57 protein-coding genes, 2 pseudogenes and 3 riboswitches (2 of these 62 cut by a window edge) are annotated in these 57,525 nt (G+C 43.1%); of the genes and pseudogenes, 39 read left to right on the top strand and 20 right to left on the bottom strand.

Translation table 11 applies throughout. The annotated features are described in order from the left end of the window. Nucleotides 1-781: the 3' portion of a DegV family protein gene (locus M3593_RS20595; RefSeq protein WP_144474305.1), read on the top strand. It extends 65 nt beyond the left edge of the window; only the last 781 of its 846 coding nucleotides appear in the window; the start codon falls outside the window, past its left edge; the stop codon is at nt 779-781. 91 nt (nt 782-872) lie between these two features. Here the strand turns inward: M3593_RS20595 and M3593_RS20590 are convergent, their stop codons facing one another. Next, nucleotides 873-2,165, bottom strand: coding sequence for an NCS2 family permease (locus M3593_RS20590; protein ID WP_144474307.1), 1,293 nt, complete (start codon nt 2,163-2,165; stop codon nt 873-875). 101 nt (nt 2,166-2,266) lie between these two features. Beyond that, nucleotides 2,267-2,368: riboswitch (purine riboswitch) on the bottom strand. A gap of 454 nt (nt 2,369-2,822) precedes the next feature. On the opposite strand from M3593_RS20590, the gene M3593_RS20585 reads away from it, so the two are divergent. The 6 genes from M3593_RS20585 (at nt 2,823) to M3593_RS20560 (ending at nt 6,587) form a co-directional block, all read left to right on the top strand. Then, on the top strand, nt 2,823-3,143 hold the full coding sequence (locus M3593_RS20585) for a hypothetical protein (RefSeq protein ID WP_144474309.1): 321 nt from the start codon (nt 2,823-2,825) through the stop codon (nt 3,141-3,143). A gap of 131 nt (nt 3,144-3,274) precedes the next feature. After that, nucleotides 3,275-3,961 carry a nucleotide-binding protein gene (locus M3593_RS20580; protein ID WP_251544641.1) on the top strand — a complete coding sequence of 229 codons (687 nt, stop codon included), beginning with the start codon at nt 3,275-3,277 and terminating at the stop codon, nt 3,959-3,961. 14 nt (nt 3,962-3,975) lie between these two features. Beyond that, nucleotides 3,976-4,206 carry a 4Fe-4S binding protein gene (locus tag M3593_RS20575; protein WP_214709587.1) on the top strand — a complete coding sequence of 77 codons (231 nt, stop codon included), beginning with the start codon at nt 3,976-3,978 and terminating at the stop codon, nt 4,204-4,206. A gap of 16 nt (nt 4,207-4,222) precedes the next feature. Continuing rightward, the gene (locus tag M3593_RS20570; RefSeq protein ID WP_144474315.1) at nt 4,223-5,287 is read left to right on the top strand and encodes a 3-methyl-2-oxobutanoate dehydrogenase subunit VorB; all 1,065 of its coding nucleotides are present in this window, start codon (nt 4,223-4,225) and stop codon (nt 5,285-5,287) included. Then, nucleotides 5,284-6,042, top strand: a complete 759-nt coding sequence (locus M3593_RS20565) for a thiamine pyrophosphate-dependent enzyme (protein ID WP_251544640.1) — start codon at nt 5,284-5,286, stop codon at nt 6,040-6,042. The genes M3593_RS20570 and M3593_RS20565 overlap by 4 nt, the downstream gene beginning before the upstream one ends. Further along, on the top strand, nt 6,042-6,587 hold the full coding sequence (locus tag M3593_RS20560; protein ID WP_251544639.1) for a 2-oxoacid:ferredoxin oxidoreductase subunit gamma family protein: 546 nt from the start codon (nt 6,042-6,044) through the stop codon (nt 6,585-6,587). Before M3593_RS20565 ends, M3593_RS20560 begins: the two co-directional genes overlap by 1 nt. Nucleotides 6,588-7,264: 677 nt before the next feature. On the opposite strand, the gene M3593_RS20555 is transcribed toward M3593_RS20560, so the two are convergent. Together M3593_RS20555 and M3593_RS20550 are read right to left on the bottom strand one after the other, a co-directional pair. After that, the gene (locus tag M3593_RS20555) at nt 7,265-7,798 is read right to left on the bottom strand and encodes a D-glycero-alpha-D-manno-heptose-1,7-bisphosphate 7-phosphatase (RefSeq protein ID WP_144474319.1); all 534 of its coding nucleotides are present in this window, start codon (nt 7,796-7,798) and stop codon (nt 7,265-7,267) included. Continuing rightward, nucleotides 7,795-8,439: a DNA-3-methyladenine glycosylase gene (locus M3593_RS20550; protein WP_251544638.1), complete on the bottom strand. Its 645-nt coding sequence runs from the start codon at nt 8,437-8,439 to the stop codon at nt 7,795-7,797. The genes M3593_RS20555 and M3593_RS20550 overlap by 4 nt, the downstream gene beginning before the upstream one ends. A gap of 150 nt (nt 8,440-8,589) precedes the next feature. Here M3593_RS20550 and ytvI point away from each other — a divergent pair, with 150 nt between their 5' ends. Both ytvI and M3593_RS20540 read left to right on the top strand, forming a co-directional pair. After that, complete coding sequence (gene ytvI, locus M3593_RS20545; RefSeq protein WP_144474323.1) at nt 8,590-9,621, top strand: sporulation integral membrane protein YtvI; 1,032 nt, start codon at nt 8,590-8,592, stop codon at nt 9,619-9,621. Nucleotides 9,622-9,698: 77 nt separating this feature from the next. Then, nucleotides 9,699-9,878, top strand: coding sequence for an H-type small acid-soluble spore protein (locus M3593_RS20540; RefSeq protein ID WP_144474325.1), 180 nt, complete (start codon nt 9,699-9,701; stop codon nt 9,876-9,878). 14 nt (nt 9,879-9,892) lie between these two features. Here M3593_RS20540 and M3593_RS20535 read toward each other — a convergent pair whose 3' ends face one another. Beyond that, nucleotides 9,893-11,164, bottom strand: coding sequence for an ATP-binding protein (locus tag M3593_RS20535; RefSeq protein WP_144474327.1), 1,272 nt, complete (start codon nt 11,162-11,164; stop codon nt 9,893-9,895). A 315-nt stretch (nt 11,165-11,479) separates the two neighbouring features. Here M3593_RS20535 and M3593_RS20530 point away from each other — a divergent pair. Next, a pseudogene (locus M3593_RS20530) lies at nt 11,480-11,701 on the top strand (glutaredoxin family protein); the annotation flags it as partial. Nucleotides 11,702-11,944: 243 nt separating this feature from the next. Then, nucleotides 11,945-13,297 (top strand): L-cystine transporter, encoded by a 1,353-nt coding sequence (locus M3593_RS20525; RefSeq protein WP_285848137.1) that lies wholly within the window; start codon nt 11,945-11,947, stop codon nt 13,295-13,297. A gap of 102 nt (nt 13,298-13,399) precedes the next feature. Here M3593_RS20525 and M3593_RS20520 read toward each other — a convergent pair whose 3' ends face one another. The 3 genes from M3593_RS20520 to M3593_RS20510 all read right to left on the bottom strand — a co-directional run bounded on the left by M3593_RS20520 (nt 13,400) and on the right by M3593_RS20510 (nt 17,580). Further along, nucleotides 13,400-13,975, bottom strand: coding sequence for a YitT family protein (locus M3593_RS20520; RefSeq protein WP_144474333.1), 576 nt, complete (start codon nt 13,973-13,975; stop codon nt 13,400-13,402). A 125-nt stretch (nt 13,976-14,100) separates the two neighbouring features. Further along, nucleotides 14,101-15,402, bottom strand: coding sequence for an NCS2 family permease (locus tag M3593_RS20515; protein WP_144474335.1), 1,302 nt, complete (start codon nt 15,400-15,402; stop codon nt 14,101-14,103). 309 nt (nt 15,403-15,711) lie between these two features. Next, complete coding sequence (locus tag M3593_RS20510; protein WP_251544637.1) at nt 15,712-17,580, bottom strand: dihydroorotate dehydrogenase; 1,869 nt, start codon at nt 17,578-17,580, stop codon at nt 15,712-15,714. Nucleotides 17,581-17,810: 230 nt separating this feature from the next. On the opposite strand from M3593_RS20510, the gene M3593_RS20505 reads away from it, so the two are divergent. Then, entirely contained in the window at nt 17,811-17,993 is a 183-nt protein-coding gene (locus M3593_RS20505; protein ID WP_144474339.1) for an H-type small acid-soluble spore protein, read from the top strand. A gap of 147 nt (nt 17,994-18,140) precedes the next feature. Then, nucleotides 18,141-18,524: a DUF302 domain-containing protein gene (locus tag M3593_RS20500; protein ID WP_144474341.1), complete on the top strand. Its 384-nt coding sequence runs from the start codon at nt 18,141-18,143 to the stop codon at nt 18,522-18,524. Nucleotides 18,525-18,585: 61 nt separating this feature from the next. Here M3593_RS20500 and M3593_RS20495 read toward each other — a convergent pair whose 3' ends face one another. Both M3593_RS20495 and M3593_RS20490 read right to left on the bottom strand, forming a co-directional pair. Next, a complete protein-coding gene (locus M3593_RS20495) occupies nt 18,586-19,584 on the bottom strand; it encodes an inorganic phosphate transporter (RefSeq protein ID WP_144474343.1) in 999 nt (332 codons plus the stop codon). Nucleotides 19,585-19,596: 12 nt separating this feature from the next. Beyond that, complete coding sequence (locus M3593_RS20490; protein WP_251544636.1) at nt 19,597-20,214, bottom strand: DUF47 domain-containing protein; 618 nt, start codon at nt 20,212-20,214, stop codon at nt 19,597-19,599. 389 nt (nt 20,215-20,603) lie between these two features. Between M3593_RS20490 and M3593_RS20485 the strand changes: the two genes are divergently transcribed. Together M3593_RS20485 and M3593_RS20480 are read left to right on the top strand one after the other, a co-directional pair. After that, on the top strand, nt 20,604-21,431 hold the full coding sequence (locus tag M3593_RS20485; protein ID WP_251544635.1) for an aldo/keto reductase: 828 nt from the start codon (nt 20,604-20,606) through the stop codon (nt 21,429-21,431). Nucleotides 21,432-21,823: 392 nt separating this feature from the next. Continuing rightward, the gene (locus M3593_RS20480) at nt 21,824-22,081 is read left to right on the top strand and encodes a GlsB/YeaQ/YmgE family stress response membrane protein (protein WP_144474349.1); all 258 of its coding nucleotides are present in this window, start codon (nt 21,824-21,826) and stop codon (nt 22,079-22,081) included. A 91-nt stretch (nt 22,082-22,172) separates the two neighbouring features. Here the strand turns inward: M3593_RS20480 and M3593_RS20475 are convergent, their stop codons facing one another. Next, nucleotides 22,173-23,093, bottom strand: a complete 921-nt coding sequence (locus M3593_RS20475; protein WP_251544648.1) for an RluA family pseudouridine synthase — start codon at nt 23,091-23,093, stop codon at nt 22,173-22,175. A 171-nt stretch (nt 23,094-23,264) separates the two neighbouring features. On the opposite strand from M3593_RS20475, the gene M3593_RS20470 reads away from it, so the two are divergent. Further along, nucleotides 23,265-23,663 carry a YhcU family protein gene (locus M3593_RS20470; RefSeq protein WP_251544634.1) on the top strand — a complete coding sequence of 133 codons (399 nt, stop codon included), beginning with the start codon at nt 23,265-23,267 and terminating at the stop codon, nt 23,661-23,663. A gap of 34 nt (nt 23,664-23,697) precedes the next feature. On the opposite strand, the gene M3593_RS20465 is transcribed toward M3593_RS20470, so the two are convergent. Further along, nucleotides 23,698-24,168, bottom strand: coding sequence for a thioredoxin family protein (locus M3593_RS20465; protein WP_144474353.1), 471 nt, complete (start codon nt 24,166-24,168; stop codon nt 23,698-23,700). 1 nt (nt 24,169) lies between these two features. Beyond that, nucleotides 24,170-24,607 (bottom strand): disulfide oxidoreductase, encoded by a 438-nt coding sequence (locus M3593_RS20460; protein WP_251544633.1) that lies wholly within the window; start codon nt 24,605-24,607, stop codon nt 24,170-24,172. A gap of 244 nt (nt 24,608-24,851) precedes the next feature. On the opposite strand from M3593_RS20460, the gene M3593_RS20455 reads away from it, so the two are divergent. The 5 genes and pseudogenes from M3593_RS20455 (at nt 24,852) to M3593_RS20435 (ending at nt 31,214) form a co-directional block, all read left to right on the top strand. Further along, nucleotides 24,852-26,390 (top strand): bifunctional GNAT family N-acetyltransferase/carbon-nitrogen hydrolase family protein, encoded by a 1,539-nt coding sequence (locus tag M3593_RS20455; RefSeq protein ID WP_144474357.1) that lies wholly within the window; start codon nt 24,852-24,854, stop codon nt 26,388-26,390. 933 nt (nt 26,391-27,323) lie between these two features. Further along, complete coding sequence (locus M3593_RS20450; RefSeq protein WP_251544632.1) at nt 27,324-29,072, top strand: phospho-sugar mutase; 1,749 nt, start codon at nt 27,324-27,326, stop codon at nt 29,070-29,072. After that, a pseudogene (locus M3593_RS20445) lies at nt 29,063-29,281 on the top strand (SDR family oxidoreductase); the annotation flags it as partial. The gene M3593_RS20450 and the pseudogene M3593_RS20445, both read left to right, overlap by 10 nt. Nucleotides 29,282-29,420: 139 nt before the next feature. Beyond that, nucleotides 29,421-30,539, top strand: a complete 1,119-nt coding sequence (locus M3593_RS20440; protein WP_144474361.1) for a GAF domain-containing sensor histidine kinase — start codon at nt 29,421-29,423, stop codon at nt 30,537-30,539. Between the two features lie 15 nt (nt 30,540-30,554). Beyond that, nucleotides 30,555-31,214, top strand: coding sequence for a response regulator (locus M3593_RS20435; protein WP_144474363.1), 660 nt, complete (start codon nt 30,555-30,557; stop codon nt 31,212-31,214). A gap of 91 nt (nt 31,215-31,305) precedes the next feature. On the opposite strand, the gene M3593_RS20430 is transcribed toward M3593_RS20435, so the two are convergent. Further along, nucleotides 31,306-31,560, bottom strand: a complete 255-nt coding sequence (locus M3593_RS20430) for a YhdB family protein (RefSeq protein ID WP_144474365.1) — start codon at nt 31,558-31,560, stop codon at nt 31,306-31,308. A gap of 174 nt (nt 31,561-31,734) precedes the next feature. Between M3593_RS20430 and M3593_RS20425 the strand changes: the two genes are divergently transcribed. From M3593_RS20425 to M3593_RS20415, 3 genes are all read left to right on the top strand, one after another. Beyond that, on the top strand, nt 31,735-32,058 hold the full coding sequence (locus tag M3593_RS20425) for a DUF3889 domain-containing protein (protein WP_251544631.1): 324 nt from the start codon (nt 31,735-31,737) through the stop codon (nt 32,056-32,058). Between the two features lie 68 nt (nt 32,059-32,126). Continuing rightward, the gene (locus tag M3593_RS20420; protein WP_144474369.1) at nt 32,127-33,539 is read left to right on the top strand and encodes a SpoVR family protein; all 1,413 of its coding nucleotides are present in this window, start codon (nt 32,127-32,129) and stop codon (nt 33,537-33,539) included. Between the two features lie 160 nt (nt 33,540-33,699). After that, on the top strand, nt 33,700-34,617 hold the full coding sequence (locus tag M3593_RS20415) for a cation diffusion facilitator family transporter (protein ID WP_251544630.1): 918 nt from the start codon (nt 33,700-33,702) through the stop codon (nt 34,615-34,617). A 30-nt stretch (nt 34,618-34,647) separates the two neighbouring features. Here M3593_RS20415 and M3593_RS20410 read toward each other — a convergent pair whose 3' ends face one another. Beyond that, nucleotides 34,648-34,968, bottom strand: coding sequence for an ArsR/SmtB family transcription factor (locus M3593_RS20410; protein WP_144474373.1), 321 nt, complete (start codon nt 34,966-34,968; stop codon nt 34,648-34,650). Nucleotides 34,969-35,031: 63 nt separating this feature from the next. Beyond that, complete coding sequence (locus tag M3593_RS20405) at nt 35,032-35,712, bottom strand: DUF421 domain-containing protein (RefSeq protein ID WP_251544629.1); 681 nt, start codon at nt 35,710-35,712, stop codon at nt 35,032-35,034. 150 nt (nt 35,713-35,862) lie between these two features. On the opposite strand from M3593_RS20405, the gene M3593_RS20400 reads away from it, so the two are divergent. Further along, nucleotides 35,863-36,231 carry a YidH family protein gene (locus tag M3593_RS20400; RefSeq protein WP_144474377.1) on the top strand — a complete coding sequence of 123 codons (369 nt, stop codon included), beginning with the start codon at nt 35,863-35,865 and terminating at the stop codon, nt 36,229-36,231. Between the two features lie 15 nt (nt 36,232-36,246). Here M3593_RS20400 and M3593_RS20395 read toward each other — a convergent pair whose 3' ends face one another. Continuing rightward, nucleotides 36,247-36,897 (bottom strand): DUF3939 domain-containing protein, encoded by a 651-nt coding sequence (locus M3593_RS20395; RefSeq protein ID WP_251544628.1) that lies wholly within the window; start codon nt 36,895-36,897, stop codon nt 36,247-36,249. Between the two features lie 557 nt (nt 36,898-37,454). Between M3593_RS20395 and M3593_RS20390 the strand changes: the two genes are divergently transcribed. The 5 genes from M3593_RS20390 (at nt 37,455) to M3593_RS20370 (ending at nt 44,222) form a co-directional block, all read left to right on the top strand. Further along, on the top strand, nt 37,455-39,797 hold the full coding sequence (locus M3593_RS20390) for a sensor domain-containing protein (RefSeq protein ID WP_251544627.1): 2,343 nt from the start codon (nt 37,455-37,457) through the stop codon (nt 39,795-39,797). 46 nt (nt 39,798-39,843) lie between these two features. Next, nucleotides 39,844-39,943, top strand: a riboswitch (guanidine-I (ykkC/yxkD leader). Nucleotides 39,944-40,180: 237 nt separating this feature from the next. Beyond that, nucleotides 40,181-40,504 carry a quaternary ammonium compound efflux SMR transporter SugE gene (gene sugE / locus M3593_RS20385; RefSeq protein ID WP_144474383.1) on the top strand — a complete coding sequence of 108 codons (324 nt, stop codon included), beginning with the start codon at nt 40,181-40,183 and terminating at the stop codon, nt 40,502-40,504. Nucleotides 40,505-40,706: 202 nt separating this feature from the next. Continuing rightward, nucleotides 40,707-41,060, top strand: a complete 354-nt coding sequence (locus M3593_RS20380) for a hypothetical protein (protein ID WP_144474385.1) — start codon at nt 40,707-40,709, stop codon at nt 41,058-41,060. Nucleotides 41,061-41,312: 252 nt separating this feature from the next. Then, a complete protein-coding gene (locus M3593_RS20375; protein WP_251544626.1) occupies nt 41,313-43,109 on the top strand; it encodes a TIGR04190 family B12-binding domain/radical SAM domain protein in 1,797 nt (598 codons plus the stop codon). 156 nt (nt 43,110-43,265) lie between these two features. Beyond that, complete coding sequence (locus M3593_RS20370; RefSeq protein WP_144474389.1) at nt 43,266-44,222, top strand: cation diffusion facilitator family transporter; 957 nt, start codon at nt 43,266-43,268, stop codon at nt 44,220-44,222. Between the two features lie 45 nt (nt 44,223-44,267). Here M3593_RS20370 and M3593_RS20365 read toward each other — a convergent pair whose 3' ends face one another. Beyond that, nucleotides 44,268-45,617: a hemolysin family protein gene (locus M3593_RS20365; protein ID WP_144474391.1), complete on the bottom strand. Its 1,350-nt coding sequence runs from the start codon at nt 45,615-45,617 to the stop codon at nt 44,268-44,270. Nucleotides 45,618-46,108: 491 nt separating this feature from the next. Between M3593_RS20365 and M3593_RS20360 the strand changes: the two genes are divergently transcribed. After that, the gene (locus M3593_RS20360; RefSeq protein WP_251544625.1) at nt 46,109-47,176 is read left to right on the top strand and encodes an ATP-binding protein; all 1,068 of its coding nucleotides are present in this window, start codon (nt 46,109-46,111) and stop codon (nt 47,174-47,176) included. A gap of 110 nt (nt 47,177-47,286) precedes the next feature. Here M3593_RS20360 and M3593_RS20355 read toward each other — a convergent pair whose 3' ends face one another. Further along, the gene (locus M3593_RS20355) at nt 47,287-47,847 is read right to left on the bottom strand and encodes a GNAT family N-acetyltransferase (RefSeq protein WP_144474395.1); all 561 of its coding nucleotides are present in this window, start codon (nt 47,845-47,847) and stop codon (nt 47,287-47,289) included. Nucleotides 47,848-47,973: 126 nt separating this feature from the next. Here M3593_RS20355 and M3593_RS20350 point away from each other — a divergent pair, with 126 nt between their 5' ends. Further along, nucleotides 47,974-49,242, top strand: coding sequence for a dicarboxylate/amino acid:cation symporter (locus tag M3593_RS20350; protein WP_144474397.1), 1,269 nt, complete (start codon nt 47,974-47,976; stop codon nt 49,240-49,242). 239 nt (nt 49,243-49,481) lie between these two features. Here M3593_RS20350 and M3593_RS20345 read toward each other — a convergent pair whose 3' ends face one another. Continuing rightward, nucleotides 49,482-50,612, bottom strand: a complete 1,131-nt coding sequence (locus tag M3593_RS20345; protein ID WP_251544624.1) for a histidine kinase N-terminal domain-containing protein — start codon at nt 50,610-50,612, stop codon at nt 49,482-49,484. Nucleotides 50,613-50,856: 244 nt separating this feature from the next. Further along, a riboswitch (TPP riboswitch) is annotated at nt 50,857-50,964 on the top strand. A gap of 107 nt (nt 50,965-51,071) precedes the next feature. On the opposite strand from M3593_RS20345, the gene thiT reads away from it, so the two are divergent. The 5 genes from thiT (at nt 51,072) to M3593_RS20320 (ending at nt 54,968) form a co-directional block, all read left to right on the top strand. Further along, a complete protein-coding gene (thiT, locus tag M3593_RS20340) occupies nt 51,072-51,668 on the top strand; it encodes an energy-coupled thiamine transporter ThiT (protein WP_144474401.1) in 597 nt (198 codons plus the stop codon). 252 nt (nt 51,669-51,920) lie between these two features. Beyond that, nucleotides 51,921-52,145 (top strand): FeoA family protein, encoded by a 225-nt coding sequence (locus tag M3593_RS20335; protein WP_144474403.1) that lies wholly within the window; start codon nt 51,921-51,923, stop codon nt 52,143-52,145. Next, entirely contained in the window at nt 52,145-54,154 is a 2,010-nt protein-coding gene (gene feoB / locus M3593_RS20330; RefSeq protein ID WP_144474967.1) for a ferrous iron transport protein B, read from the top strand. The genes M3593_RS20335 and feoB overlap by 1 nt, the downstream gene beginning before the upstream one ends. A 25-nt stretch (nt 54,155-54,179) precedes the next feature. After that, complete coding sequence (locus M3593_RS20325) at nt 54,180-54,341, top strand: FeoB-associated Cys-rich membrane protein (RefSeq protein ID WP_144474405.1); 162 nt, start codon at nt 54,180-54,182, stop codon at nt 54,339-54,341. A 162-nt stretch (nt 54,342-54,503) separates the two neighbouring features. Then, a complete protein-coding gene (locus tag M3593_RS20320; RefSeq protein WP_144474407.1) occupies nt 54,504-54,968 on the top strand; it encodes a helix-turn-helix transcriptional regulator in 465 nt (154 codons plus the stop codon). 46 nt (nt 54,969-55,014) lie between these two features. Here M3593_RS20320 and M3593_RS20315 read toward each other — a convergent pair whose 3' ends face one another. Next, the gene (locus tag M3593_RS20315; protein WP_186326621.1) at nt 55,015-55,533 is read right to left on the bottom strand and encodes a universal stress protein; all 519 of its coding nucleotides are present in this window, start codon (nt 55,531-55,533) and stop codon (nt 55,015-55,017) included. Nucleotides 55,534-55,691: 158 nt separating this feature from the next. Between M3593_RS20315 and M3593_RS20310 the strand changes: the two genes are divergently transcribed. Both M3593_RS20310 and M3593_RS20305 read left to right on the top strand, forming a co-directional pair. Next, nucleotides 55,692-55,880: a hypothetical protein gene (locus tag M3593_RS20310; protein WP_144474409.1), complete on the top strand. Its 189-nt coding sequence runs from the start codon at nt 55,692-55,694 to the stop codon at nt 55,878-55,880. 260 nt (nt 55,881-56,140) lie between these two features. Further along, nucleotides 56,141-57,525 carry the 5' portion of a transglycosylase domain-containing protein gene (locus tag M3593_RS20305; RefSeq protein WP_251544647.1) on the top strand. It continues 925 nt past the right edge of the window, so only the first 1,385 of its 2,310 coding nucleotides appear in the window; its start codon is at nt 56,141-56,143; its stop codon lies beyond the right edge, outside the window.

The raw sequence follows: 57,525 nt of genomic DNA, 5'->3' as shown, positions 1-57,525 counted from the left end.
AAAAGAAAACCATATATATGTTGTACCTTTAAGCATTATTTTTGGCGAAGAATCCTATTTGGAGGGCGTTGATATTACAGCAGAGGATTTTTATCCAAAGCTTGCCGCATCAAAGGTCCTGCCGAAAACATCGCAGCCCGCGATCGGAGAGTTTGTGGAACTTTATCAGAAACTCAAGGAGCAATACAAACATGCGATTGCGATTCACGCATCAAGTGCCCTTACAGGAACTTACCAATCTTCAGTAGCCGCTTCCAGCATGGTGGAATTCAAGGTTGATGTCATCGATTCTAAAATTGGGTCCTTTCCATTAGGACGCATGGTTGAAAAGGGGATTGAGCTTCAAAATGAAGGCAAGTCATACGATGAAATCGTTTCCTATTTAAGGACGCTGCCTGACAAGGCCAATCTGTATATGGCACCGGGAAGCCTGGAGCAGCTGCACAAAGGCGGCCGCCTGTCGACTACACAGGTGATCATCGGGAGCTTGATTAAACTGAAGCTGATCGTCAGGTTTGATGATGGAAAGGTTGTTCTTTTTGATAAAATCAGGACAGAAAAAAAGGTGAAGGAGCGCTTGTTCCAAATTTTTGATGAGGCATCTGGCAATGTAAAGGAAGCCAGTGTCATTCATGGAAATGTGCCACAATTGGCAAACGAATGGCAGGCAGAACTGCAGCAGCGTTTCCCAAATATATCTTTTACCACTACTACCTTCAGTCCTGTTGCCGGAACACATACCGGGCAGGGCACGATCGGATTGGCATGGGTGAATGAATAGGATCTAAAAAAGGGAACCAGCCTACGCAGGGCTGATTCCCTTTTTTTAAAAAGAAAGCCTGCAACTTTAATAGCTGCGGGCTTTTCGTTTGCTATACATAAATAAAATAACCGACAAACAGGAATCCAAGAACATACATAATCGGGTGGACATCTCTGGATTTGCCCATGCCAAGCATCATTAATGGATAAAGAATGAAGCCGAGCGCAATCCCTGTTGCGACACTGAAAGTGAGCGGCATCATAATGATGGTCACGAAAGCCGGAATGATGACAGCCAGGTTATTCCAGTTAATCTTGCTGATTTCAGTTGCCATCAGCGCACCTACGATAATCAATGCTGGTGCGGTGACTTCCGGAGTGATCACGGATAGTACAGGTGAGAAAAACAAGGCTGCGCCAAAACATGCAGCAATGATGACGGAAGTGAATCCGGTGCGGCCCCCGACCGCGATTCCTGCTGAAGATTCCACGAATGATGCGGTTGTTGAAGTGCCGAGTACAGCACCAGCAACCGCCGAGCCAGCATCTGCAAGCAGGGCACGGCCTGCATTCGGGATTTTATTATCCTTCATCAATCCCGCCTGGCTTGCTACTGCAATCAATGCACCCGCCGTATCGAAGAATGCAACGAACAGGAAGGTGAAAATGACGGCAAGCACATCCGGTGAGAAAATATCGCCTAAGTGGTTGAAGACAACGCCGAAAGTAGGAGAAATGTCTGGAACAGTGCCGACAACGGCGTCAGGTTTTTCAATCAAGCCAGTAAAGATCCCGATGATCGTGGCAATGACCATTCCGTAAAAAATACCTCCGCTGACCCCGCGGACCATCATGATCACACTGATGATGAAACCGAACAAAGCAAGCAATACCGGCCCTGATGTAAGGTTGCCAATCGACACAAATGTCGCTTCGCTGCCAACTATGATTCCAGCATTTTTCAGGCCGATGAAGGCAACGAAAAAGCCGATTCCCGCTGCGATGGCATGCTTCAGGTCCTGTGGAATGACATTGATGATCTTTTCACGGATTTTAAGAAGGCTGAGGATAACGAACAGGACACCCGCAACAAAAACGCCGGTAAGGGCGACCTCCCATTCAACACCCATCCCTATGCTGACGCTAAAAGTGAAAAAAGAATTCAAGCCCATGCTTGGAGCGATTCCGATCGGAAAATTGGCAAGCAGTCCTATGAGCAAAGAGCCAATGATGGCAGAAAGCGCGGTCGCTGTAAAAACGGCACCCTTGTCCATGCCGGCCTGGCTTAGGATCATCGGATTGACGACAAGAATATACGCCATCGATAAGAATGTCGTAATCCCGGCAAGTGACTCTTGTTTATAACTGGTGTTTCGTTCTGCAAACTGGAAAAAGTTTTTCATATGTGCTGTCCTCCTGGTTGTTTATTTGAGAAAATAAAAAACTCCGGCAGTGCATGCTGCCGGAGTACCACAAAGGACAAAACAAATGCCAAAAAAGAGTGGCAAATATCTAAGTCCCTTGTAGTCACGCCTTTTACGGTAGCATGGTAGAAACGTCCGAGCCATATTCTCGAACATATACAAGGAAAAATGATGGATTTAAATAATAATAGAGATAGTATCAGTTATTTTTTCCTAGGTCAATTGGATTCCAGGAAGTTTATCTATTTGATTTTTTCTGATTATTAGCAGGATGACATTAAATGTTCTGGAAGTTGGCTGTTAAATTTAGATGCTGGTTTCCAAGTCGCGGAATGATAGTGGAAATTAGCGGAATTATATGGCTGTTTCGCGAAATTGCAGGGGGATTTTGCGGGAAATTAATTCGGTTTCGCGGAATTGCATTATTTTCACATATAAATCATTCATTCCTGGGACCTGGTTGAAATTGCTGTAATAGAGTAATCCTTGGCAGGGTATCGAAAGTCCCGCTATTATGGAGTTTTGACAACTTTTTGAATGAAATATGTGAATAAAAAATGAACTAATTAGCAAAACACCCCTGATTGGATGACAACTTACTATAATGATAGTGTAATCCAAACGGAGGTGCCAATAATGAACGTAACGACGATTATTGAGTTGGAAAATCGCGAAGTGGAAAAGATGGCTGGCGCAAAACTGGTTTTTACTCAGGAGCAAATTGACGCAAATATCGTGGAGACATGTGTAGATTGTTTTAAATATGAAGGATCAGATGAATGCCTGGATACGGACGATGCAATGCAGAGGGTATTTGAAACATTGAAAGCTGACGGATTGATTCCTGAAGCAGTGCAGGATTTTTCCTATGAAATGCCTTCATGTGAAAGGTTGAGAAAAGAAGTATACGAAGAACAGGACATGCCGCAAAAGGTAGTCCTCAGTTTCGCAATATAAAGAAAGATAAAAAAGGAGTTCATAATGAACTCCTTTTTTATCGAAAACGTGACTTTTGTCAAAGAGAAGATAAAAGTAGGCTTATATAATAGTAAATGAAAACGCTTTCAATAGAAGAAGGAGGTGGAGCCGTGAAACGAGGTGCGGATATAACCATTATTACCGGCCATTTTGGCAGCGGCAAAACCGAGATATCGATCAATCTGGCGTTAGAAGCAGCAAAGGAGAGGAAGAGAGTCGCAGTCGCCGATCTTGATATTGTCAATCCTTATTATCGTGCAAGGGATGCCAGGGCTATTTTTTCAGAAAAAGGGATTGAATTGATTGCACCTGCTGAAAGGCTTGCTGCTGCGGACTTGCCGATTGTTCCTGGCGATTTAAGCAGGGTGATTTATGATCCATCGTATAAGCTGATCGTCGATGCAGGCGGGGATAAGGATGGGGCGACAGCACTGGGTCAATTCTACAACGATTGGAAAGAGATGAAGCTAGAGGTACTCTTTGTCCTGAATGCCAACCGGCCTTACGTAAGTACTCTGGAAGGTGCAATGGATACCTTGAAGAAAATTGAAAAAGCCTCAAGATTGAAGATCACCGGCATCATCAATAATTCAAATGTTGGAAATGATACCACGGATCAGGATGTGTCGAATGGCTTGAAACTGAGTATGGCTCTATCGGATCAGCTTGGAATTCCGATGTTGTACACGGTAGTGCCGCAGCATTTAGCAACTGAAGCATTAGAAGAAGTCGATATTGAGGCGGCAGCACCAGTGAAGGTGATCTCCAGGTATCTGAGATTGCCGTGGGAAATGTAAAGGAGGCAAAAGCAGTGGAGAAGAGAGTTGTTTTTAACGAAGAGACTTGCAAATCGTGTAAGTTGTGCGTGAATGCTTGTCCGACAAATGTGATCTATCTGGCTGATTACTTGAATGAAAAGGGATACCGGCCAGCCGTCGTCACTGATCAGGAAAACTGTATCAGCTGCGGGAAATGCGCGCAAATGTGTCCGGATTCCGTGATCACTGTATATAGGCCTGAGAAGGTTCGCAAATCTGTGTAACAAAGGAGAGATGACAATGGGGAAAGTACTGATGAAGGGTAATGAGGTGATCGCCGAAGCTGCTGTCCATGCGGGCTGCAAGTATTTTTTCGGTTATCCGATTACCCCGCAGAGTGAGCTTGTAGCCTATATGGCCAGAAGGCTGCCCGAGGTTGGCGGGTTATTTTTACAGGCGGAAAGTGAAGTGGCTGCGATAAATATGGTGTATGGTGCGGCAGGAACCGGAGTTCGCGTGATGACGTCTTCTTCAAGCCCGGGCTTTAGCCTTAAGCAGGAAGGAATCTCCTATCTTGTTGGGGCTGAGCTTCCGGCGCTGATCGTGAATGTTATGCGGGGCGGCCCTGGGCTTGGGAACATCCAGCCGGCTCAATCGGATTATTTCCAGGTAACAAAGGGCGGAGGACATGGCGACTATCATACACCAGTCCTGGCGCCATCTACTCTCCAGGAAATCATAGACCTGACGGAAGCAGCATTTGATATTGCCGACCGCTATCGGACGCCTGTTATCCTGCTTGGGGATGGCATGCTTGGACAGATGATGGAGCCTGTCGAGTTCAAGGAGCTAAAAGAAAGGGAACCGGAGCAGAAGGAATGGGCAACGACAGGAACCCGCGGGGACGGCAAGCCGAGGGTCATCACTTCACTAGAATTAAATGCTGATGCCCTGGAAAAACGCAATAAACATCTTCAGAAAAAATTTGCGCTGATTCAGCAAAATGAAGTCAGATATGAGACGTATGAAACAGAGGATGCAGAATATATCGTAACGGCTTATGGAACCGCCGCAAGGATTGCCATGAATGCAATCAACAAAGCGCGTAAAGACGGACTGAAAATCGGCATGATCCGCCCAATTACACTATGGCCATTCCCTGAATTGCCGTTTGTTGAGACCCGCGACCGGGTGAAGGGCTTTCTTTCGGTTGAGATGAGTGCCGGACAGATGGTCGAGGATGTCAGGCTGGCTGTCGAGGGCAAAGCTCCTGTTTCATTTTTCGGCCGGACTGGCGGGGTAGTGCCGACGCAGGAAGAAATCTATGATCAGATCATCAAGCTGGCCGGGGGTGTTGTGGTATGACGATGAAAACGGTGTTCGAGAAAACAGCGGGGCTGACGGATACCCAGACCCATTACTGTCCTGGCTGTACGCATGGAATCATCCACAGGATGGTAGGAGAAGTGCTGGAAGAAATGGGCATCCTCGAGGATACGGTCGGAGTAGCATCGGTTGGATGTTCGGTGCTGTCTTACGAATATTTCAATTGTGATATGACACAGGCAGCGCATGGCCGGGCTCCCGCAGTAGCGACCGGGATCAAGCGCGTCCTCCCAGACCGATTTGTTTTTACCTACCAGGGGGATGGCGACCTGGCTTCGATTGGGATTGCCGAAGCGGTCCATGCAGCAGCACGGGGGGAAAACATTACCGTCATCTTCGTCAACAACGCGATTTATGGGATGACAGGCGGACAAATGGCGCCGACCACACTGGTTGGCCAGAAAACGGCGACAACTCCATTTGGCCGGAATGCGAGCATTCAGGGACTGCCGATCAGGGTTAGTGAAATGCTGGCAACATTGGATGGCACAGCTTATATCGAAAGGGTTTCCTCGCACGATGTCCCGAATATCCTAAAAGCAAAGAAAGCGATCCGCAAAGCATTCGAAACACAGAAGCAGGGGCTTGGCTTCTCGATGGTCGAGGTACTTTCAAGCTGTCCAACGAACTGGGGGCTGGATCCGAATGAATCACTAGATTGGATCAAGGACAATATGGTGCCTGCTTATCCTCTCGGTGTATATAAGGATGTTCAGAAGGGGGATGTTCGCTGATGGAAGAAATTCTGATTGCCGGCTTTGGCGGCCAGGGGGTCATGTCGATGGGCCAATTGATTGCCTATGCCGGAATGACAGAGGGCAAGTTTGTATCATGGCTTCCTTCTTACGGACCTGAGCAGCGAGGGGGTACCGCAAACTGTGCAGTAGTTGTCAGTGAGCAGCAGGTTGGTTCGCCGCTGGTTTCTAGCCCGACAACAGCCATTGTCCTGAACAATCCTTCTTATGAAAAATTCGAGCCAGTTGTAAGGGCTGGAGGATTACTCATAGTAAACTCCTCATTAATTTCAAAAAGAACGGAAAGAACCGATATCAGGGTGTTGAATATCAACGCAACAGAGAAGGCCAATGAACTTGGCAACCCGAAAGTCGCCAATATGATTCTTCTTGGCGCATTTTTAGAAGAAACGGGAATCCTTCCAGATGAATCGATCTTGGAAGCGTTGAAAAAAGTGCTTGCGCCGGAAAAACATTCCCTATTGGATATTAATCGGCGAGCGCTCGAACTCGGGCGTTCATTGACGAAGATAAGTGCCTCTTGATGGATGGCTCGGGATAGAATGATTCTCGTGGGTTAGTCGGTTTTGAGAGGGGAATGAGGTTTTAATTGTAATATGTGCCCGAAAACTGTGCAATCCGCGGATGACGGTCACATAAAAGAGAAATATGTGCCCGAAAAGATGGCTGTCCCTAGATTATGGTCACATAAAAGAGAAATATGTGCCCGAAAACTGTGCAATCCGCGGATGACGGTCACATAAAAGAGAAAATGTGCTCGAAAACTGTGCAGTCCACGGATAACGGTCACATAAAAGAGAAATATGTGCCCGAAAACTGTGCAATCCGCGGATGAGGGTCACATAAAAGAGAAATATGTGCCCGAAAACTGTGCAGTCCGTGGATGACGGTCACATAAAAGAGAAATATGTGCCCGAAAACTGTGCAATCCGCGGATGACGGTCACATAAAAGAGAAATATGTGCTCGAAAACTGTGCAGTCCACGGATAACGGTCACATAAAAGAAGAATATGTGCCCGAAAAGAGAGCGAAGCCAGAATTCCGGTCACAAAAATAGCAGTCACGCTAAAACCTGTTCCCGGAATCGAAAAGCCATCTTAATTTCCGGGCAACACTTACCTGACCGGCAAATAGAATGTCGCAAGTTTAAATTCAAAACCGCTGCCAGTTCTCCACAGGCAGCGGTTTTAACAATGTAAGTTATTCTTCATCTAAAAGTTCGAGAATGAATGGAACGGCTGCCTGGAGTGAAGGGGCTTTTTTGTCTGCACTTGTATCTTCCGAGCCAATAAAGACGGTTTTGCAACCTGCTTTTTTGCCGGCTTCAATATCGCGTTCGTGGTCGCCAACCATGACGCTTCCTTCCAGGTTGATCTCATGCCTGCTGGCGAGGTCGAGAAGCATGCCGGCGTTCGGTTTTCGGCACTCGCAACCGGCTTTTGGCTTGTGAGGGCAGTAGGCAACCTCCTTGATGTGGCCACCATGTTCCTTAATCATCTCAATCATAGTGTCATGAATTTCGTGTAGACGTTTTTCTTTTAAAAATCCCAGACCGACGCCACCCTGGTTTGTGACAACAAAAATTTCATAACCAGCTTTGCTCAGTTCCGCAACGGCTTCGGCTGCACCTTCAAGGAGGTACAGGTCTTCCGGGGAGTTGACGAATTTTACCCGGTGAGATAGTACTTCATTTAGGACACCGTCCCTGTCCAAGAATATCGCTTTTTTTTTCATTTTGACCCTCCATTGTTCACAAATGTTTTTTCGGCCTTCTGGTGACGGGAAACACAGCTGTTACCGGTAATCCAGAACCGCCATGGATAGTCTCTCGCTTCTCCGGAATTATCGATGCCGATTCTTTTGCCTGATGAAATGCTATCTGGTAAGAACCCCGGTGCGATGTAAAGTGGTTCCTTCGTTAAGTGATGTCCGTAATCTGACATAGTGATCCCGAGCGCTTTTGTCAGCTTCCCTGGACCATTGGTGAGATTGGCTGATTCCGGCATGCCCCGTCGCTTGACCATTAAATCCAGACCTGATAATGGTTCCACTCCACGGATTAACACAGCTTCTGGATTGCCTGCCTTTCCACTGACAACATTGAATAGGGTGTGGGTGTGCATGACATACGTATAGGCCAATCCAGCCCCTTGGAACATGATTTCAGTCCTCGGTGTCCTGCGATTATTATAGCTGTGTGCCGCTTGATCCATAGGGCCGATATAGGCTTCCGTCTCGACAATGATGCCGGCGGCTGTCCCTTCTTCGGTTTCTTTTACCAGGATGCAGCCCAGCAGGGAAGCAGCCAAGTCTAGGGTCGGCTGCTGAAAGAAGTCTTTTTCCAGCGGGCTCGAAAAATTGAATTGTTCCTCCATAAAATCTCCTCACTAATCATTTTTACCTTTATACCCTGCAAGAGGGAGAAACAAAAATATCTGGCGGAAAAAATAGCAGTAAAGGCCAAGATGGTTTATAGTAATTTTAAAGCTATTACAGATTTAGTTTTTTAAAAGGGAGTATAGATTATGTGGAAAAAATGGTTAATGATTGGAGTGGCTGCAGCAGTCATCTTCCTTCTTATTCCTTACAGCTTGCCGCTCATTTTTGCCTTCCTGACCGCAGTCATGTTAGAAGGAGCGGTTCAGTGGATCATAAAAAGATTTTCTTTTCAGCGACTCCAAGCTGTGATCGCTGTGTTCCTCGGATTTGTTCTCCTGTTGGGAGTGATTGGATATAATCTTGTCTCAATTATCGCACACCAGGCAGTATCATTATCGGAAAAGACGCCAACCTTTGTAAGGGATATTTACCGGACAGCGATTTTGCCATTAATGCATAAATGGGAATTCTACTCGCAAAATTTCCCGGTGGAAGTAATTACGCAAATTGAGCAAACAATCGAAAAAAATATTAATGCACTCGATTCCTTTCTTCAGCAAGCCGTTGCAGGCATTATCAATTTGCTTGCGGCAATCCCTGGATTCATGATTGAATTCCTTGTATATTTAATTGCGTTATTCTTGTTCAGTCTTGAACTTCCTAAGCTGAAATTGAAACTTGAGTCCCACTTGAAGGAACAGACCCGGCAAAAGGTTTTTCTAGTCGGCAGCCAGTTAAACAAGGCGGGAATCGGATTTTTAAAAGCGCAGATCATCCTGAGTTTTGTCACCTTTGTAATGGCTATGGCTGGCATGAGTATACTTGGGGTGAAGTATACCGGCCTCCTGTCACTGTTAATTGTGGCAGTTGATATCCTGCCGATCCTCGGGACAGGTTCGGTGCTGGTTCCCTGGGCTGTCATCGCGATTCTTCAGGATAATAATTTTCTCGGGATCGGGTTGATCATCCTGTTCTTAGTCATCACGGTTGTCCGGAGGGTGATAGAGCCCAAGATTTATTCTTCCAGCCTTGGGATTTCTCCGCTTGCTTCTTTGATCAGCATGTATATCGGCCTGAAACTGCTGGGGATAGCGGGTATTTTCGCCGGCCCGATCATTGTGATTATCTATGAAACCTTAAGAAAAGCAAATGTGATCAGACTGAATTTCAAGATTTAATGTTTGGGCCGGATTCTTGGATAGCATGATATGATTACGCATAAATTATATTTGTTATCATCAAGGAGGGACTCAAAATGAATGTTGGCCGAGCAAAGGAAATTGTTGAATCAGCTGATTTGATCAATGTGACATATGATGGATCTCCCGTCATTATCCAGCATGTTGACGAGAAAACAAAGATGGCAAGGGTTTATTCAAAATCTGAACCGGAATTGGAAAAAGACGTGCCAGTCCTTAACCTGATAGAAGACTAAAAAACGGGAGATGATTATATCTCCCGTTTTTCCGTATCATATAGTGGCAAATCAATCTTAAATATAGTTCCTTGTTCCAATTTGCTTTTTACCTCGATCCTGCCGTTCATTTCATCAATGATTTTATAAACCACCATCATGCCGAGTCCAGTGCCTTTTTCAGCCTTGGTGGAAAAATAGGGTTCTCCAAGCCTGGATAGCTGCTGCGGGGTCATGCCGCATCCTGTATCTTTTATGGAGATGGTGGCTTGCTTGCCCTCCGTCCTGCAGCCGATCTCAAGATCCCCGCCATTGGGCATAGCTTCTATGCCATTTTTTATGATATTCAATATACACTGATGGAATTTTGAAGCTTCACCGGAAACAAACATTCCCTCCATAAGGTCCCTTTTTATGCTGACCGAGAAATGATTAGCGTAAGGAATGATGAGTTCCATTGCTTTTTCAATCTCTTCCTTCACACAAATTGATGAAGCTATCCCGGATTGCGGTTTGGCAAAACTTAGGTAATCCTTTATGATTGTCTCTGCCCGATCAAGTTCATCGATGGCAGTATTCAGATAATAAAGCCGTTTCTCTTCCTCTATGGAGGGATCCTTCAGCATCTGTAAAAATCCTCTGGTTACGGTCAGCGGATTGCGGACCTCATGACTGACACTAGCAGCCAGCTGAGAAACGACTTCAATTTTATCCGATTTGATTACAGCATTATGTAAAACAAGATTTTGCTTCATAATTTCAATATAGTAAACAATTATAAATATCCCCACTGTCAGAGTTACGCCGTATATGACCATAAACTGAATGTCATTAGGGTCTTTAAACACAGCTGCTTTCATCAGGAAAATGAGGAGGGTATAGGAAATAGCAACAGCCACTACCGTATAAAGCTTTTTAGCAAGAGGGAAACTCCGGAATTTTAAAGATATGTATGATGTAAAAACGGTAATGGTCAGCATATTGAAAAAATTGACCCATACACCATCGCCGCCAAAGGGAAACCTGGCCAGGGCAACGATTACGAAAAGCAGGATGCTTACAATTGGACCGCCATACAGGCCTCCGACAACTACAGGAATCAACCGTAAGTCAAAAATGAAATCAGGGTTGTTTATCAGCGTAAAAGTCATGCAAAAAACGATCTGGCTTCCTGCCAACAAGACTATCAACAGTTTGTCGAGCCTTTGATATAATGCTTTAAACTTATTGATGATAATGTATTGGAAAACAAAAGTAGTGATCAGGATGAAGATTAGATTCAATACTAGAACTGTTAAAAGGTTCATATTTTAATCCCCAGTCATCAAGTGAGCACAAGCCCCATTTTAAAGACAAATTATTCGGATATATTTCTTTTACTTTAACATAAAAAGCAATAAAGTGAGGATTTTTAATTAGCTTGCTCTATTTTATGTTTAATGGACTTTTAGTGAGAAATTAGGTAAGGATGGTCTTCCCTAAAGATTAAATAGGCTAAATATTGGCTTGGCTGGACTTTTGGAATATATAATACCGTTAAGAGTATGGTTTAGGAGGGCAAGGAAATGTCAAAAAGTGCATTAACACTATTCACTCGTCCCATGTGAACAGACTGCCAGGAGGCGAAGGAGTTTCTTTCGCATAACCAAGTACCTTATGAAGAAATCAATGTGCAGGATGAACCTGAAAAGGAAAAGAAACTTAAAGATATGACTGGGACTGTAATAGTTCCAGCATTCATTTTTACAAACTCAAAGCTATGGTTCTTTAAAAACAAAAAAGTTCTGATCGGATTTGAAAATAACAGGAGCAAAATAGAAAAACTGGTTGAAAATTTGAAGTAGAGGACAGACAGAGATGTAGAGGGTGTTCCCTGGGATTCAGGCGGGCATCCTTTTTTAATTTTTTGCGATGCATGTAACCTATGACACAGTCATAAAGTATACTGTATAAAAATTTAGGAAAAGGAGGAGAAGATTTTAATTCCGAGTTGACTTATCAGAATACATGTATTATATTATTCGAGATTGATAACATAGGAGGGGAAATGAGTGACTACTGGATTAGTGATTTTAAATATTGCAATCATGCTGGGTATTATAGCTATTCTTTTTTACTTGCAAAAAAAGCATGTATCTTTTTCTAAAAGGGTATTCATTGCGCTCGGAATTGGAATTATCTTCGGTTTCGCACTGCAATTAATCTATGGGGCAGGTTCGGAAATCATCACCAAGAGTGCCGACTGGTTTTCTATCGTTGGCAGCGGATATGTGAAATTCCTGCAGATGGTTGTCATGCCGCTCGTGTTCATATCAATTCTTACGGCTTTTACTAAGCTGAAACTGACCAATAATATTGGCAAGATAAGCACGCTGATCCTTGGACTTCTGGTCGGTACCACGGCGGTTGCGGCAGCTGTGGGGATTGCCACGGCTGTCGGCTTCGATCTCGAAGCGGTCCAAATCACGCAGGGAGATGCTGAACAGGCGCGTGCAGCTGCACTGGAGGAGACATATGGCGGGATTGAGGGGCGGACAATGCCGCAGCAAATTCTCGATCTCCTGCCGGCCAATCCATTCCTGGACTTCACAGGAGCAAGGCCAACTTCTACAATATCTGTCGTGATTTTCGCTGCATTCCTGGGGATCGCCTTCCTTGGAGTCAGAAGGAAGTCTCCGGACCAGGCAGAGCTGTTCGCTAAGATAGTGGATGCTTTCTATGCAGTCATCATGAGGGTCGTGACACTGATTCTGAGGCTGACTCCGTATGGTGTTCTTGCGATCATGACCAAGACAGTTGCCTTAAGTGATTTCGATGCAATCCTCAAATTGGGTAAGTTCGTAGCCGCTTCTTATGTCGCGCTTGCCATCATGTTCATCATCCACTTGCTATTATTGACGATTGCTGGATTGAATCCGGTCACTTATGTTAAGAAAGCATTTCCTGTGCTTGCGTTTGCCTTCACTTCAAGGACGAGTGCAGGGGCGCTGCCATTGAATATCAAAACCCAGCGCTCACTTGGTGTTCCAGAGGGAATCGCGAACTTTGCAGGATCGTTTGGCCTATCAATCGGCCAAAACGGCTGTGCCGGAATTTATCCTGCTATGCTGGCAGTCATGATTGCGCCGACAGTAGGAATCGATCCATTGTCACCATCATTCCTGGCGACAGTGATTATAATTGTGGCAATCAGTTCCTTTGGGGTAGCCGGTGTTGGAGGAGGAGCCACATTCGCTGCATTGCTTGTGCTCTCTGCATTGAATCTGCCAGTCGGTCTTGCCGGCTTGCTGATTTCAATTGAGCCATTGATTGATATGGGCCGCACAGCGGTAAATGTCAGCGGATCGATGACATCAGGCATATTGACTAGCAGGATTACAAAAGAAATCGATTCTACTGTCTATACAGATATGAATCAGAAAATTGAAGCGGAAGCTTAATAATGCAAAAAAGCCAGCCAAGTAAGTTTTTGGCTGGCTTTTTTATTGTGATTACATTGCGATCAACGGAAAAGATTTTTAAGTCATCTTTTCACAAAAAAATCAGTAAACGATCCTTCGCTTAATCACGCACAACGATGTCATAAATCCTGCACAGGTTATGGTGAGCAGAGAAAAAATGAATTTTTCCATCCCAATCACCTTCAGTCCTGACAAAACCACTACTCCATCAATTATGAAAATCATGAATCCGACATTAAGAGGGAAAAATTTATGAATCAATTGGGCAAATAAATCCGTTCCTCCGGTGCTCGTTTCATAACGAAGCATCAAGCCGATTCCACAGCCTACCAAAATACCTCCCATGAATGCACTTGGCAAAATGCCTAAGTGTATTGCGCGTTTCACTGGTACGAATAAATCAATGAACAAGCTTGACGCCAACAAACCATACAAGCTATGAAAAAAGTATTTTCGTTCCAGTATCCATGCCAATAAGAATAGAGGTATGCTCAGGAGGATCATCGTGAGACCTGCAGGAAAACCGTAAAAATAATGAATGATCAACCCAATCCCGATCATACCGCCATCCAGGAGATGGTGGGGTACCAAAAATCCATTCACTCCTACTCCAAGCAACAAGCTTCCCACTATCACAGCAAGAATTTTTCCTGTCATCCCTATCACCAGCCTTGTCCGTCTCACCTTATTTTTATTGTGAAAAGACATGCCTTAGAACAGTCGATAAAAAAAGAACCCGCCAATGGCAGGTTCTATCTTCGATTAAATTTGCAAGTTTTTCCTTAGTGAGGCAGGAACGCAAGCTGGTAAAAGAACAAGACTGCGAAAACATAAAGCAGTGGGTGGACCTCACGCCATCTTCCTCTGACAACTTTCAGAAGAGGATAGGAAATGAAGCCAAGTGCGATTCCTGTAGCAATGCTTGATGTTAGCGGCATGCTAAGGATGATCAGAAAAGCTGGGAATGCTTCATCAAGTTCATCCCATGTGATCTTAGAGATGCTTCCCATCATCAGGCTGCCGACAATGATTAATGCCGGAGCAGTTATAGCCGACAATCCGGAAACTGCGCTTACAAGCGGTCCGAAGAAAGCAGCAAGAATGAACAGGCCAGCAACTGTCAGTGAAGTTAGTCCTGTACGTCCGCCTGCTGCCACACCTGAAGACGATTCAATGTAAGCTGTCGTCGGGCTTGTCCCGAACATAGCCCCAGCTGCAGTAGCAATCGAGTCGGACAGCAGTGCTTCCCGGGCGCGCGGCATGGAATTCCCTTTCATCAATCCTGCTTGATGAGCCACACCGATCATTGTACCTGTCGTATCAAAAATAGTCACAAGGATGAACGAAAACACGACAGCATATAAGCTGTTTTGGATTACATCCATCAAAGCTGTCCATGGATTAAGGACAATCATTCCCTCGGGCAGGGAAGGCATCGCCATGAAACCTTCATTAAAGTTCAGTTGTCCAGTGAAAAAGGCAATGAGGGCCGTGGCAACCATTCCAAGGAAAAGTGCACCATTGATGTTCAGTACCATCAAGATAAGCGTAATGGCAAGTCCAACCAAAGCAAGCAGTGCGGAAGGTGAATGAAGATCACCAAGTGCAACCAGGTTTGTCGGATGTGCCGTGATGATCCCTGTCAGGCGCAAGCCGATAAAAGCAATGAACAGGCCGATTCCGGCAGTGATTCCATGCTTGAGGTTGACAGGGATTGCTTCAATCAATTTTTCGCGGAAAGATGTCAGCGAAAGGATAACAAAGATTAAACCTGCGATAAATACAGCCGCGAAAGCCGTTTCATACGTAATATTTTGATGGTTGCCGACAACGGAATAGGCAAAATAAGCATTCAGGCCCATGCCTGGAGCGATGGCAATAGGATAATTAGCAAATAAGGCCATCCATAAAGTACCGATGACTGCAGCGATGATGGTCGCCGTGAAAACCTGTTCAAAGGGAACACCAGCATCAGCAAGTATGATCGGATTGACGACTACGATATAAACCATCGTGAAGAAGGTTGTTAACCCAGCCATCATTTCAGTTTTTATGGTTGTGTTGTTCTCTTTTAATTTAAACATGAGTTCCTCCAAAATACGAACGTTTTTTAGACACAATAAATATAATATTCGTTTTTAGTGAGTTTTACAAGGGTGAATTTAAAGAAATGGAGAGAATTTGTGATAGGGCAATGCAGTAAAAAATGTAAAATGCCCATATTGCTTGTATTGTACCCTTATATAGCCGTTTCCTTTCACTAATGGGCCATAGAGAGGGGGAAGCGTTAAAAAAGAAAAGAATCCTTATGCGTGTGCTGCTATTACACAAAGCCACTTTTCATAAGGGTTTTATTTGGTACAAATAAAAAAAGACCGCAGACAATTGCCTTTTTAGGGTATGTCTGCAGTCTTGCATGGCATCTGCTTATGGTTCAACCTGGTGCTCAATTTAAAATAGTCCCTGGTCAGCCATAATCCGCCAAGGTAAAGGGCAAGTGCAAAATAGGCTGGGAAGAGATGAATAAAATCAAGATAGCCGATATAAAAATGGGTGAGGATTCCTGCTGAAAAAGCCGGGATGCCACCTATCAAAAAAGTTCTCCATACCCAGGCAGCCCCCTCGTGGAATCCCCATAAAGCCAGGGTCAGCACCAATAATCCTACGCTGAAAAGTGAGCTGCCGAAGCCTGCTCGATCATGCGCGATGACCGGGATCAACTTTTCGTTCAATGCATTAAGCTGATCAGGAGTCATGCAAATGTATTGTAGATCGGTATCAACAAATACTGATGTCGTCCCGATAGTGGAAATAATGACTCCTCCCAGGACAAACGAGAAGCCAAGGATCACAAATAATAGCTGTCCAAACAATGCTTTTTTCCAGGCAATATGGTTTGTTCGATTTTTCGAGGATGGCGGCCCATTCGCACCTCGCGTCTTTGTGTAGCCAATTAGATAAACAGGGAGCAGAATCAGCCAAAACAATCCATGCAGCCAGTCGAAGTAACCGAATCCGAGGAATAGCAAAATCCCGAGGAATCCTGTAATTGACCCTATATTAAAAGCTTTCCTCGTCCAATGTATGCCATGTCTGATGCCATAGCGGGCAAGCTGCATGTAAATAAACCCGCCGGAAATCATCGTTCCCGCCAGGGTCATCCGGTCATGGGACATGAATTTATACAGGTTAGAGTTATAAGCAATCAATTCAACCCTGCTCATTTGCATAAAAGCTTCATCATAGAAAAGGAGTACCTTCGTCAAACTATAAAAAAGGACAATGGAACCACCAAGTAAAATAAACAGTCCGAAAAGCCAATGCCATGCCCATCCCGGATGATCTTTTTCTTCTTTGCGGGTATCAAGCATCGCTTCCTGGATTCTTTTTGGCAGGCCAGGACCTGATGCGATATAGCCTCCAGACAGAAAGACAAGTTCTGCTCCTGCTCTGAAAAGTTCAAGGGCATCAGCAGGTTCGGCAACTCCTCCCGAAGTCACGACAGGAAGTGCAATTTCTTTTTTTATCATCGATAAAGCACGGGTCATACCGCTGATTTGCTGTAATGCCAGAACCTGTTTGCCTGATCTCAGGGCGCGGTCTTCCTCAATCATGATTCCATGAGCAAAGGCACTGGCTTCCTTAAGTTTCGAAAGAGTTTCCGGAACAACGGTATGTCTGACTGCTATAAGAATTGGTCTGTTATCCAACAAAGCTTTTATTTGTGACAGATTATCCGGGCTTTTTAAGGAGTCGATTTCTATTACAAATGCATCCCCAACTCCTTTGAAATGCCTGGCAATCGTCTCTGGTTCTTCCAGTCGGATCAGAACTGGAACACTTAATTGCTTCTTTTTCAGAGTGTCGATTGTGGCTGCAAGTCCAATCGTCTGCAGGTTTTCTGGCAGGATCAGAGCATCTTCTGATGAATCCAGTGATGCATCGACAACATGATCCCGTGGTAAAACGGTAACAGGGCCAACTTCGATTGTTCCAAACCCAAGCGTTTGTAATGCTTGAGTCCCTGTTAATTTTGGGTCGATTTTTCCGCTTAATCCAACAGGGCTTTCGAATTCAAGTCCAAAAAGATTGCGGGATAATTTTCCTGAAGGACTCATATGGCCGAGAAACTCTATGAATGATTTTCCTCCAGGGATACTGGCAATCGTCGACATTCCCCTGTGAATGAATTCCCTGCCCGCATTTCCGGGAAGCCTTGATAACCATGGTTTAAATAGCGTGTGATAGGACCAATCAGGCATAATGTCCTCCTGAATTTCAGACTTTTCTTCTATTTTAACGCAAACGGGCATTTTAGTGGCAGGAGGATTAGGATATTTTCAAGCGTACTTGTCGTTGCTTACGAAGACGATTGACCTAAAATAACATTAGAATTGAGTTACAACGAATGCAAATTTTCTTTAAATGTTCCGCATAAAAACTAAAGCTTCTAGCTAAAATAGTGGAGAAAATGGATTGTGGAGGTAGGGAAATGGATTTGAACCGCGTAAAGCAAATTTTATCGTCATCTGCAGAAATCGATGTCGTCTATAATGGTGCATCTGTCTGGATTGATCATTTAAATGAAGATGGACGGACCGCGACTGTTCATCTGCGGGGACCACTGGAAGAGAGAACAACCGTGGAGATTTCCGAACTGCAGGAAAGGTCATAATGTAAATGGATTACGAGAAAGTTATTTACCGCCGGTATGCAAAAAATTGTACGGCGGTTTTTTACTATGGCACAATGTATATAATACCTATAGTGGTTTATCTGCTAGTGTTTTAAGGTATTTTAAAATCGAAAGGAGAGATGAAGTATGTTCCATCATACAATTGAAGTGGACAAGTCATTGAATGAAGCGGTATCGGCACTTGAAGCAAGCCTGAAAAATGAGAAGTTTGGAGTCCTTTGGTCTCTGAATATGAAGGAAACACTGGCTGGTAAAGGTGTAGAGCTTGACGGAGACTATATTATCCTTGAAGTATGCAATCCGCATGAAGCCAAAAGAGTGCTGGAGAAAAATCCGCTCGTGAGTTATTTCCTTCCATGTAAAATTGTTGTTTATAAAGAAAACGGTGCAACCAAGGTGGGGCTTCCGAAACCAACAGAGTTAATTAAACTTGTTGAAAATGAGGACTTGCAAGCCATCGCGTCAGATATTGAGAAAAGGCTGATCGGCGCTATCGACAGCATTAAATAATGACCTAAATAAGAAGCCCAGGGCAGTTGCCCTGGGCTTTTTTCATCAACACAGAAACTCATTAAAAGATAGCATTTAAGATAAAGTACGAGATAGCTGCTACAGTAGCCGAAATTGGCAGGGTAATAACCCATGTAATAATCATGCGCTGTGCTGTAGTCCATTTAACGCCCTTTACCCTATGTGCAGTTCCCACTCCAAGAATGGAAGATGAAATGACATGGGTTGTACTAACTGGCAAGTGGATATAAGTCGCTCCAAATATAATCAGCGCACCTGTCAAATCAGCTGCTACGCCGTTCACTGGACGGATTTTCATGATATTTCCGCCGACTGTCTTAATGATCTTCCAGCCACCGATTGAGGTACCAAGACCCATGGCTAGCGCACAGGAGAACTGTACCCATAGCGGGATATCATTTGTAGTCAGGTAGTTGTTTGCAATCAAGGCCATTGTGATGATACCCATAGCCTTTTGCGCATCATTCGTTCCGTGTGTAAATGACTGCAATGCTGCTGTTGCAACCTGGAAATAACGGAAATTACGGTTCGTCTTTGCAAGATTGTTATTCCTAAACAAGACTTTAAAAATACTATAAACTATAAATCCAATTGCAAAGGCTAAAAGTGGTGAAATAATCAACGCCTGAAGAATTTTCAGGAATCCACCATAATTCAATGCACTAAATCCAGATGCTGCAATCGCCGCACCAGCAATAGAACCGATAATTGCATGCGAAGAACTGCTCGGGATCCCATAGTACCATGTCAACAGATTCCAGAAAATCGCGGCAATCAAAGCAGCTAAAATCACGATTGATCCATTTTCAAGTGTGAAAGGATCAACAATATCCTTTGTAATTGTTTTGGCTACACCAGTAAAAGTCATGGCGCCGACAAAGTTCATGATGGCAGCCAGTAGAATCGCATGGCGAGGCTTAAGGGCTTTCGTTGATACGGAAGTGGCGATCGCATTTGCTGTGTCGTGAAAACCATTGATGAAGTCAAATGCAAGAGCCCCGATAACAATCAATACTGTTACTATAAAAACTACATCCATTTTTCAGGCTCCTTACGCGTTTTTCATAACGATGCTTTCAAGAGTGTTTGCAACATCCTGACAGCTGTCTGCGATCTCTTCAAGGCCTTCATATATTTCCTTGTACTGAATGATTCTGATTGGATCTTTTTCTACCGAGAATAGGTGTTTAATGGACTGGCGAAGGACGCCGTCACATTTTGATTCAAGATCCTTAATGCGAATGGCATGTTCTCTTATTTGTTTAAGTTTTTTTGTTGTCAACAGCTGAACGGCTTGTTCAATTTCAAATGCAGCACTCTTGATGGCTGCTACGAACTGCATCATGAATTCATCTGCTTTCGTGATCGAATACATATCAAACAGGTTCGCGCATTGTTCCATCCCATCAAGAACATCATCCATTGACATAGAGAGGGCAAGAATGTCTTCTCTTTCGATAGGAGTGATGAACGCATTATTCAGTTCCATGATGACTTCATGGATGAAATTATCACCTTTCGTCTCCATATCCTTCATTTTTTCAGTGAAGATTTTTAGATCGCTGGCATTGTTGAGTTTATAATCAGCAAAATATTCACTGCTTTCTTTCAGATTCACGGAAATATCCGTAAGCAAGATTGCAAACTTGTCCTTTTTTCTGAAAACCATTATGGTCCCCCCACTATTATCCAAAATAAATTTTTGAAGCGAAATCTATTTTAGCTTAAAGATGTCGAAATAAGAAGATGTTTGCGAAAAAAATTACATGAATTTAATAAAGAACATGTTTCTTTTTTTACAATCTTAACAAAGGATTAATAATGATTTCCTTGTTTAATCATCCTCTAAACATTTTTTCAGGGGGAAAAGCCCATTTTTCAAAAGTGATTTGTCCGGCTGTTTAGGACAAATTTTAGCCGGGAAATTAGATATTGAGAGAAGATGAAGATTTCGGCCATTGAGCCGTTTATATAGATTTAGCGGCTGCTTTTCGGCAGCCGCTTTGATTTGTAATCCATTTTGATGAGGGATAAAATGGATAAAAAGGAGGGGGTTCCATGAAGAGCATTTTTGACAAAGTCAAATTACATAATGGAGTGGAAATGCCTGTACTGGGTCTTGGTGTATACAAAGTAGAGGAAGGGACACAAATCGAAGAAACGATTCATTCAGCACTGGATTACGGATACCGGCTGATTGATACAGCTTCTTTTTACCAAAATGAAGAAGGTGTAGGAAGAGCCATCGGGAACAGCAGCATCCCAAGAGAAGAATTGTTCATTACCACGAAGGTCTGGAATTCTGAACAGGGATATGACAATACGTTGCGAGCATTTGATGAAAGTATGGAGAGGCTGGGCCTGAAGTATCTGGATTTGTATCTGGTACACTGGCCAGTAAAAGGAATGTATTTGCAAACATGGCGTGCGCTCGAAAAACTTTATAAAGAGGGCAGGGTAAAGGCTATTGGTGTCAGCAATTTTAAGATACATCATTTGCAGGATCTCCTAAGCCACTGTGTTGAAAGGCCAGTAATCAATCAAGTTGAGCTTCATCCATTGCTGGCGCAGACGGAACTTCGGAATTTCTGCCGTCAAAATGAAATTAAGGTGGAAGCATGGTCGCCATTATCCAGGGGGAGATTCCTGGATGAACCTGTATTGGGAAGCATCTCCGACCGTCATGGAAAGACCCCAGCTCAGGTTATTTTAAGGTGGCACCTGCAGCATGAAATTATTCCGATCCCCAAATCGGTCACGCCGTCAAGGCTGAAAGAAAATGCGGAGGTATTCGATTTCAAGCTTAGTCAACAAGAAATGGCAGAGATTGATGGCCTCAACAAAGATCAGCGGTTTGGAGCTGATCCTGACCACATCGATTTTTAATATAAGCTAAAAGCGGACTGAATTTTTATCAGTCCGTTTTTTATTTTCTAAAATGGATACACTAAAAACAGAGATAAAACCCAACGAAAAGTTTTAAATAGGATTTGGAAATTGAAGGTTTTAAAACAATCGGAGGGTGGTAATGTAGGTGTACAAGCAGAAGACAACATGATTCAACCTCTTAGATTTACTGCTTGTCTGCTGCAGAATCTCATGTTTAACATCACTGTTAAAGAGGTAAAATAAAATTAGAGCAAGCTGGTAAGCTCCCGGGAAGCAATCTTCACCAGCACAGCCTGATTTTAAAAACACTGCAGCATGAAAAATGGGTGCATGAACACCTGGCACTACTACTTTACATTACATTCACATCATAAGGAGGAAGAACAATTATGTTAAGTTTTCTTTGGGCATTAATTATCGGTGGTATTATTGGATGGATAGCAGGACTAATCCTTGGAAGAGATATTCCAGGCGGAGTCATTGGTAACATCATCGCAGGTTTTGTAGGTGCTTGGATTGGACAAGCAATCCTGGGTGACTGGGGACCTGTAGTAGCTGACTTTGCGATTGTTCCAGCCTTGATCGGTGCCATCGCACTAGTATTCATCGTCAGCCTTGTAATGAAGAGCATGCGCAGAGCTGACTAATAAAAGGTAAATGAGCCCTTCCGAAATTCGGAAGGGCTTTTTTGTGTGGAATGGGTAGCGATCAAAGTCATTCTTTGTTGCCACCAAAATATCAAATTTCATATGGATCAATATTAATAAAAATCGGTTCCTCGTCGATAAAAGGAGCATGACATATTATTTTTTCCTGTGTAAACGGGTGGGTGAATTCCATCTTTACTGCATGCAGCGCCTGCCGGTGGAAGGCATCACTTCCCCCATACAGCTCGTCTCCAGCCAGCGGGTGTCCAATGGAGCTGAAGTGGACACGGATTTGATGGGTTCGGCCTGCATCCAATGAACACTGGATGAGGGTAAGGTCTCTCTGTTTAAGTTTTTCCAAAACTTTATAATGGGTAATCGCTTGCTGGCCTGTATCGGATACACGCCTTCTAGTTGGGTGGTGGCGGTCTCGCCCAATTGGTTTATCAATTGTTCCTTTTTTCTGCCTGATGATTCCATCTGCCAGTGCCAAATAGGTTCTTTTGATTGAACGTTCCTCAAGCATCTTATCAAGGATGGCGGCAATCAGGGGATTTTTCGCAAAAAGGACAGCACCAGTGGTATCCCTGTCAAGTCTATGAATATGGCGCGGTCGGTTGACCTCGCCACTTGCCTGCATATGGAATGCAGCAGCGTTAGCAAGTGTGCCGGTCTGACCATTTGCATTTGGATGGGTGTCCATTCCCGCGGGCTTATTGAAGACAATTAGGTGATCATCTTCATAAATGATGTCAACATTCAAATACTGGGGGATGAAAGTCGATTCTTCCTCAGTAAAAAGCTTGAGGCTTAGTCGCTCATTCTTACTCAGAGGGAGTGTCCAATCAGGCACCTGTCCATTTAGTAAGACGCTCTTTTCCATCCGGAAGGTATGGACCAGCTTTTTCGGTGCCTTCCAAAAGTCCTTGAAAAGAGTTTCGAGTGTGTATTTTTCCCATTCTCCGGGAACCGTGATTTCAAACCAGTTGCCTTTTTTGTTTGTCTGAATCATCATAATCTCCTTATTTGTGTATGTAAGATAAGATTCCATTTTACCTTAGGTTTTGTCAACTTTTACCGCCTGCATGGGCATAATTACCACCCAGTTAATTGGAATGGATATGTTATTCTAGGAATATATATTACGATTAGATTACAAAGGGTTAAAAAGGTGGGTCGATCATTGAAAATTGTTTATGCGTCTACACCCGGACAGGAAGAAAAAGTGGTAGAGCTTGCGAATTATTTTTACTCTGATATTTTTCCATTATACTTCACGGATGAAGACATACATGAATTCGAAATGCTGGAAGTGTTACATACAAGGCCGGAACAGTTCGAGAGATTCAGTACACTCGGAGACGCTTTCCAGGTCATTACAAGTATGCAGACGTTGATCTCGATCCTGGAGTCTGGCCATATTCCCGAAAAATATCAGTCCATGTTCCGTAAAAATGTCCAGATCTTGACGGACTACGGAATTTGCTTCCCTTTCAATTACAGTCAGTTCTCTGAATCAAAACATGTCCATCTAGAGTATATCAGTACTTATGCCAAAGCTGCCAACAGACTCTTGTTATAAGAAGAAAACGCCTGCGAATCGCAGGCGTTTTTCGTTATTTCAGAGTGTACTCATTGAACCAATCTTTAAAAGTGGCTTCTTCCTGATAGCCGACGATCCGGTTAACTTCTTTTCCATCCTTGTATTGGACAATGGTTGGAGTCGATTCGATTCCGTAATCATTCCAGCCTTGTTCGAATTCGAGAAGGTTGTATTGTACTAAATCAACATCCATATCCTTTGCCAGAGGTGCGACCACTGGTGTTGTACGGACGCAGTGAGGGCATGTTGGGCTGAAAAAATAAACCGTAACATCTTCTCCGGCTTCAAGCTTCTTATCAAGTTCATCAGGCAGGATGATGTTTTGATAATTTGGGTCATCCAGCTGTTTGACGGTTTCGGGATGAAGCGTATCCTTGCCGTATGGATTGCCTTCAGATTTTTCCTCATTTTGCGCTTTATTGACAAAGAATAAAGCTGCGAACAATCCTATGATAATAACCAAAAAAATGATAACCTTTTTCAACTTAAGCTTCCTCCTTCGATTTCTTCCAAATAACCAGGCTTACAGAAAAAATAATGATGAATGCGGTCAAAGCCAGGAATGGGATGGTGATAAAACCCAACCAGTTGATGTACTGGCCTGTACAAGGCACTCTTCCGCAGGTAACAGCATTATCCGCCATGAATGGAACTTTTTGCAATGAATAATGGTAAAGCGATATCAGTCCTCCGACAGCGGCCATGATCATTGTATAAAAAGAGATCTTATAATCCTTCTTCACAACAGCTATCCCAAGAATCAAGGCAAAAGGATACATCAGGATCCTCTGGTACCAGCATAGCAGGCAGGGCTCATACTGACGGATTTCCGAAAAATATAGACTGCCAAACATCGCAATGATGGATGTGGCCCATGCTGTAAATAATAAGGTTTCCCTTGGATCTTTTTTAGGCTTTTCCAAGCTAATCTCCCCTAAGCTATGTAATTTCTATTTAAACATTCTCTATAAAAGAAACAACTATCTCTCATTACATCTTAAGGAATGTAATAAAATATTTCAATTAACATTATGTGAAATAATTTTTCCCAATAGATCAGGAGAAGCTACATATAGAGTATTATATTTTGTTGATTGCGGGTATAGGGATATGATGAAGTGATTTTTTACATAAATGCAAGACGATTAAGAAAGGGTGCATCAATATATGACTGAACTGGATTTGTCCAAATTTGAAAAAAGAATGATTATCCGTAATACAAAGCAAGAGGATATTGAAGAAATCATTAAAATGCAAAATAGCTGCTTTCCTGGGATGGACCCCTGGAAACGTGAGCAGCTGGAAAGCCATCTTGAAATTTTCCCTGAAGGCCAGTTCGTGGCGGAATATGACGGAAAGGTGGTCGGGTCGTGTTCCAGCCTGATCATCAACTTCGACGAATACGATGACCGCCACAGTTGGGACGACATCACGGATGAAGGGTATATCACCAACCATAACCCCGATGGCTATAATTTGTATGGAATTGAGGTAATGACCCATCCTGAATTCAGGAGGATGAAGGTGGGCTACCGTCTGTATGAGGCAAGAAAAGACCTCGCGCGGCAGATGAACCTGAAGAGTATCATCATCGGCGGCAGAATCCCGAATTACCATCTGCATGCGGAAGAAATGTCACCTCGGGAATATGTTAGGCAGGTCGCATCGCATAAAATTTATGATCCTGTTCTCTCATTCCAGCTAAGGAATGACTTCATATTAATGAGGATCAATCCGAATTATTTGCCTGACGATCTTCAGTCAAACAAATATGCAACATTGATGGAATGGAATAATGTCGACTACCATCCGAAATCGAAGCGCTTTTTTAAAACAAGCAACCCGGTCCGCATTTGCGTGGTCCAATATATGATGAGGCAAATTTCATCCTTCGATGACTTTGCACACCAGGTTGAATACTTTACCGATGTCGCTTCCGATGCCGGTTCGGATTTTGCGGTGTTCCCGGAACTCTTTACAACACAGCTCATGTCATTCATGAATGAAAAATCACCGTCGCTCGCTGTCCGCAAAGTGGCGGAATTCACGGAACAATATATTGAACTTTTTACAGATCTGGCGGTACGGTACAATGTCAATATCATTGGAGGCTCCCATTTTGTAAAAGAAGAAGATGAGGAAATTTATAATATTTCCTATCTGTTCCGCCGCGATGGAACAATCGACAAGCAGTATAAGCTCCATATTACGCCGAATGAACGAAGATGGTGGGGGATTAGCCGGGGCGATGAACTGAAAGTCTTTGATACAGACTGCGGCAAAATCGCCATCCAGATCTGTTATGATATCGAGTTTCCTGAGCTTGCGAGAATCGCCACGGATATGGGAGCAAAGATCATCTTCACTCCTTTCTGTACAGAAGATCGCCAGGGATACCTTCGTGTCCGTTACTGTGCCCAGGCAAGAGCGGTCGAGAACCAGGTCTACACAGTCATTTCCGGAACTGTCGGGAACCTGCCTCAAACAGAAAACATGGATATCCAATATGCCCAATCCGGGATTTTTGCGCCATCCGATTTTGAATTTGCAAGGGACGGGATCGTCGGTGAAACGAACCCGAACATCGAAATGGTGATGATTGGCGATGTCGACCTCGAAATCCTCCGCCGCCAGCGCCAGGACGGAACAGTAAGGCAGCTGAAAGACCGCAGGCACGATATATACAGGATTAAATATAAGAAGTAGAAGCTGGCCATGCTGCAGCACCTGGGGAAAAGCACATAATTCCTCAGGTGCTTTTCAATGGGATTGGGGCAGTATCCCGGTAATCATCCTTTATTTGCATTTTACACCTTGGAAAATCAAGTAACTGGGAGTCACCAATAAAGCGTCTTGGTGCTCTGAAAAGCCAGAAACAAGAAAAATAGGTCACCAATAGAGCGGATTGGTGACCTGAAATCCAGAAACTGAAAAAATAGGTCACCAATAAGCGGTCTTGGTGTCTGGATTTCTCAGAATTTGGAAAAATAGGCCATCAATAAGGGTTCTTGATGTCTTAAAAATCCAGAAACCAGAAAAACAGGTCTCCAATACGCACTATTGGAGCAACAGAAAACCAAAATATGGATAATCAGGTCACCAATACGCCCTATTGGAGCACCGAAACTCCATAAAATGGATAATCGCATTACCAATACGCTCTTTTGGAGCACCGAAACTCCATAAAATGGATAATCGCATTACCAATACGCCCTATTGGAGCAACTAAAATCCATTATATGGATAATAATGTCACCAATACGCCCTATTGGATCAACGAATCTCCATAAAATGGATAATCGCATTACCAATACGCCCTATTGGAGCAACTAAAATCCATTATATGGATAATAATGTCACCAATAAGCCCTATTGGATCAACGAATCTCCATAAAATGGATAATCGTGTCACCAATAACGGTGCTCTAAAATCCCAGTAACAGAAAAAACGTATCACCAATATAACGTCTAGGAAACCTGAATACAGAAAACAGAACGAGATCGCCTATATCCAAGTGGAATTCTAAGAAATAATTCCAAAACAATTTAACAAGTTGTCACAAAAGTTATCTAAGATGCCCTATCTTGTTTTATAATTAGCTGTAAGATTTAAATCTTATTTTTTCGGGAGGTCATTCGATGGATTGGAAGATGAATGCTGACAAGTGGCTTGGTTTTGCTGGATTGGATCCGGAGCTTAAAACCGAACTTGATTCATTAAAGGAAAACGAGAAGCATTTAGAGGAAGTATTTTATAAAAATCTTGAGTTTGGGACTGGCGGTATGCGCGGGGAAATTGGGGCCGGGACCAATCGTATGAACATATACACTGTGCGCAAAGCGTCGGCTGGACTGGCGGCATACATAGAAGAACATGGGGCTGAGGCGAAGCAGCGCGGTGTCGCGATCGCTTATGATTCCCGCCATAAATCACCGGAATTCGCGATGGAAGCTGCAAAGACTTTAGCTACGCGCGGTATCCAGACATATGTATTTGAAGAGTTGAGACCGACTCCGGAGCTGTCTTTTGCTGTCCGATACTTGCATGCATACGCAGGAATTGTGATTACAGCTAGCCATAATCCGCCTGAATACAATGGATATAAGGTCTATGGTCCGGACGGTGGGCAGCTGCCGCCTGACAGTGCTGACGAAGTCATTGGCAAAGTGAATGAAATTGAAAATGAATTGTCAATCGAGGTACTGGATGAGCAGGAGCTGAAGGAAAAGGGCTTGATCAAGATGATTGGGCCAGAAGTGGACAGGGCTTATCTAGAAAAGCTGATGACCATTTCCGAAAATCCTACATTATCGGATGAAACCAATATAAAAGTGGTTTTCACCCCATTGCATGGAACCGCCAATATGCCGGTGCGAAATATACTGACGAATCTTAAGTACCAGAATGTAGTAGTGGTAAAGGAGCAGGAGCTTCCAGATCCTGAATTTTCGACAGTGAAAAGTCCGAATCCTGAAGAGCATGCAGCATTTGAACTGGCAATCCGTGAAGGGAAGAAAATCGATGCTGATGTGCTGATCGCAACCGATCCTGATGCTGACCGCCTTGGAATTGCTGTCAAAGATGCTGACGGCGAGTATACTGTGCTCACAGGGAATCAGACAGGAGCCTTGCTGCTGCACTATATTCTTACACAGAAAAAGGAAAAAGGTACTCTCCAGGCCAATGGAATCGTGTTAAAAACAATCGTGACGTCCGAACTTGGACGTGAAATTGCTTCATCTTTCGGACTTGAAACCCTCGATGTCCTTACTGGCTTCAAGTTCATTGCTGAAAAAATCAAACAATATGAAGAGACGGGAGAATATAAGTTCCTGTTCGGATATGAAGAAAGCTACGGATATCTGATCGGTGACTTTGCCCGTGATAAAGACGCCGTCCAGGCTGCAATGCTGGCGGTTGAAGTGTGTGCGTATTATAAAAAGAAGGGTATGTCTTTGTACGATGCGCTGTTAAGTGTTTTCGAAGAGTATGGTTTTTATCAGGAAGGGCTTCGTTCCCTTACGCTAAAAGGCAAAGAAGGAGCCGAGCTGATCCAGAAAACACTTGGGGTCTTCCGCCAGGAACCGCTTAAGAATCTGGGTGAATTGAAAGTAACGGCAGTGGAAGATTATTTAACAGGTGTAAGAGTGAATGAAAATAACGAGGAAGAAAAGATCCAGCTTCCTTCTTCAAACGTCATCAAATACTATCTTGAGGATGGCACTTGGATGTGCCTTCGCCCATCTGGAACTGAGCCGAAAATCAAGTTCTATTTTGGTGTGAATGACAAGAGTCTTGCAGAAAGCAAGCAGAAGCTCCAAAAAATCGAACAGGATTTCATGCAGGTTGTAGAAGAGAAAATGGAAGCAGCAAAAACCAGGAAGTAAGGGAGTACGGAATCCGGGTTGGCACGATCAACCCGGGAATGGTTGACACCTATTTCGCAGACTCCAAACAGGATATTCCTGAAAAAAACGACTGGCTGAAAGTGGAGGACATTGCCAATGCTGTCGTCTATATGGCTTCAGCACCGAAGCATATGCTGATCGATGAAATCGTCATCCATCTACTGGTACAGAATTATCCGATTGCTTAAAATTAAAACCAATCCGAAGAGAGGAGTCTCTCTTCGGATTTTTTTGCTTTTACGACTTTTGTCTGAGTGAGTTTCAGACTTTTTTAGAAAGCGCCATTTTCCGAATAGAGATATAATAAATAGAAACGGGGGGATTTGCATGTCAGGAAATAAAGCTGATTCTAATGTCGGCATTCTGAAGGAAATTGCAGAAGTACTGAACGAGGGGACAGAGCTTAATCGTGTCCTGGCGGAGGTTCTAAGCAGGCTTTTACATATTACCGGCTTGGAGACGGGCTGGATATTTCTAATTGACGGACAGGGTGAATATCAGCTGGCTGCAAAGTCCAACCTGCCGCCTGCATTATCCCGGAATGATTTCATGCCAATGTGCGAGGGCGGCTGCTGGTGTGTGGACCGCTATAATGATGGAAGACTGAATAAAGCAACGAATATATTTGAATGTAAAAGGCTTGAAGATGCGATCAATAATAAAACAGGCGATACGAATGGATTGACGCATCATGCGACGGTTCCATTGCGGGCGGGAGATGAGAAGTTCGGGGTTATGAACGTCGGCTCGCCTCATAAAACACATTTTAAAAAAGAAGAGCTTGCCTTGCTTGAAGCGGTCGCATTCCAAATCGGTACTGCCATAAAACGAATAAAACTTGCTCAGCAGGAGCAGGAGCTTGCGCTGGCAGCTGAGCGTAACCGGCTGGCAAGGGATCTGCATGATTCGGTGAACCAGCTTCTTTTTTCTTTAAGCCTGACGGCAAGGGCTGGCATTGAAATGGCGGGTACCACCGAACTGAAAGAGACTTTTTCATACATACAGGACCTGGCTCAGGAAGCACAGGGGGAAATGCGGGCGCTGATCTGGCAACTGCGTCCCCGCGGCCTAGAGAACGGAATCATATGCGCGCTAGCCGGTTATGCAGAGATGCTGGATTTAAGTTTGGACACAACAGTATCGGGAGTTGCAAGCCTGCCAGGAAAAGTGGAAGAAGCACTCTGGAGAATTGGCCAGGAAGCCTTGGCCAACTGCAAAAAACATGCTGGGACTAATCAAGTTGAATTGTCGCTTAACACGGCAACCGAACTGGTGGAAATGAGGATCAAGGATGATGGATGCGGTTTTAATTTCGATCCGGAAAAAGAGCTGCCTTCACTTGGTTTGAAAAGTATGCAAACTCGTGCTTCTTCACTTGGAGGCCTGGTTGAAATCAAAAGTAAACATGGGGAAGGAACCTCTGTTATCATAAGAATTCCTATTTAAAAGGAGGAACCGTGAATGGCAATTAAAGTGCTGATTGCAGATGACCATCATGTCGTCAGGAGAGGCCTGGCTTTCTTCCTAAGGACACAGGAGCAGCTTGAAATCATTGGGGAGGCAGGTAATGGGAAGGAAGCAGTTGAGCTTGCGGAGAAACTGAATCCTGATATTATCCTAATGGATTTAATCATGCCTGAACTGAACGGTATTGAGGCGACAAAAATCATTAAAGCAAAAAATCCTGATATTAAGATCATGATGCTGACCAGCTATTCCGACCAGGAACATGTCATACCTGCAATCGAGGCTGGAGCATCGGGATATCAGCTAAAAGACATTCAGCCGGATGAACTCGTCAAGTCGATCATCAGGATGGTGGAAGGCGAAAGCCAGCTGCATCCAAAAGCAACTTCACTCGTTTTGAAGCATCTTTCCGGCAATAACCGAACTATTAGAAGACCGCTTGATGAGCTGACCAAACGGGAGCTTGAGGTGCTGAAGGAAATAGCCAGCGGAAAAAGCAACAAAGAAATCGCAGCTGCCTTATATATTACAGAAAAAACTGTAAAGACCCATGTATCCAATGTCCTGGCAAAATTGGAACTGGCAGACCGTACCCAGGCGGCTTTGTATGCAGTCAGGAATCGCCTTGTGGATCAGGAACCTCCTTCGGCCTAGCAGAAACTTCCTGATGGATAACAGCATAAAAAAGAACAAACACGGCACCTTAATATAGGTGGCCGTGTTATTTTTTGGTGGAATTCTCAGTTTAAATCGAGCCGGTTACAGCGGTTTCCAGGCAGTCGTCGCCGGCGGCTTCATTTGCGTGGTCGATGTATCTTAGCAGTGAATACAGGCTTTTTTCAATGACGGTATAATCTTTTTCAAAGTTATAAGCGTGGAGAAAATGCTCAATTTTCTTAGCCAGGAATTGATCCTCGGTCCTGACCATCAGGATGAGCAGGTTATCCCATTGGGACCGATGCGTGTAATATAGTGCGCGGTCATAATCCGTTTTGTTCATTGTCAATCCTCCTTATGAGGAGTTGATAATATTATATGGAGTTGAGTGCGGAACTTCCTCAGAAAATGTTGGACGCCTTTGTTTACAGGGTTATTTAATATTTACCTGTATATTCGGCCATTAGATGAACTCTGGGTACTTAAGGGAAAAAAACAGCGAAAAGGGGCGTTATAAATGAAAAAGTTTCTTTTATCATTAACAGTAACCATGCTTATGTCCATCGGCTCCCTAAGTATAGATAGTGGTGCGCAAAGGCCTGATTATGAAAAATATAGCCGGATCGCTACCGCCGTGATCAAAGAAGATTTTCCCGGTGAGGAGGTCCAGGATTATAAGTATATGGGCCGAAAGCAAATTGATGATCGGCAGGTGCTGGACTCCTTCCAGTACAAAGTAAATGTAAACGGGAAACCAGTTTTTATGACCGTACAAATCACACATGATTTGAAAAACAACCGATTAGTAAGCCTTAGCGTAACTGAACAGCAACAGCAGTAAAGTTTTTAACCTGTTCATCTTTCTCCTTTTTTTCTCATACATTGTTGTAAGAGGTGAAAGGGGGAGAGATGGTGTCGGAAGAACAGAAGTCTCTAGAATATGCCATTTCTGAAATTACTGAGATTGCAAAGGGATTTGGGCTGGATTTTTATCCGATGCGATATGAAATTTGTCCTGCCGAAATCATCTATACATTTGGGGCATACGGGATGCCAACGAGATTTTCACACTGGAGCTTCGGAAAACAGTTCCATAAAATGAAGCTTCATTATGATTTGGGGCTATCGAAGATTTATGAATTGGTAATCAATTCGAATCCCTGTTATGCTTTCCTGCTTGATTCGAATTCGCTGATCCAGAACAAATTAATTGTTGCCCATGTACTCGCTCATTGCGATTTTTTCAAAAATAATGTACGTTTCCAGAATACGAAAAGGGATATGGTTGAGAGCATGGCAGCAACCGCGGAACGGATCCGCAAATATGAAATCGAGCATGGGAAACAAGCAGTTGAGTCATTTCTGGATGCTGTATTGGCGATTGAAGAGCATATCGATCCTTCATTAATGAGGCCAAAGCTCGCATGGTCAATCGAAGACGATGACGGTGATGATGAACCAGTAACTGCAGCCAGTCCATATGATGATCTTTGGGATCTTGATACAAAAAATGCACAGCCCAAAGAAGCTAACAAGAAAAAGAAATTCCCGCCAAGGCCAGAGAAAGATCTTCTTTTATTCATCGAAAGCTACAGCCGGGAGTTGGCTGACTGGCAAAGGGATATCCTGACGATGATGCGTGAGGAAATGCTCTATTTTTGGCCGCAGCTGGAGACGAAAATCATGAACGAGGGATGGGCATCTTACTGGCACCAACGGATTCTCCGAGAGATGGACCTGACCAGCGGGGAGTCAATCGAGTTCGCCAAATTGAATGCTGGTGTTGTTCAGCCATCGAAGACAGGTATCAACCCATATTATCTTGGTATTAAAATGTTTGAAGATATAGAAGAGCGGTATGATAATCCAACTGAGGAAATGAAACGCCGAGGTGTCAAACCAGGATCAGGAAGGGAAAAAATGTTCGAAGTCCGTGAGATTGAATCGGATATATCATTTTTACGCAATTACCTGACCAAGGATCTTGTCATGCGAGAGGATATGTATCTTTTCCAAAAGCAGGGCAGGGAATACAAAGTCGTAGACAAAGCCTGGGAACAAGTCCGTGACCAGCTTGTAGGGATGAGAGTGAATGGCGGGTTCCCTTATCTGACTGTGACAGATGGTGATTACCTTAAAAACGGTGAGCTATATATAACGCATGGCTTCGAAGGAATAGAATTGGACATTAAATACCTTGAAAAAGTTCTCCCGTATATCCATCAGCTATGGGGCCGAAAGTGTCATATTGAAACGATTGTCGAAGGCAGGGCCATGCTTTACACGTATGATGGAAAAGGGGTCCACCGCAAATATTTATAAGTCCAGGACAGAACCGCTGATACCAGCGGTTTTTTTATGTGTAAAAAACATAATAATAAGGTAAATAAAATAGACAAGCTTATTGTTGAACCAATTTTACAATTGAGTCATAATAATATATATGAGCATATATTCATATATGTAAAGGAGGGTCTGACAAATGGGTCATAATCATTCGCATGGTGACAGTCATGGCCATAGTCATTCAAACAATAAAAAGGCATTGTTCTGGTCTTTCCTTTTAATCTCAGCGTTCATGATTGTGGAAGTAATCGGAGGCATCCTTACAAACAGTCTGGCACTTCTTTCCGATGCCGGCCATATGCTTTCTGATGCGGCAGCACTTGGGTTGAGTTTATTTGCGATGAAGCTTGGTGAAAAAAAAGCTACACACTCCAAGACATACGGATTCAAACGTTTTGAAATTATCGCAGCTGCCCTCAACGGTCTGACTTTGATCATCATCTCGGTTTATATCTTTGTCGAAGCATACCATCGCCTGGCCAATCCTCCTGAAGTGCAGAGTCTTGGAATGCTGACCATTTCTGTTATTGGTTTGCTGGTCAATATTGTTGCGGCATGGATTTTAATGCGTGGTGACAAAGATGAAAACTTGAACATCAGGAGTGCTTTTCTTCATGTAATAGGTGACATGCTAGGCTCAGTTGGCGCAATCGTTGCAGCATTGCTCATCTACTTTTTTGGCTGGGGACTTGCGGATCCAATCGCAAGTGTCGCAGTTGCAATCCTGATCATCATCAGCGGCTTCAGGGTTACGAAGGATAGCTTTCATGTACTGATGGAAGGCACCCCAGAACAGATTAAAGTGCATGAAGTGAAAGAAGAAATCATGAAAATTCCAGAAGTAAAGGATGTGCACGATGTCCATGTTTGGTCGATCACATCAGGGATTTTCATGCTTAGCGGCCATATTGCCGTCAAAGGGGAAGGAGCACATGACCGTGTCCTCAGGGCAGCGCAGACTCTGCTTCATGACCGTTTTGGCATCGACCATAGCACACTTCAGGTCGAAGCGGAGGAACACGGATGCCCGTGTGCGCATGGGCCTTGTAATTAGACTTTTAAAAAAAATGCCAGCTAATCTACTTTAATGATGGCTGGCATGTTCTATGCTTTGCTGCAGCAGGTCAATGACATGTTCGTCGTCATGGGTGTAATAAAGGGTTGTACCCTCTCTCCTGAATTTGACGAGCCGGAGGTTTTTTAAAAAACGCAATTGATGTGAGACAGTTGATTGCAGTAATGACAGTTTTTCGGCAATTTCATTGACTGAATGTTCTCCCTGGAACAGCAGGTGAAGAATCCTCAGACGAGTCGGATCGGATAAGGCCTTGAATGTTTGCGACACCATGAATAGAGTTTCCTCATCCAGTTCAGCAGTTTCCTTTTTCTTTCCTTCCACTTGCATCAGCCTCCCACCTCATTATACCGTATCCAGGGGCTGATGGAATCGCGCCCGTTAAAATCTGCTCTAGCTCTTCTGCTGGATAAAGAATCCATCAGATTCGGACCATTCAGCGAAATAGACCTCATCCAGCTTTTGTATTCCTTCCTCAGTCAGTTTTTGATTGAGCCATTTCTCATCCTTCCCAATATTTCTAAGACCTTTCAATACCGGCTTTCCTTCATCAACGACAGTTTCAGCGATTTCCGTTCTCGGAGCGTGTACATCTAGCCCTGCGTATGTCGGGGGTTGTGCTTGTGGCTTTAACAGGACGCTGATGTTTCCACTTGTTTCGAGTATGACATCCTTCACATCATTCATTGAAAAAACGCCTTTAAGCCGTAACAGAGATTTTAATTGCTCCATTTCAAGCTCAGCATTATTCAGGTTTTCAATCTGGATTTCCCCATTCTTGACAAGAGGTTCTGCCTGTCCTTTCAGGATTGGCCGAAGGTTATCAGATTTCTGGGTTGTTTTTTCAACAACGAAAATTAACAATCCCCAGACACCAATTCCGAAAAGCATTTCCCAGATCGTAGAAAATGACTTTTTAAACAGGTTTTCCTCGACCAACCCGCCTAAAACGACTGCATAGACAAAATCGAAAGGGGTGACCTGAGACATCTCCTTTTTGCCAAGCAGTCTGGTTACAATAATCAGGGCAGCAAGCCCGATGACCAATTTTACCGCAATCATAAAATACATCATATAATTCCACCCTCCTATATAAGGATGCATAACTATTCCCATTCGCGAGGAATGATAAAACAGGCAGAAAGTGGATAGGGTTGAGCATATGATGGGGAAGCATGGTGTTCACGTGGTAAACTTTATGTGATATCGAAGAGGGGGATCGGAATGGAAGAGAATAAAACGCTTGAATCTAAATATATCCAGCAGCATCTTGCGAACGAACGAACTTATCTTGCATGGGTCAGGACATCGATCGCCATTATTGGGATTGGATTTTTGGCATCAAGTCTGCATTTCAACAATATCAAGTCAGTGAGTCAGCTTGCCGACACGATCGCTGTTTTTGTCAGCATTTTTTCCCTGCTGATCGGCTTGACCATCCTGTTCCTTGCGACCATTCATTACTTTTCTGTACAGAAAAATATTAACAGCCAAACCTTCGAGTCGGCAAATAGTCTGATAAAAGTTTCAACAGGGATTATCTTTTTTATTTTCCTATTGCTCGGGTTATATTTAATTTCCATTTTATTTTGATCCTTGGCTTGATCTTCACGTTTTCATCATTGTGCTGTTTTTCTCTGGTTGTTTTTGAGTGACAAGACCATCGTAATTCGTGATATACAACTCGATTTCCGGCTCTGCATCAAGACAATGAGCTTTCAACAACTGATAATAGTTTACCCTGTTCGATGGATCAAATGGCAAAACGGGATACTCTTTAAATTCTTTCACATAATGATCTACGGCTCTTTGGACTTTATCGAGTGTGATCGCAAGGTCCTTCTCATTCTCGGCAAAAATATCGTAGGTTTCCTTTGACATGTAAAATTTCTGGGCGGGGATACCTTTCAAGATAGGGGCGAGTTGTTCTAAATCAATGCTATGATCGTCCTTAACAAGGATCGTTCGGTAAACACCTTTCGGGAGTTGATCGGAATATATTCTGACTGCCTGCCTAATCTCTCCCACACTGGACTCTATGATTGGCCAGGACTTTTTTTCTTCTTTTTCGCCTTGCTTTTTCCTGATTGCAAATGTAACGTGTGCTGCTCCTGCTATTGTGCCTATGATCGTGAACAAAGGATACAAATTGGCCAATAGGTCAAACAGAAAGCCAGTGATGGGCCAGACGATTGCGGATAAAGCTTTCATGACCGTTGTAAAAATGAACAGGATCCCTCTTTTTCTCCCAGTTTTCATTACAATTCCTCCTTTCAAAAAATGCTGACATGTTAAATGGGTCAAAACGAAAACGCTTACAGGTGTTTCCCTCTTTAGAATTCCATGTTTATGGCCGATAAATGAACTGAGAAGAATTAAATCGATGTAAAGGGTAAGGGGCTGAACAAAAGATAAAGAGGCTTTTTCTACTTTCATTATATAATAGTTGCCAATTTTGTGGGTTATTTCATTTTGAAAATTTAGAAAATGATTTTTTTGTCGCTTTTTTCATTGATGATTAATGTATAATATTGAAAAAGGTTTGTTCTTTTATAGGGAAATTGTCGTCTGGACTAAACTGAAGTCCATTTAAAAAACTTGCTCTTTTTATAGCCTGACAGGCATTGCATTGAAAGAAGGCTCTTTATGCTTTTAAAGCAAAAAACAACGAATACTTCTGCAATCTGATTCGGAAGCAAATTCGAAATGAGCCCCGCAGCCAGCAAGAATTCGGATAAGTGTGATCAAAAAGCCGCATTCAATCCGAAAACAGCCTTAAAAAGACAGAAACGAGGGGCAGGATGGAGATTCCCCAAATGTACATATTTGACATAAAAACAATAGCTTTGACCGTTGTCTTTTTAATCATTTCATCAATCATGGCGGTCGAATTCAGCAGACAGGTCAAAAAAAATACGGATAGAAAAAAACGAAGAATCGCTCTGTATTCACTGCTTCTGGCATTTACCTTTTTATTGACACATATTTTCGTGATCATTTCAGCAGGTGTTCCGTTTTCAACGGGCAACTTCTATTTATTTTTTCTTCTGTTCTATGGCATTTGCTCGATAGGAGCATACTCATCTTTGAGCCTTGCGCAAAGAGATATTGCTAATACGCCACAGTACATATACACAAGTCTGTTGATCGCCGCCAGCATTATGATTGCAGAGTATACCGCATTCTATATCATTTTCAGAGATACAATTGAGATCCAGTGGGCTTTAGCGATTTTAAGCACTTTCATGGTGTCAGTCACATCCTTTTTGCTGCTCAGGTTCCTGATGCAGATTACGAATGAGGATATCTATGAGTTTATAAAAAAATATAAGTATTGGGGGAGTGTCTTTGGCGGCATGGCCTTAGGCGGAATCCCTTATATTGTCCTGACTTCGATGATGCCGATCACCGAAGGGGCAGGAATCCAATCCTTTATGGCACCATTTATCTATATGGCCCTGGCTAATTTATTCTTTATGCTGATTCCAGACCTTTTCGGCGAAAAATTGATCATGAAGAATGTCCAGTCTCATTTATCCTTGTTCAGCCATAATCCCGATGCAGTCTTCAGGGTTGATTTACAGGGGTCTATCCTGAATGTGAATAAAGAGGCTGTTGAGCTGACAGGCTATACAGCGAATGAACTCACTGGTCTCCATTTTATCGAGTTGATTGGCAGCAGCGAAGAAGGGGAGAAAATCAGGAAATATTACCGGAGAGTGTTGAGCGGCGAGACCAAAGTGATTGAAACCTCTTTGAAAAAGGCGGATTCAACCTTCGCCGAAGTGAGAATCACAGCCGTAAGGATCATCGTTAAAAATACAACTGTTGGTGTCTTTGGAATTGTCAGGGACATTACTGAACAAAACAAGGCAGACAAAATGATTGAGTACCTTGCGTATCACGATGAACTGACCAATTTGCCGAACAGACGCAATTTAGAGAAAGTGATGGCAGGATTGTACATTAAGGATGATATCTTTTCTTTGATTTACCTTGATTTTGACCGTTTTAAAAGGATCAATGACACGTTTGGCCACTCGTTTGGTGATAAGATTCTCGTGCAAATCGGCAGGGAACTTGCAAAGGTGACACCTGAGAACTGCCTGGTTGCCAGAATCGGCGGTGATGAGTTCGCGATTCTCGTGACGGAAGGGAATAAGCCGGAAATCGTCGCAGCAGAAGTGATCAAGGCGTTCCAGACACCGCTATTTGCCGGGGGAATGGAGTTCCTGATTACGGCAAGTATCGGGATTGCCCATTTTCCAGATGATACAAGCGATCTTGAGCTGTTGCTGAAGTACGCCGACATGGCTATGTATAAAGCGAAGGAGAACGGAACGAATCACTTCCAGTTTTTTGACGAAAGCATGGTCGATCAGGATGTCAATAAATTTGAACTGGAGAATGAATTGCGTAACGCAATCAATAATGATTTGCTTACTGTTTTCTATCAGCCAAAGTACAATGCCATCACAAATGAAATAACCGGGGCAGAAGCATTAGCAAGATGGAAGCATCCCCGCCACGGAATGATTCCTCCAGGAGTGTTCATCCCGATTGCCGAGGAGGCAAATTTGATTGTTCCGCTTGAGAGGATGATCATCAGGCAGGTGTTCAGTCAGCTTGTCGCCTGGAAGGAGCAGAGGTACGAGGTTCCGCGGACATCCATCAATATCTCGATCATCCATTTTTATCAGGAGGATTTCGTAAAGTTCATGCAGCAATCTCTTAAAGAGTATGGTCTAGTGGGTGAATTGATTGAAATCGAAGTGACCGAAAGTATCATGATCAAGAAGGAAGACAGCATTAATGAACAGCTTCAGGCCCTGAGAGAAATTGGGATTGAAGTGAGCATCGATGATTTTGGAACAGGGTACAGCTCATTGAGCTATTTGAGCAAGCTTTCAGTCGATCGCCTGAAGATCGACCAAAGCTTCGTTTCACACTCCCAGGAAAATCGCGAAATTATTTCTACGATCGTTTCCATGGCAACGAACCTTAAGTTGAAGGTCATTGCCGAGGGAGTGGAGACAGAATCACAGATTAACTTGCTGAAGTCACTGGGCTGCCAGGAAGTCCAGGGCTATTACTATTCGCCGCCTTTGCCATCGAATGAATACGAAGCCATGATGAACAGGGAGCTCCTTGCGAATTAACGCATTCTTTTGACTGTGCAGTTCAATTATGATATTATTCCTCTTATGAAAAGTCCTCTAGGGTTCCGCGGCAGCACTGCTGGTCTGGTCCGAGAGAGGACGCACAGGAACACCTGTGTACACGGAGGGATAAAAACCCGGGAGATATCGAAATGATATCTCCCGGTTTTTTTTATGAAGGCTCTTTTCTCAAACTTTGTTGCTATTGACTACTAAATGGGATTGAATGACCTAGTTTTCTTTATAAAATTAAAGCTTATTAAGAGAAAAGAGCTTGCACACTTAAAAGCGAACTGCAAAATTGCATATAGCACGTTAAAATCGGCTTTAAGATTTTAACAACAATCTTTACGAAAACAACCTTTATGAAAGGAGCAATGAGCATGGCTTGGATTTTTTTAGTAATAGCTGGCATATTTGAAGTGGTTTGGGCAATTGGCCTGAAATATACAGAGGGATTCACGAAGCTAATACCTTCATTAATTACGCTGGCAGGGATGGCAATAAGCTTCTATTTTTTATCGATGGCTGTCAAAACACTGCCGATTGGCACCGCATATGCTATCTGGACAGGGATTGGTGCGGCAGGTGCCGTCATTCTTGGAATGATCCTGTTCGGGGAGCCGCGTAATCTTTTGAGGCTGATGTTTGTCGCCTTCATCTTAATCGGGATTATTGGTCTGAAGGCAACATCCGGAAGCAATTGACCATACAGAAAGCAGACATGCAATTTCATGCGGTCTGCTTTTTTGCTGTTGCTTTGATCTTTTGAGGAGGCACCCTGGGAATACAACTGAAAATATGTCAGATTTGAAAACATCGGCCGCATTTGTTACCAGTTTTGTAACATATCGATATGTTTAATGGTGTTAAAATTGATGTAAGCCAAATGAAGGGGAGCATGCTGAAATGGAAGGTTTATCTGAAATCGTTAATCTGTTAAAAGGAATCGAAAGTTCAATCGATTCCCTGAATAAACGGACCGAAAGCATAGAAAAGAGACTCGACCGACTTGAGAAAGTGGATAGCATCGAGCATCGCGTAACTTCTAACCAAATCGATATAACAGATATAAAAGACGCACTGGAAAGAATGGAAGAGCTTCAAAGTGCAAAAATCGAAAATATGCTGAAAGAGTTAATGACCCAGACAGAAACGAAGAACAATGCTGAATTCAGCACGATTCATAAACGCCTTGATTCCCATTTGTTGAAATTGGGAAGAGTCGAGGAAGAAATCCTGATCGTTCAGCAAGAAAAATAGATTTTGGAGAGATTGCCGAAATGCAGTCTCTTTTTGTTTATTAAATGGTTTTAGACTTCCACAAAACGTTCATAAATCTGCAAACGCTTGTCGCACGTGGTTTACAATAAGCTTTTAGAACATTGAATGTTCAGTTGTTCACAAAATATTTACCATTACTGGTCTTGGACGGAGGGGGCCAGAGTTATGATTAAAGTGTAATCAAACATTGTCAGGTATTTAAATAGAGTCTATTTTTTCGAGGTGAGTACTTTGAAATACGATTTAGTTCTTCTCCATGCACCAAGTGTATATGATTTCCGAAAAAATGCATTGCTGGCTGGCCCAATCAGTGATGTTGTTCCGTCATCTCCCGTTTTTGAAATGTATCCTATTGGGCTGACAAGTATTGCGGAATATTTGGAACGTCAGGGACTTCGGGTGAAAATCATCAATATAGCAAACCGGATGCTGATGGATGAGAGCTTCGATGTGGAAAAGAAACTGAAAAAAATCAAGACACGTGCTTTTGGGATTGATCTGCACTGGCTTCCCCATGCTCATGGCAGCATAGAACTTGCCAAAATTGTAAAAAATCTTCACCCGCAAACCCCCATCGTTTTTGGCGGACTATCTGCAACCTATTACCATAAAGAATTAATCGAGTATCCCTTCATAGATTTTGTCATGAGAGGCGATTCTACCGAAAAATTGATGCTGCTTTTGATTAAGTATTTGAAGTATGGCACACATCAGCCTGGGGGGATTCCAAACTTGACATGGAAGGATGGCAATACTCCTGTTTACAATCCTTTAAGCCATGTCCCCGACAGTCTGGATGAATTTGATATACCAGGCTATCGATATACAATCAAGTCTGTGTTCAAGTATAAAAATTTCCTGGACCCGCTGCCATACAATGGCTGGCTCCAATATCCGAATACAGCAATACTCACAGCAAAAGGTTGTACACAGGGATGCCTGATTTGCGGAGGCTCCAAGCAATCATATAAGGATAACTGCAACCGTAAAGTGCTTGCCAAACGGTCTCCACAGAAATTAATAGAGGACATTTTGTTCATTCAGCGCTTCAGCAGAGCGCCGATTTTCATTCTTCATGATATCCGCCAGGCAGGCAAAGAGTATGTTGATGAGTTTTTTGACCGCCTAAGCCAAATCAACCTTAAGAATGAACTGGTTTTTGAACTGTTCCAGTATGCCAATGAAGAGTTTTTTAGAAAAATCGAGCAGGCAGTGCCCAAGTACAGCATTGAATTAACCCTGGAAACACATGATGAAAAGATTCGCCGTTTTAATGGGAAATTCAACTGCACGAATGCGAAAGTAATTGAAACGCTTCAGGCTGCATTGAAGCACAGCTGCAAAAAGATTGATATTTTCTTCATGGTTGGCATTCCGCATCAGGATTACCAAAGTGCCCTGGATAATGTTATTTTTTGCGAGGAAATCCACAATGCCTGCGGAGGGGATAAACGGTTATCATACTTTGTCGCACCGCTTGCGCCGTTCCTCGACCCGGCAAGCCCGGCTTTTGAACAACCGGTGAAATACGGCTATAAAAAGTTCTGCCACACAATCGAAGACCATAGAAAAGCAATCACCCAGCCATCCTGGAAATACATGCTCAGCTTTGAAACCGATTATATGACCAGGGATGAAATTGTTCAGTCAACTTATGAATCTGCCAGAAACCTGAATGCATTCAAGTTGAAGCATGGCCTTGTCGACAAGAAGACGCATGATGAAGTCAATGAGAAAATTGACAGATCACTTGAGTATATTGAAAAAATCGATCAAATCGTCGCACTGCCTGAAGAAGAAAAAAATCGCCAGCTGGCCCTGCTCAGCAAGGAAATGGAGGAGGTCAACAAATACAGTATATGCGGAAAGCATGAACTGAAATGGGAAGTTAAAAAGCATTATGCGGATATATTCTCACTTACTGCGATCGGGATTGAACTATTGGCAGAGGACATTTTAATCAATGTCAAGCAGCGGTTCAATGCTTATAATAAACGAGTCGCAGAAGCCTCAAAGACCCGAACATGAACCATGACAAAAGGCTGCCAGGATATCCTGACAGCCTTTTTTGTCTGCTGCAAAAAGGGAACGTGTGTACAGGACAATTATAATAAATGTTTAAAGTAGCCAAAAATGTGAAAAATGTAAAAGAAATATCAACACAAGTGATAATCGGATGGAGGAATGTCATCAATGATAGAATTTTTGAAAAGAGGTAACAAGTCTTCCGGGATTGCTGCTCTCGGGAATACATTCCTTGCAATAATCAAGGGTGTTGCGGCTGCTATTAGCGGAAGTGGCACAATGCTGGCGACAACTCTTCATTCGGTTGCGGATGCATTGAACCAATTTTTCGTTTTCATTGGCAGTTCCATTTCTGAAAAAGAAGCAACCAAACGGTTCCCAACCGGTTTTGGCAGGGTTGTGAATCTATTTGTACTCATTGCAGTTATCATCATTTCGATTATGGCATACGAAACAGTCATCAAAGGATGGGAACTCATCCAGCATCCAAAAGCTTCATCAAATATGTGGCTGAATATCGTGATTATGCTAGTGGCAGTCCTTGTTGATGGAAGTATACTGGTAAAAGCGATGAAGGAAATTGCCCATGAAACTAGAAGTCAAGCAAGTGGGTTTGGCATCGTGCCGAATGCTTTTAAGAATGTCAGTTTCGCTGCACCGCCGACAAGGCTTGTTTTCTATGAAGATTTAATTGCAACATTCGGAGCACTTTTAGCATTGGCTTCTATTGTACTGGCACAAGTAACCGGTTTTTATTTGCTCGATGGTATCGGAACCTTGCTGATTGGAATCCTGCTGATCGGGATTGCTTTGAAGATTGGTTATGAGAATACAGTAGGCCTGATTGGTGTCGCAGCACCAAAGGTTGTTGAGGACCGGATTGCCCAGCTGATCCTGTCCGATCCAGATGTGGTCGACATCAATACACTAAGGATCGTCCAGGAGGGCAGACAGTATCACGTCGAAAGCTATCTTGAACTTCGTAAGGGACTGACACTGGCAGATGCGGATGATATCAAGTTCAGGGTCAGGGATAAGGTACTGACTGACCCTGACGTAGACGATGTAGTCATGGGAATCATCGAAGCTGATGATGTGCAGACGTGGAAAGTGTAAATAACAATGCAAAAACCCGGACAGGAAAATATGTCCGGGTTTTGCTTATGAAACGACTTCAGTTTTATTCATAAAAAAACTTTCTGATGGCTTTTCTTGCTCAGGTTGTTTTGTTACCTCGATATATTTGATATGGTGTTCTTCCATCTCGATGATTTTGAAATGGTAAGTACCGAAGCTGACAACGTCACCCTGTTTTACTTCGTAATTTTCGGTAAGCATCCAGCCCCCAATGGTATCGACGTCTTCATCGTTGATATCAAGTGAAAGAAGGTCATTTACCTCACTTACAAGTAATTTAGCATCAATGATATAGTGGCTTTCTTTGATTTTACGAATCATTGGCACTTCATCCATGTCGAACTCGTCACGAATTTCACCAACAATTTCTTCAAGGATATCTTCTACTGTCACCAGACCTGACGTGCCTCCGTATTCATCCATCAAAATCGCCATGTGTATGCGTTCTTTTTGCATCTTGACCAGCAAGTCATGAATCGGAATGCTGTCGATAACCCGGATAATGGGGCGAATATAGGAATCTATCGCTTTTTTGCCGCGGTCCTGATCGTGAATCAAATCAGTCATGACCTCCTTGATGTTGACGAGGCCGACAATATGGTCCTTGTCACCATCAATGACAGGATATCGGGTAAATTTTTCTTCTTTTACAATCTGGAGGAAAGTCTCCAGCGTATCTTCCAATGACAGGGATATGATTTCCGTACGGGGCACCATGATTTCCTTGGCGATCCTGTTGTCGAATTCGAAGATTTTATTTACATACTTAAACTCTGACTGGTTGATTTCACCACTTTTAAAGCTTTCAGAAAGAATAATGCGCAGTTCTTCTTCAGAATGAGCCAAATCATTTTCGGAGGCAGGCTTAAGTCCGACAAGCCCAACAGCAAGTCGGGCAGATCCGTTTAACAGCCAGATAAACGGATACATAATCTTGTAAAACAGGATCAACGGACCTGCGGTATTCAACGACACCCACTCTGCTTTTTGAATCGCTAATGTCTTTGGAGCCAATTCTCCGACTACGACGTGAAGGAATGTGATGGTCGCAAAGGCTATCCCGACAGACAAGATATGGCCCAAAGATTCAGAGACCTCGAGTCTGATGAATAACGGTTTCAGCAATTCGGCAATTGCCGGTTCTCCAAGCCAGCCGATAGCAAGGGCGGTAATCGTGATTCCCAACTGGCAGGCTGAAAGATACTCATCCAGATTGGTAATTACTCTTTTTGCCAGTATAGCCTTTTTGCTGCCTTCTTCTATTAATTGATCGATTCTGGAACTTCGCACTTTAACAATTGCAAATTCTGAAACAACAAAAAATGCCGTTAAAGCAATTAAAATGGCTATCCAAACCAAGTTAAATATGTCCAAATAAGTTCCCTTAGCCTGCAGAATTGCAGGTAAGGAGTCACCTCCCAGTAAACTGAAAATTAAGCTTAAATCAAGCTTCCATTTATTAATTTAATTTTCCAAGAAACTGCAACGGCCCATTTCCGTGCGGCTGGATCAGCCAGGGCCTACCTCCTGTTAAGCTGTTCCGCCCGCTCAGCAGCTGTTACATTCTTGATACGATAGTTTGCCCCATCATACCACCTCTGCTTTACCATTTAAATTTAATTATACCATATCCAGAATAATTCCGGGGAACATTAATGTTGTTGATAACAATGTATGAAAGTGATACATAAAGTATGAAGTTTATGTTTAATTATATGAGAAAATTCTGATTATAACAATTTAATCGATTTTCAGATTGAAGAAAAATTTCCCAATGTAAAAATTTTACTTTTAATAATATATTATGCAATTTAGGTTTGAAACTATTTTAAATATTCAGTAAGATTAATGAAAGGAGGGTGGACATGAGTAATCTTTTATCCAATCTGGAAAGCAAGCTGCAAAAGCAAGAGAAAACAAATGATCAAATCTGGGTGGAACCTTCCACAGATTTTATTTGTAAAAGAACGCCAGACGGCCTCATTAAGTATGTGACACCATCCGTTCAATCCATGCTAGGTTATGCCCCGGGTGAAATAATCGGAAGATTGTACACCTTATTCGTCCATGGTGAAGATTATAAAAGAATTGCCAAAATCGCTATGCCTGAAGGGGAAGAGGTGTGCAGCCTGACATACCGGTTAAAGAGAAAAGATGGGGTATACATCTGGGTCAGTTCACAGATTTCTGTCACACGTGACCCAAAAACGAATGAGCCTTTTGAGTTGATTTCTGTAACCAGTGATGTTTCCGCGAAAATAAAAGCGGAGCATTTCATCCTGGAATACGAGAAATTGAATGTTGTAGGTCAGCTTGCAGCAGGGATTGCCCATGAAATTAAAAACCCTTTGACAAGCCTTAAGGGTTTCATCCAGCTTATGAAAGCGGGAAGGGAACTGAATCAAGGCTATTTAGCTATCATGGAAGAGGAAATCAAACGCATTGAAGCGGTCTCTAAAGAACTGATGCTGATGGCGAAACCGCACAAGTCCGATTTTAAAACTTTCAACATGAATGATGTGGTTGATCATGCGATCACCCTTTTGATGGCTGAAGCAGCGAAGAAGTGCGTCGAAATTACCAGGAAATCAACACTTGAGAATGGAATGTTTCTTTGTGACGGAAACAAAATCAAGCAGGTGCTGATCAATTTGCTTATGAACGCGATTGATGCGATGGAGCAGCCGGGCAAGGTGACCGTGGGGATTTCGAAATCAGAGGAAGTTTTGACTATTATTGTCGCAGACAATGGTAAAGGGATTGCTCAGGAACATATGGATAAGATTGGCAAACCTTTTTTTACGACGAAGGAAAACGGTAATGGTCTTGGCCTGATGATATGCCATAAAATTATTGAAGAGCATAATGGCAAGATGAATGTGGAATCGAGTTCACAGGGGACAACTTTCACAATAAGTCTGCCGATTCAGTGAATTGTTCGGCAGGATTAATGAAGATTCTTCCCCCTGCCATTTTTTGCTGTTTCAAGCCATTCTTACTGGAAACAACCGGTACATCTTAAGAGCAAATAACCATAAGATGACTAATAGAATGCAGCTGACCGGCCATTCCACTCCCTAGCCAGAAGTCCATATACAATCAAGTCGTGAAAGTTGCCATTCAAGTATTCCCCGTCGCGTATGATTCCTTCCTTGCGAAAACCAAGTTTAACTGGTATAGCCTTGCTTTTTTGATTGTCCTTACCGCATCTTATTTCAATTCTGTTTAATCCATGTCCGTAAAAGGCATGGTTAATCACTGCATTTACTGCCCTGATTGTGATGCCCCTGCCTTGCCATTTTTCACCTAAATAGTAGCCGATGCTTGCCTGTGAGTTGTTCCAGTCAATCGCATGAAGGCTGATACTTCCCGCAAGGACTCCTCTGTATCTAATCCCAAAGTGAAAGCTGCTCCCTTCTTGGGAACTTTTCTCCCACATTTGAATAACAGAATGAATTTGTCCCGGTGATTGAATTCCATCTACCCAGGGCAGCCATTTCCTCAGATAACTTCGGTTTGTATCCAAAAGCCAGAACAATTCCCTGGCGTCCTGTGAACCAAACAGATTAACGCTGATCTCAGAATCGGTCTTTAAATAAAACATCCTATACCTCCAGTAAGAACCCAAATGGGAATTAATTCTAAATGCCGAAAGGTGGTTTATAGGGAATGAAAGAGGGAAAAAATCTTTACATTCTTTTTTATACTTTTTTAAACTGGGAGGAAGATTATGAAACTGACGACTAAAATATTGATAGGCCTTGGACTTGGTGCCATGACCGGGCTTATCCTTAACATCTTTTCACCTGAATTGTTCACTATTTTAGATAAATTCTTATTTACGCCACTAGGGAAGATATTTATCAATTTAATTAGTATGCTTGTCGTGCCCATTGTCCTGTTTTCAATCATTCTTGGTACCGCAGGACTGGGTGATCCGAAGAAACTCGGCAGGATTGGTTTTAAGACTGTAAGCTTCTTTTTAGCTACAACAGCAATTGCAATTATAATAGGCCTTGCTCTTTCCTACCTTATCAAGCCAGGTTTGATGGGCCAGTTTGATACTGCTGGAGCTGAATTCAAAGCTGAAAAAGCACCGCCAGTAAGTGAAACCTTTTTAAATCTTATTCCGGCGAACCCATTTGAAGCACTGACAACCGGAAATATGCTTCAGGTAATTGTTTTTGCGATTTTCATCGGTATAGCATTGACTGCCCTGGGTAATAAGACCAAAGGAATTTTGAACCTAATCGAACAGGGCAATGACATTATGATGTATTTAGTAGGACTTGTAATGAAGTTTGCTCCATACGGAACATTTGGTTTGATTGCAACTGCTATCGGCAGCCAGGGACTTGACGCTATCAAGGCTATGGGTGTATACATGCTCGTTGTAGTTCTTGCTTTAGTAATCCATGCTGTGATGACTTATGGATCAAGTGTATACTTCCTGGGGAAAATGAATCCTTTCAAGTTCTTCAAAGGATTCTCTCCGGCTATGGGGGTTGCGTTCAGTACATCAAGCAGCAACGCAACGCTTCCTGTATCAATGGAAACTGCCCAGAAGAATCTTCGCGTTCCTGAATCTGTTTCAAGCTTTGTCCAGCCGCTTGGCGCTACGATCAATATGGACGGAACTGCAATCATGCAGGGTGTAGCGACTGTCTTTATTGCCCAGGTTTATGGAGTAGACCTTTCAATGACTGAGCTGTTGACAGTCGTTTTAACGGCTGTACTTGCAAGTATTGGAACAGCAGGTGTGCCGGGCGTAGGCTTGATCATGCTGGCAATGGTTCTCCAGTCTGTCGGCCTGCCTGTTGAAGGCATCGGGTTGATCCTGGGAATTGACCGTCTTCTTGATATGGCGCGAACAGCTGTGAATATCACAGGAGATGCAGCATGTGCAGTCATTGTTGCTGAAACGGAGAAAAAACATGTTGTTCAAAAAGAGAAAAGAAGAATCACAAGTACAGAGGACAATCGTACACTTGAATATTAAGAATAAATAAAGGCTGTTTTCGTAAAGATTGTTGTTAAAATCTTAAAGCCGATTTTAACGTGCTATAAGCAATTTTGCAGTTCGTTTTTAAGTGTGCAAGCTCTTTTCTCATAATAAGCTTGAATTTTATAAAGAAAACTAGGTCATTCAATCCAATTTAGTAGTCAATAGCAACAAAGTTTGAGAAAAGAGCCTAAATAAAAGACCCTGCCGGCACCGGCAAGGGTCTTTTTGTGATGTTAGTTCTCCATCCTTATTAATGGCAAAAGCATGATGAATGAAGTTTTATCTGGCTCTGATGAGCATGCAAGTATGCCTTTGTGCTTCTCGATTATTTCCCGGCAGACAAATAACCCTAGGCCGGTTCCGAGCGTTTTTGTTGTGACGAATGGCTCGAAAATCGTCTTCAGCAACTGGTCGGGAATGACCGGTCCATTATTGGAAATCTCGATTTTTATATGTGTATCATTCACGAAGTATCCCTTGATTTCAATTTTAGGGTCAGCACGATACTGGCTCAACACATCAATTGCATTAAAGATGATATTGATCAAGACCTGTCTGATTTCATCGGAATATCCATACAATTCCATGTCATCTGCTACTTCCTTGGCAATCCGTACATTGGTGTCGAGGATGCTGGGATAAAGGAAATTTAAAACCTCATCAATCATTCTGTTTAATGAGAAAAGTTTTTTTTCCTTTCCAATTAGTTCTTTTTTAGAAAGAAGCAGAAATTGAGAGATCCGGAAATTGAGTTGTTCAAGCTCCCCGGAAATGATATCAAGATACTTCATATCCTCGTGTTCGGATCTCAACAGCTGGATAAATCCCTGGATAGAAGTCAGCGGATTGCGGAATTCATGGATAAAACTTGACGTCATCTGGCCGAGCAATGTCAGCCGGTCCTTATGGGTGGAGTCGATGAATTGGTTTTTTTCCTCAATGATTTTGTTTTTCTGTTCATTGTAGTAAGATACTGCGTAATACAGGAAGGTATCAAAACAGTAATTGATTCGGTTGATGGACTCCTGCATATCTTCCCATTCCATATTCATTTTGTGCAGGTGCTTGTAAAGTACAGATCGTCCTGAATTGACATTGTAGACAAAATCCCCAATATTGATGTCTGCGCGAACTCGTTCTTCTCCTACCATAAAGGCAAGTTTTTGGAGGTGGTCCTCCAGTTCTTCATTTGTCTTGGAAAAAACAGAGAGAATGATTTCATACATTTTCTCAGCGTTCTTGGTTATTTTTTCTTTATATGGATCATCTTCCGAGACGATGATTTTTACAGCCCAGTCGGCAATGAGTTGTTCCCTTTCACTAGTCAGGAAGCTAAGCAAACGGTTATCCGTGATTGGCAGCATTTTATTAAGTCCCCCAGTTTTTCTTTTCGATATTAAAGATTCGAGGTGCAGCTCGAAATCCCTTTGTCGAAAATTGAGAACATCCGCTGAATAGCGTCGAATCGATAAAAACGTGACAAAAGACCGATATTTTTAGCAACTTGAGGTGAGATTTGTCTTTTTTGATTCGACAAGGATTGGAAAAATAATATTTAACTTGTGATAAGAAAGAAGAAGTAGTATATTCATAGTGTAGAAACTAAATAATAACCACAAGGGGAGCTGCCAGAGAGCAGCTGAGAGTGAGCGGCCGAGTTCTTACCCTTTGAACCTGTTAGTTAATGCTAGCGAAGGAATGTGGATGCGATAGGAAAGCAATCATGGGAATCCTATATCGATCCCCTGATTGCTTTTTTTGTTTCTGAAGCAGAAAAGGCGTGTTGAAAACGGACCTCATTCTGGAAAGAAGGAGGAACAGTTATGAAGCAAAAACAAACATTATTTTTAGTGGAAGTGGCAGTGTTTTCCGCACTGGCTTATTTGTTGGATTTATTCTCGGGATTTTTATTTTCTCGAATCTGGCCGCAGGGCGGTTCAGTATCAATCGCGATGGTACCGGTTTTCCTGATGGCATTTCGCTGGGGAATCAAGGGAGGAGCCATCACAGGGCTTCTGCTGGGACTACTGCAATTCATCCTGGGATTCTCGCAAATATTCCATCCTGTCCAGGGAATCATCGATTATTTGGTGGCCTTCACTGTATTAGGGTTTGCCGGTATTTTTGCAAGACAGATCCAAGAGAATATCAGGAATGGATATAAAAAGAGGTGGATAGGATTGATCATCGCGGGGACCTTCCTTGGAAGCCTGCTTCGCTTTATCGCCCATTTCTTTTCCGGCTGGGTCTTTTTCGGAGTTTGGGCGCCAGAAGGACAGCCGGCTTGGCTGTATTCACTCATCTATAACGGAACCTATATGATTCCAAGTATGATTTTAAGCGCAATTATCATTATTCTTGTCATTGGCTATGCTCCATCAAGGATGGTCAAATCGACACTTGTAAGCAATAAAATGTGATATATCAAGGAGAGCTGACAATTCATTCAGCTCTCCTTTTTCACCTTTATAATATACCCGTTAAGGTATGTGATGAGCGTGAAACTGAAACTCGGAAAAATTGTCAATTCTATGGAGTTTTCCATATTCTCATATGTTATAAGTGTGTTTTGTGATTTATGTCACAGTGAAAGTGACCTGAAACTGATTAAATAAAGATAATCATTCTCAATTAGATATAAAAAACTAACAAACTGAAAAAAGGTGATGGCTATGCTGGGAAAATTAAAGACTGGTGAAAAAGGCCGGATCATGAATATTGCTGGAACTGACAAATATGTCAGAAGAAGATTGCTTGATTTCGGGATTTCTGAAGGATCGGAAGTATGCATAAAATGCATTCTGCCTTTTGGCGGCCCGGTCATGGTTGAATCATGCGGCCAATGCATAGGTATCCGCCGCAAGGAAGCATTACGGATCGAAGTGGAGCGAGTATGATGAACATAGCGCTTATCGGCAATCCGAATACCGGAAAAACTTCGTTATTTAATAACTTAACAGGATCATATGAATATGTTGGCAACTGGAGCGGAGTAACGGTCGAAAAGAAAGTTGGCCTTTTCAAGAATGGAAAGGATCAGCTGATTGATTTACCAGGAGTCTATACGCTCAATCCATTGTCGAAGGATGAGGGTGTGGTTACGAACTTTTTCCTGGAGGATTCGTTCGAGAAACTTTTGAATATCCTCGATGCGTCGCAATTAAGGCGTAATTTGCACCTTACCCTGCAGCTTCTGGAATATGGCGCCCCGATCACTATTGGTTTGAATATGCTTGACGTTGCAAAAAACAGGGGCATACAAGTCGATATTGAACAGTTGTCAAAATCATTAGGGGTCCATGTTGCTCCTGTCGTGGCAAGATCAGGAAAGGGCTGTAACGAACTTGCTGAACTTGCGACAAGAGAACCGTCAGGAACTGGCAAAACAAATCTTGTGTATTATGGAAAAGCAATAGAGGAGGGAATCCTCCAGCTGGGGCTGAAATTGGATGGGAGGACACGATTTCCTGTTCGCTGGCTGGCCATTCAATTGTTTGAAGGGAATCCCTATGTTAAAAACTATTTGACTGCCTTTTTGCCATCGGAAGAAATCGAATCACTTGTCGACTCTATCATTGTTACAGAGCAACAACAATCAGGGAGCAAACAAGCGCTGGACCAGGTAATACATCGCAAAAGAAGTGAAGCGATCGATAAAATTGTATCTGCTGCTACAACGAGACCGGAAAATGGAAAAATACCATTGACTGAGAAAGTTGATATGATTGTGACGAATAAATTCCTCGGGATTCCGATCTTCCTTGTCATGATGTATATCATGTTCATGCTTACCTTTGACTGGCTTGGCTTCCCGCTTTCAGATAAACTGGACACAATCTTATCCGGACCTGTGACAGCTGGTATCGCGGCGGCACTTAACTGGGCAGGAGCATCCTCATTTATAAAAGACCTTGTGCTTGATGGAATTGTGGCCGGGGTAGGTGGAGTTCTTGTCTTTGTACCGCAAATCTTCATTTTGTTCTTTTTCATTTCCCTGCTCGAGGATTCAGGGTATATGGCCCGTGTCGCGCTAGTCATGGACAGGTTGATGGAATCTGTAGGCCTCAACGGGAAGGCTTTCATCCCGATGATGATCGGTTTCGGCTGCAATGTGCCAGGCATCATGGCGGCAAGGACGATTGAGACACCAAAAGAGAGATTAATGACCATCCTGCTGACGCCGCTGATGTCATGTTCAGCCAGGCTTCCTGTATATGCTTTGTTTGTCGGTGCTTTTTTTACAGGGCATAAGGCCGCTGTGGTTCTTAGTTTGTATGTACTAGGGGTGGCAATCGCCCTAATTCTGGCCAAGGTCTTTTCAAAGACACTGTTGAAAGGGGAAAGCTCCGTTTTCGTCATAGAGCTGCCTCCATACAGAATGCCGCAGGCAAAAGCGCTTTGGAGAAGCACTTGGGATAAGGGAAAAGGATTCGTAAAAAAAGCCGGTACTTTCATCTTTGCAGGCTCTGTCCTGATCTGGCTGCTCGCCTATGCCGGTCCAGACGGCATGAATGTCAGCATGGATGAAAGCTATCTGGCGCTTCTGGGGGGAATCTTTGCTCCTCTGCTGGCTCCTATAGGATTCGGAACCTGGCAGGCAAGTGCTTCACTTTTCACTGGTTTCCTGGCTAAAGAAGCGATTATTTCAACGATGAACATCATCTACTTTGTCCCGGATGAAGCAAGCCTCCAGGGGCTGCTGGCGATTCATTATACACCACTTGCTGCATACAGCTTCATGGTGTTCATCCTGCTGTATATTCCTTGCCTCGCGACTACTGCGACCATTTATAAGGAAACAGGCTCAAAACGCTGGACCGCTTTTTCAATCGGTTATGCACTTGTCATCGCTTACCTTTTGTCACTGGCCATCTACCAGGGCGGAATGCTGATGGGATTCAGCTAAAAGAAGCTCGAAGGAGGAAGGGAACATGATCGCAAATATTTTGATCGGCGGGGCCATATTCGGCTATGCCGGCTGGGCCTTCTACCGATTCATCAAGAAGTCAAAAGAAGGAAAATGCGCTGCCTGCTCCATCCAGAGCTCGTGCTCCAGCAGCTGCGGCATCAGCCAGAAAAAACAAATCAAATAAGAAAAAGGGGTTCGGAATCATCAAATTCTGAACCTTTTTATTTAAATCCGGGAAAAATTATGCTTCTTTTCTATCATTTCAGTATGAAATGATAAAAAGTATTTTGAATTTCGAATAAACAAGTGTAAAATTACACTTAAAGAACTAAAAAGGATGAAGCGGATGACGAGAGATGAAATTATAAGCAGGGTATCGGAGAAATTGAGAGTGCTGCGAGCAGAGGTTGGTTATACCCAGGATAAAATGGCTGACATCATCGGAATCTCCAAAAAGACACTTGTCCAGATTGAAAAAGGCAGGGTTCAGGCCGGATGGTCAACAGTCGTGACAATCAGTGCCTTGTTCAGGGAAACGGAGACGATTCAGTTTTTGTTCGGCAACGAACCACTTGAGGTCCTTGAAACGATCGCCCATGAAGGTACGGATTACCGAAAAGAAAAGACATTGGGAGGAAAAGTCTGGTGGCGGGAAGTAGCCAGGGATGGCGGCTTTGTCATGCAGCAAAATATTCTGAGTCAGCATTACAGGATTCTCGACGAAGATGATTTCCGGATTTTCAGCAGTTTTGAAGAAACAGAAACCAGGGAGCGTTTGGAGGAACTTGCCTCCCAAGCGATGAATGAATAATTCAGACAGCAAGAGCCGGGCAGCCTTTACCCGGCTCTTGCTTTGTTTATTTTGCTATAAGTACATGGCAATGGGCATTATTTGCAACTTTTTGGCTTACGCCTCCGAGTAGCTTTCGCTTGATTCCTTCGTTCCCGGACTGGCCGATGATAATTAAATCTGCATCGACATCCCTGGCGAATTCCAATATACCTTCTGCCGGGTTTCCTTCCAGGATTGAAAAATCAGTGTCAATATTAAGGACTTCAAGTTCAGCCTTTGCGTTATTGAAGGCTGTTTCAGCGCTATGAGTAATGATTGCGTGCTCTGATTTATCAAAAGCACCTTGTTCTGTTGCCAATGGAGGCACCTGGACCCCATCCGCGGGAAAGCTGTTAATCGGCAGGGGCTCGATTGGGCGGTCAGTAGATTCCACCAGTTCATTTTTTACCTTTTCTTCATATACATGACCGACAAACAGTTTGACTCCGTCTATGTTTCTTGTGAACTCCTTCGTCAATTGAAGGGCTTTCCGTGCACCCTCGGAATCATCATAAGCGAGAACCACATTTTTTATTCCAGCCATATTCATCTACCTCCAGGGTTAGTACTTCTTATCTATTGTTCATTACCCTTTTTCAAAAAGAACTAACGCTTTAAAATAATCCAGCATACCCTCATAAGTCATCAAAGACTGGCGAACATTTTTATAAATCTTTCATTAAGAGATAAGGAGTGGCCAATATGGGAATGAATTCTCAAATGGCAATGCATCCGACAATACGGAAATGCCTGCAGCACCTTGATGTCATACAAGCTGATGATAAAACAAAGCAGATCGTTTATATGTATATGGAGACGCTTCTTCGGGATAAGGACATGGCTTCTGCCAGTCAGCAGCAAATAATAAATGATGACTATAATAATCAATGATAGGCCAATCGTACATTTGTCGATTGGTCTTTTTTATATTCCTGTACGTGCACAACCAATTAAAAAATCCCGCTGGCAAATGATAGAAATATTGCCGTATTATGTCTTTTTTCCTTGTTATTAGCCAATATGTGTTAATCCTTTTGAAAAATGGGTAAAAGAAAGTGTCATATTTCTAAACTATTTTTAAAAGGTTGGGGTGCTCAGTGAGCAAAAATTCGATAGCAACACGTTTCTTAAGAGGCTGGAAAAGGTTACATATGAACCAGGTGCTTGTTTTGTCTGTTTCAACAGCAGTACTGGCGTTCTTGAGCTTTTTCCATGTTTATTCGGAGGGGGCTGACATCAGCGCATTGAACGATGACATGGCCCAGTCTACGGTCATTTACGATGCCAATGGAGAGGTCGCAAGCAAGATTTCGGCCTTGAAAAATGAAGGAATCAAGATAGAAGATGTACCGGAACATGTCAAAAATGCCGTCATTGCCATTGAGGATCACCGTTTTTATGAACATGATGGGGTGGACCTTGTGGGAATTTCAAGGGCTTTTGTACAGAATGTCAAGGCAGGAAGCATTGTTGAAGGCGGAAGTACGATCACACAGCAGCTGACAAAGAATGCATTGCTTACAAGTGAAAAAACATACAAAAGGAAGCTCGAAGAATTTTTCATGGCCAGGGAAATTGAAAAGCAATATTCGAAAGATGAAATCATGCAAATGTATCTGAATCGCATTTATTTCGGAAATGGTTCATGGGGGATCAAAGAGGCGGCAATGGGTTACTTTGGCAAGAATGTACAAGACCTTTCCGTCAGCGAAGCAGCCATGCTCGCTGGTCTGATCAAGGCGCCATCTGCGTTGGATCCACACAAGAACTATGATAAAGCGGTTGAGAGAAGAAATCTCGTCCTGCAAATGATGAATACTCATGGCTTTATCGAGGAAAAGGAATACAATGAGGCAGTTGCCGAAAAAATTGTTCTCAATGAAAAGGGCGGAGATCCGTTACGCGGCCGCTACCCATTCTACGTAGACCATGTCATTGATGAAGCAATCAAAAAATACGGGCTGACCCAGGAAGAGGTATTAACGAGCGGTCTGCAGATCTATACCGAACTTGATGTGACAATGCAGTCAGCAGTGGAAGCGACTTACGCGAAGGATGAATTGTTCCCGGAAGGAACGGAAAAACAGATCGTACAAAGCGGGGCTGTATTGGTCGACCCGAAGTCCGGAGGCATCCGTGCCCTTGTAGGCGGCCGCGGCGAGCATGTATTCCGTGGTTATAATCGTGCGACACAATTAAAAGCACAGCCAGGTTCAACGATGAAGCCGCTTGCCGCATATGCACCAGCACTTGAAGAAGGCTGGGGTGTTACCGACATGCTGAAGGACGAGGAGATGGAATTCAAAGATTATAAGCCACATAACTTCAATGATAAATACAAAGGCGAAGTGCCGATGTATGAAGCATTAAGAGATTCATTGAATGTGCCTTCCGTCTGGCTGCTGGATGAAATCGGGATTGCAAAAGGGATGGAATCTGTAGAGAAGTTTGGCATTCAGCTCGATCCAAAGAACGACCGCAATCTGGGTCTCGCACTTGGGGGCTTATCCACTGGTGTATCTCCAGTGAAAATGGC

Origin of the sequence: Mesobacillus sp. MER 48 (assembly GCF_023714225.1) — a bacterium.
GTDB classification, from domain to species: domain Bacteria; phylum Bacillota; class Bacilli; order Bacillales; family Cytobacillaceae; genus Mesobacillus; species Mesobacillus oceanisediminis_A.
This window is presented reverse-complemented; position numbering and strand designations above follow the sequence as displayed.

Coding starts and splice junctions, on each gene's coding strand:
- M3593_RS20320 (WP_144474407.1), top strand. CDS start 54,504: ATGACGAGAGATGAAATTATAAGCAGGGTATCGGAGAAATTGAGAGTG.
- M3593_RS20560 (WP_251544639.1), top strand. CDS start 6,042: ATGGAAGAAATTCTGATTGCCGGCTTTGGCGGCCAGGGGGTCATGTCG.
- M3593_RS20585 (WP_144474309.1), top strand. CDS start 2,823: ATGAACGTAACGACGATTATTGAGTTGGAAAATCGCGAAGTGGAAAAG.
- M3593_RS20555 (WP_144474319.1), bottom strand. CDS start 7,798: ATGAAAAAAAAAGCGATATTCTTGGACAGGGACGGTGTCCTAAATGAA.
- M3593_RS20425 (WP_251544631.1), top strand. CDS start 31,735: ATGAAAAAGTTTCTTTTATCATTAACAGTAACCATGCTTATGTCCATC.
- M3593_RS20335 (WP_144474403.1), top strand. CDS start 51,921: ATGCTGGGAAAATTAAAGACTGGTGAAAAAGGCCGGATCATGAATATT.
- M3593_RS20535 (WP_144474327.1), bottom strand. CDS start 11,164: ATGAACCTTTTAACAGTTCTAGTATTGAATCTAATCTTCATCCTGATC.
- M3593_RS20485 (WP_251544635.1), top strand. CDS start 20,604: ATGAAGAGCATTTTTGACAAAGTCAAATTACATAATGGAGTGGAAATG.
- M3593_RS20360 (WP_251544625.1), top strand. CDS start 46,109: ATGAGTAATCTTTTATCCAATCTGGAAAGCAAGCTGCAAAAGCAAGAG.
- M3593_RS20525 (WP_285848137.1), top strand. CDS start 11,945: ATGCTGGGTATTATAGCTATTCTTTTTTACTTGCAAAAAAAGCATGTA.
- M3593_RS20410 (WP_144474373.1), bottom strand. CDS start 34,968: ATGCAAGTGGAAGGAAAGAAAAAGGAAACTGCTGAACTGGATGAGGAA.
- M3593_RS20490 (WP_251544636.1), bottom strand. CDS start 20,214: ATGGTTTTCAGAAAAAAGGACAAGTTTGCAATCTTGCTTACGGATATT.
- M3593_RS20350 (WP_144474397.1), top strand. CDS start 47,974: ATGAAACTGACGACTAAAATATTGATAGGCCTTGGACTTGGTGCCATG.
- M3593_RS20435 (WP_144474363.1), top strand. CDS start 30,555: ATGGCAATTAAAGTGCTGATTGCAGATGACCATCATGTCGTCAGGAGA.
- M3593_RS20550 (WP_251544638.1), bottom strand. CDS start 8,439: ATGGAGGAACAATTCAATTTTTCGAGCCCGCTGGAAAAAGACTTCTTT.
- M3593_RS20505 (WP_144474339.1), top strand. CDS start 17,811: ATGGATTTGAACCGCGTAAAGCAAATTTTATCGTCATCTGCAGAAATC.
- M3593_RS20455 (WP_144474357.1), top strand. CDS start 24,852: ATGACTGAACTGGATTTGTCCAAATTTGAAAAAAGAATGATTATCCGT.
- M3593_RS20370 (WP_144474389.1), top strand. CDS start 43,266: ATGTCATCAATGATAGAATTTTTGAAAAGAGGTAACAAGTCTTCCGGG.
- M3593_RS20590 (WP_144474307.1), bottom strand. CDS start 2,165: ATGAAAAACTTTTTCCAGTTTGCAGAACGAAACACCAGTTATAAACAA.
- feoB (WP_144474967.1), top strand. CDS start 52,145: ATGAACATAGCGCTTATCGGCAATCCGAATACCGGAAAAACTTCGTTA.
- M3593_RS20405 (WP_251544629.1), bottom strand. CDS start 35,712: ATGATGTATTTTATGATTGCGGTAAAATTGGTCATCGGGCTTGCTGCC.
- M3593_RS20395 (WP_251544628.1), bottom strand. CDS start 36,897: ATGAAAACTGGGAGAAAAAGAGGGATCCTGTTCATTTTTACAACGGTC.
- sugE (WP_144474383.1), top strand. CDS start 40,181: ATGGCTTGGATTTTTTTAGTAATAGCTGGCATATTTGAAGTGGTTTGG.
- M3593_RS20565 (WP_251544640.1), top strand. CDS start 5,284: ATGACGATGAAAACGGTGTTCGAGAAAACAGCGGGGCTGACGGATACC.
- M3593_RS20480 (WP_144474349.1), top strand. CDS start 21,824: ATGTTAAGTTTTCTTTGGGCATTAATTATCGGTGGTATTATTGGATGG.
- M3593_RS20495 (WP_144474343.1), bottom strand. CDS start 19,584: ATGGATGTAGTTTTTATAGTAACAGTATTGATTGTTATCGGGGCTCTT.
- M3593_RS20310 (WP_144474409.1), top strand. CDS start 55,692: ATGGGAATGAATTCTCAAATGGCAATGCATCCGACAATACGGAAATGC.
- M3593_RS20415 (WP_251544630.1), top strand. CDS start 33,700: ATGGGTCATAATCATTCGCATGGTGACAGTCATGGCCATAGTCATTCA.
- M3593_RS20420 (WP_144474369.1), top strand. CDS start 32,127: ATGGTGTCGGAAGAACAGAAGTCTCTAGAATATGCCATTTCTGAAATT.
- M3593_RS20475 (WP_251544648.1), bottom strand. CDS start 23,093: ATGATTCAGACAAACAAAAAAGGCAACTGGTTTGAAATCACGGTTCCC.
- M3593_RS20355 (WP_144474395.1), bottom strand. CDS start 47,847: ATGTTTTATTTAAAGACCGATTCTGAGATCAGCGTTAATCTGTTTGGT.
- M3593_RS20510 (WP_251544637.1), bottom strand. CDS start 17,580: ATGCCTGATTGGTCCTATCACACGCTATTTAAACCATGGTTATCAAGG.
- M3593_RS20345 (WP_251544624.1), bottom strand. CDS start 50,612: ATGCTGCCAATCACGGATAACCGTTTGCTTAGCTTCCTGACTAGTGAA.
- M3593_RS20400 (WP_144474377.1), top strand. CDS start 35,863: ATGGAAGAGAATAAAACGCTTGAATCTAAATATATCCAGCAGCATCTT.
- M3593_RS20570 (WP_144474315.1), top strand. CDS start 4,223: ATGGGGAAAGTACTGATGAAGGGTAATGAGGTGATCGCCGAAGCTGCT.
- ytvI (WP_144474323.1), top strand. CDS start 8,590: ATGTGGAAAAAATGGTTAATGATTGGAGTGGCTGCAGCAGTCATCTTC.
- M3593_RS20380 (WP_144474385.1), top strand. CDS start 40,707: ATGGAAGGTTTATCTGAAATCGTTAATCTGTTAAAAGGAATCGAAAGT.
- M3593_RS20450 (WP_251544632.1), top strand. CDS start 27,324: ATGGATTGGAAGATGAATGCTGACAAGTGGCTTGGTTTTGCTGGATTG.
- M3593_RS20325 (WP_144474405.1), top strand. CDS start 54,180: ATGATCGCAAATATTTTGATCGGCGGGGCCATATTCGGCTATGCCGGC.
- M3593_RS20315 (WP_186326621.1), bottom strand. CDS start 55,533: ATGGCTGGAATAAAAAATGTGGTTCTCGCTTATGATGATTCCGAGGGT.
- M3593_RS20430 (WP_144474365.1), bottom strand. CDS start 31,560: ATGAACAAAACGGATTATGACCGCGCACTATATTACACGCATCGGTCC.
- thiT (WP_144474401.1), top strand. CDS start 51,072: ATGAAGCAAAAACAAACATTATTTTTAGTGGAAGTGGCAGTGTTTTCC.
- M3593_RS20540 (WP_144474325.1), top strand. CDS start 9,699: ATGAATGTTGGCCGAGCAAAGGAAATTGTTGAATCAGCTGATTTGATC.
- M3593_RS20440 (WP_144474361.1), top strand. CDS start 29,421: ATGTCAGGAAATAAAGCTGATTCTAATGTCGGCATTCTGAAGGAAATT.
- M3593_RS20390 (WP_251544627.1), top strand. CDS start 37,455: ATGTACATATTTGACATAAAAACAATAGCTTTGACCGTTGTCTTTTTA.
- M3593_RS20500 (WP_144474341.1), top strand. CDS start 18,141: ATGTTCCATCATACAATTGAAGTGGACAAGTCATTGAATGAAGCGGTA.
- M3593_RS20520 (WP_144474333.1), bottom strand. CDS start 13,975: ATGACAGGAAAAATTCTTGCTGTGATAGTGGGAAGCTTGTTGCTTGGA.
- M3593_RS20515 (WP_144474335.1), bottom strand. CDS start 15,402: ATGTTTAAATTAAAAGAGAACAACACAACCATAAAAACTGAAATGATG.